The organism is Pseudomonas sp. FME51, assembly GCF_014897305.1.
The window spans coordinates 173015-229458 of record NZ_JABUYN010000004.1 but is presented as its reverse complement, the minus strand read 5'-3'; the positions used below and the strand labels follow the sequence as shown (position 1 = coordinate 229458).

Genomic DNA, 56444 nt, shown 5'->3' with positions numbered 1-56444 from the left:
CAATGCTGTATTTTTTGCCTGCATCGATACGTGGCGTGCTATCACTCCTGCTGCTGATCCTCAACACAGTGTTCTGGTTCAGCCTGCTTTTCCCCTGTGCGCTGATCAAGTTGCTGCCCTTCCCTGCGCTGCAAGCCTGGCTGACCCGCCTGATGATCCGTATTGCTGAAACCTGGATGCTCGGTAACAGCGGCTGGATGCGGCTGGCCGGACGCACGGAATGGGATGTTCAAGGTCATGAGCAACTGGATCAGGACGGCTGGTATCTGGTCACCAGCAACCATCAGAGCTGGGTGGATATTCTGGTGCTGCAGCACAACCTCAACCGGCGCATGCCGATGCTGAAGTTCTTTCTCAAGCAGGAGCTGATCTGGGTTCCGATCATAGGTCTCTGCTGGTGGGCGCTGGATTTCCCGTTCATGAAGCGGTACAGCAAGGCCTATCTGGCCAAGCACCCGGAAAAGGCCGGCCAGGATCTGCTCGCTACCCAGCGCGCCTGTGAGAAGTTCAAGACCACGCCAGTGGCCGTGTTCAATTTCCTCGAAGGCACCCGGCTGACCCCTGAAAAGCACGCCGAGCAGAACTCCCCCTACCGTTACCTGTTGAAACCCAAATCCGGCGGTGTCGCTTTCGTGCTGGACGCCATGGGTGAACAGTTGCACTCACTGGTGGATATCACCATCCATTACCCCGATGGCAATCCGACGTTCTGGGATCTGCTCAGCGGCCGGATCCGCAAAGTGGTCATGCGCTGCCAGACGCGGCCGATTCCTGCCGAGTTTCTCGGCAAGGACTATCAGAATGATGCTGCGTTTCGCCAAGTGTTCCAGGCTTGGGTCAACCAGCTGTGGACAGAGAAGGACGCAGAGCTTGCGCAGCTGCACAGGGATCACCCGCCGGCGGTTTAATGCCCATGCAACTCCCACAAAAAACGGGACGCTGAGCGTCCCGTTTTCATGTCAAACCTGACGCGCCATTACAGCGGACGCAGGTTGATCTCTACGCGGCGGTTCTGCGAACGACCCGCAGTGGTATCGTTGGTCGCGATCGGCTGGCTCGGGCCAACACCACGGCTGCTGATACGCGCACCGGACACGCCCTGGCCAGTCAGATAGGAGGCCACGCTGGTCGCGCGCTCCTGGGACAGACGCATGTTCAGTTCCAGCGAACCTGTGCTGTCGGTATGCCCAACGATATCAATCCCGTTCTTATCGAACTCCTTGAACACCTTGACCAGCGAGTTCAGGGTTGGGTAGAAGCTGCTGGAAACATCCGATGAGCTGCTGGCAAAAGTGATATTGCCCGGCATGATCAGCTGCAGATTGTCACCGTTGCGGACCACCTGAACACCGGTACCAGTCAGTTCCTGACGCAGACGCTGTTCCTGGCGATCAGCGTAGTAACCATAGCCGGCGCCGGCAGCACCGCCCACCACGGCACCAATCAGCGCACCCTTGCCGCGATCCTTCTTGCTTGAAGTGGCAGCCCCGATCAGCGCCCCTGCTGCCGCGCCGCCGCCGCCATAGACGCCAGCCTTGCCGGCTTCACGCTCACCGGTATAAGGGTTGTTGGTACAACCTGCCAGCAGCGCAGCGCAGGCAGAGGCAGCAATAAGTGCTTTGATTTTCATACATTTTTCCTTAATTGACTTCATCATCGCAGCTCGACATCCCAGCCGGGATGCGTATCCGGAGAGTAAGACCGCTACGCTTGGTTTTTTATCCCGCATAATGGCAATTATGGTCCATTCAGCCACGAATGAAAGGATTCTCACGCATCTCATCACCAATTTGCGTATCAGGTCCATGTCCAGTTACCACCACCGCCTCTTCATCCAGCGTGTATAACCGCGTACGAATCGAGGTCTCGATCTTCGCAGCATCGCCACCCCATAAATCGGTACGGCCGATGCCACGGCGGAACAAGGTATCTCCCGCTATCAGCAGTTTGTCCTGTGGAAACCAGAAGCTCATCGACCCCGGCGTATGCCCCGGCGTATGCAAGGCCACACCGCAGCCGCAGGCCAATTCCTCATCATCCTGCAACCACTGGTCCGGCGCCGGCACCGGCTTGTAGGGAATGCCGAACATCTGACATTGCATTTCCAGGTTATCCCACAGGAACTGGTCTTCCTTGTGCAGATGCAAGGTCGCCCCGGTGGCCTTCTTCATCTCGCCGGACGCCAGGAAGTGATCCAGATGCGCATGGGTATGAATGATGCTCACCACCCTCAGCCCCAACTGATCCAGCCGGTCGAGAATCAACTGATGATCCCCACCCGGATCAATCACCAGGGCTTTCCTGGTGATCGGATCACCGATGATGGTGCAGTTGCACTGCAATGGCCCGACGGGAAAGGTTTCGCGGATAAGGGAGGGGGGTACAGCGTCCATGGGAAGTCCTTGTATATCTATTGGCATGCGCGTGAGTATGACAAATCAACAGGGGGAAAGCCTCTACCGCACCTGGAAACCCGATTGATTCAGCTACTCATAACCGGACCGTGCTGCGTCCTGATATGCCTCACCATCATCCGCCAGCTTCTGCACCACCAGGCTACCGATAATATCGCCCTCCACGTTGACCGCCGTACGCACCGTATCCAGCAGCCGATCAACCGGTAGCAGGATGGCAATGGCTTCGGCTGGCAGACCCACGGCCTGCAGCACCATGACCATGGTCACCATGCCTGCGCTGGGGATGCCGGGGGCGCCGGACGAGGCGATCATGGCGGTGAGAAACACCACCAACTGCTGGGTCAGCGACAGCTCTATACCCACCAGATTAGCCACAAACAGAGCCGCGGCAGCTTCGTAGAGTGCCGTGCCGTCCATGTTCATGGTTGCCCCCATCGGCAGAACGAAGCCGGCGATCCGCCGCTGCACGCCGAGGTTCTCCTGAGCACAGCGCAGGGAGACCGGCAATGCGGCCGAGCTGGAACTGGTGGCGAACGCGGTAATGATCGCCTCGCGGGAGCCGCGCCAGAACCACAGCGGCGACTTGCGGGTCACTGCGTAGAGAATACCGGGCAGCGTGACGACCCCGTGAAACAGCGTGGTAGCAAAAACCAGCACGATGAAACCGAGCATAGTGACCAGCAGAGCAACATCCTGCTCGGCGACCAGACGAATCAGCAGGGCGAGAATACCCAGCGGCGCCAGCCACATGATCCAGCCGATGATGCGCAGCAGCAGATCAAGAAACTCCTGCATCAATTGCAGAACCGAGCGATACCGTTCGCCACCGGCCACCAGAGCGATACCGACAAAGATGGCGAACATCAGCACCGACAGGATATCGCCGTTGGCAAAGGCTTCAAAAGGATTCTTGAACAGCCCGCTGAAGAAATACTGAAAGAACGCCGGCATGGTCATCTGCCGAGCTTCGAATGACTCCATGGCCTCAGCGAACATATCCAGCGACAGCCCTGCACCAGGCTTGAATATATTGGTCACCACCAGGGCCAGCAGCATCGCCAGTGCGGTGGTCAGCATGAAATACAGGACTGTGGTGATCCAGACGCGGTGCACCTGATGGTGCGCCTGCAAACTGGCAACACCGACCACAATGGAGGTGAATACCAGCGGAATCAGCACCATCTTCAGCAGGCCAATAAAGACACTGCCTACCAGACTGCTGCTGTAGAGCGCCCCTATACGCAGCCCGGCATCCTCAGGCATGGCACCGAGCAGCCAGCCAATGAGCACGCCGAGGCCGGCGGCGATGAAGATCAGACGGTTCAGACTGGGCACATCAAGTCTCCTCTACGGTGGACGAAGAAGGATACCCCAGGCCAGCCGCCCCGGCACAGGGCCGGGGCGGCTGCTGTGTTCAGATAGAAGAAATACAAGGTGCCTGCTGCTCAAGCCAGCCGGCGATTTCCACCCGAATGCGTTTCTTATCCAGTTTGCCGACGCTGGTCTTGGGGATCTCATCAACCACCGCGATCTGTGTCGGCACCGCCCATTTATTGATCCGGCCATCATCGACAAAGGGTTGCAGATGCGCAGCGAGCAGCGTGGCATTCATTTCCTGCCCGGGTGCCACCACCACCAGCGCAAAGGGCCGCTCGTCCCAGCGCGGGTCAGGGACGCCCACCACGGCCACATCACGCACGGCCGGATGCAGACTTATCAGACTTTCCAGTTCCAGCGAAGATAGCCATTCGCCCCCAGTCTTGATCACATCCTTGATCCGGTCGCGGATGTCGATGCTGCCCGTATGATCGATGCTGGCCACATCGCCGGTGTGCATCCAGCCGTGCGCCCACAGCTCGCGGCTCTTTTCCGGTTCTTTGAAGTAGCCCTGAGTCAGCCAGGGCGCGCGTAATACCAGTTCCCCCTGAGTGTGTCCGTCATGGGGCAGGAAGTTGCCCTGCTCGTCCATGAGCCGCGCTTCAACCAGGGGAACCGGTATGCCGGCCTTGATCTTGTGGGTGATCTGCTCATCTTCACTGCCAGCCTCGATCTGCAGGTTGTTGTAACCGGCGGAAATCAACGGACAGGTTTCCGACATGCCATAGGCACCGGACAGGCGAATACCCTGCGCACCGGCCGTCTTGTACAGGCCACGGGTCAATGCACTACCGCCAATGATGATTTTCATTCCGCCGAAGTCGTACCCTTCGGCAGCCTTGGCGTTGAGCAGCATCTGCAGGATGGTCGGTACGCAGTGCGAGTAAGTCACCTTCTCCTGCTGGATCAGCTTGACCAGCAGCTCCGGCTCGTAACGTCCGGGATAAACCTGCTTCACGCCCAGCAGAGTAGCGGTATACGGCATCCCCCAGGCATGCACGTGAAACATCGGCGTGATGGGCATGTAGACATCGCGGTTGCTCATCATTCGCTCATGCCCCAGACCATTGAGCATGCCTGCCTGGGTCATGGTATGCAGCACCAGTTGCCGATGGGTGAAGTACACCCCCTTCGGGTTGCCGGTAGTGCCAGTCGTATAAAAGGTCGTGGCCACCGAATTTTCATCAAAGTCGGCGAACTCGTAGGTACTGCCTGCCGCTGCCAGCAATTGCTCGTACTCACCAACGAACCCGCGCAGATCAGCCGTCTCCTCACCGGCGTCGGTCAGCAGAACGGTCGATGTCACCGTCGTCAGCTGCGATTCGATGGCCTGGTAGAGGGGCAGAAACTCGCTGTTGACCAATACCATGATGTCGTCTGCATGGTTCATGGTGTAGACGATCTGTTCCGGCGACAGCCGCACGTTGACCGTGTGCAGCACCGCGCCAATCATGGGAACGGCGAACATGCATTCCAGATAGCGGTGGCTGTCCCAATCGAGCACTGCCACGGTGTCCCCAGCCTTGACGCCAGCATTGGTGAGCATATTGGCCAGCCGGCAGATACGCTGATTGAAGGTCGCATAGTCGTAACGGCTGATGTCGCGGTAGACGATTTCCTGCGAGGCTTCATAGCGAACCCCCGAGAGCAGCAGATTCTTGATCAGCAGCGGCGTGGAATGGGCCTGCTCGGTGGGCGGTAGGATTCTGGTGTTCAACATTGTGCGACCTTCTTATTGTTGGCTTGCTGGATCAAATGACGGCTCTGCGGCCGCTGCTGTGTTCAATATAGCGACAGCCCGGCAGAACGACCATGGCAGTTATGTATCCCGATCATACAAAGCTTTGCAGTCGACAATAAGGATAATAACCGCGTATAAAGTCGGTTGATGACCACAAATAAACAATCAGTCATATTTTCAGGAGTAGGCATGTCCGAAAACATCGTTATTGTCAGCGGCGTCCGCACGCCCATGGGTGGTTTTCAGGGAAGCCTGTCGAGCGTTTCGGCAGTGGACCTTGGTGCTTTGGTTATTCGCGAAGCAGTCGCCCGGGCCGGCATCGCTCCGGCGGATGTCGAGGAAGTGATCATGGGTTGCGTGTTGCCCGCCGGCCTCAAGCAAGGCCCTGCCCGCCAGGCCACATTGAATGCCGGGCTGCCCGCCTCCACCGGTTGCACCACCATCAACAAACTCTGTGGCTCCGGCATGAAAGCCGTGATGCAGGCCCATGACGCACTCAAGGCCGGCTCCAACCAGATCATGCTGGCTGGCGGCATGGAAAGTATGTCCAACGCTCCGTACATCATCGAAAAGGCCCGTAGCGGCCTGCGCATGGGCCATGGTGAAATCAAGGACCATATGTTCTTTGACGGTCTGGAAGATGCTCAGACCGGTCGGCTGATGGGTTCTTTCGCTCAGGACACAGCTACCCAGTACGGTCTGACCCGCGAACAGATGGACGCCTATGCCATCGAGTCTCTGACCCGCGCCAAGACAGCCATCGATAACGGCTCACTGGACAGCGAGATCGTTCCGGTGACCATCTCCTCCCGCAAGGGCGACGTGGTGGTGAAACACGACGAGCAACCGCATAACGCCAATATCGAAAAGATCCCCGGTTTGCGCCCGGCCTTCGCCAAGGACGGCAGCATCACCGCCGCCAATGCCAGCTCGATCTCCGATGGCGCCAGCGCACTGGTATTGATGACCGAATCCGAAGCCAACAAGCGCGGCCTCAAGCCGCTGGCACGTATCGTCGGCCATGCCACCCAGAGCCAGGCCCCGAGCGAATTCACTATTGCCCCGGTAGGCGCCATGACCAACCTGTTCAACAAGACCGGTTGGAGCAAGGAGGATGTTGATCTGTACGAGATCAACGAAGCCTTCGCCATGGTCACCATGCTGGCCATGCGTGAACACGGGCTGGACCACAGCAAGGTCAATATCTTCGGCGGCGCCTGTGCCCAGGGTCACCCGGTCGGCTCCACCGGCTCACGCCTGGTCGTCACCCTGATCAACGCCCTGCAGAAAACCGGTGGCAAGCGTGGCGTGGCCTCGCTGTGCATTGGCGGTGGCGAAGCCACTGCAGTAGCCATCGAGCTGATGTAAACGCCGCCCTCCTCGTATGAAAAGGCCGGAGTACTCTCCGGCCCTCAAGCTTTCTGTCTCACTGCCGACACAACCAGCATCGACACCCGAATGCGCCCAGGCAATCCGCGCTTTTGGCTACTGGTTTTTCTTCCAAGGTATAGACGGCATGAACTTGAAATTCAGTCATAAAATTCTTCTTGCCGGTTGCGGCATCGTCATTCTGGCCTTCTCCCTGTTCGCCTTCTATAACGATTATCTGCAACGCAACGCCATCCACAACAATCTCGAGTTCTCCATAAACCAGTCGGGGACCCTCACCGCCAGCAGCGTACAGAACTGGCTGAATGGCCGAGTGCTGTTGATGGAGAATCTGGCCGAGAACATCGCCACCCGCACCTTCCCGGCCGCCCAGGCCGAGCTGATCGGTCAGCCGACCCTCGCCTCTCAATTTCTGTTCACCTATCTTGGCGGGAGCGATGGTATTTTCATCCAGCATCCGCAGGAAGAACTACCTGAGGACTACGACCCGCGGGATCGCCCCTGGTATACCGACGCGGTAACGGCCAACGGCAGCATTCTGACCGAACCTTACCGAGACCCTACTGGCGATATGGTGGTGACCGTTGCCACGCCGGTGAAGCGCCATGGTCAACTGACAGGGGTTGTCGGTGGCGATCTCAGCCTGAGAACGCTGATCGGCATTATCAACTCGGTGGATTTCGGCGGCCTGGGGCACGCCTTTCTGGTCAGCGGTGACGGCCAGGTGCTGGTCACGCCGCAGCAGGATCAGCTGATGAAGAACCTCGGCGAGATCTATTCCGGCGATGTGCCACGTATCGAGTCAGGCCTGCAGCCCGTGCAACTTGATGGTCGGCAGCGCCTGCTGTCGTTCACACCGATTGCCGGTCTGCCTTCCGTGGACTGGTACATCGGCCTGTCGATCGATCGGGACAAGGCTTACGCTCCGTTGAGCCAGTTCCGCACCTCGGCGATCATCGCCATGCTGATCGCGGTGTTGGCCATTGCCGTACTGCTGAGCCTGTTGATCAAGGTACTGATGCGTCCGCTGCAGAACATGGGCCGGGCCATGGCTGACATTGCCGAAGGCGAAGGCGACCTGACCCGTCGTCTGGCGGTGGAAAGTCGTGACGAGTTCGGCGCACTCAGCGCCTCATTCAACCAGTTCGTCGAACGTATCCATGCCTCCATCAGTGAAGTTGCCTCCGCCACGCGCCAGGTACATGATCTGGCAGTGCGGGTCATGACCTCCTCCAATGCCTCGATCGCCGGCTCTGATGAGCAGAGCGCCCGTACCGAAAGTGTCGCCGCGGCCATCAACGAGCTTGGTGCCGCCGCCCAGGAAATTGCACGCAATGCGGCCGATGCCTCGAATCAGGCGAGCACAGCCAGCGAGCATGCCGACGAGGGCAAGCAGGTCATGGAAAGAACCATCCAGGCCATGAGCGCGCTGTCCACCAGCATCAACACCTCCCGCGAACAGATCGAAACACTGAATACCAGTACCGAGGACATCGGCCACATTCTTGACGTCATCAAAGGCATTTCCGCGCAGACCAATCTGCTGGCGCTCAACGCCGCCATCGAGGCCGCCCGGGCCGGTGATGCAGGCCGAGGCTTTGCCGTGGTGGCTGATGAAGTGCGCAACCTGGCGCACCGTACGCAGGAGTCAGCCGAGGAGATCCACCGGATGATCACCACGTTGCAGCAGGGCTCACATGACGCGGTCGACACCATGCAGGCCAGCCAGGCCTCCAGCACGGAAAGCGTGAGTGTTGCCAATCAGGCCGGGGAACAGCTGAATACCGTGATGCAACGGATAGGCGAGATCGATGCCATGAACCAATCGGTAGCCGCTGCCACCGAGGAGCAGACGACTGTAGTCGAAGCCCTGAACATGGATATCAGCCAGATCAACCTGCTGAACCAGAAGGGCGTAGCCAACCTCCAGGAAACCCTCGGCGACTGTGATGCGCTGTCCCACCAGGCCACTCGACTCAAGCAGCTGGTCGAGAGCTTCAAGATCTGAGCGTCCTTATCAGGCCACAGCGGGTGATGGTTATGACAAAACATTCACCAGCTGTGAGCACTTGCCGATCCGTGACATCTGCCTGAAACTGATCTCCATTTTTTCAGTTAAGCCCTTTCAAGGAGATCTCCATGAGCGACATCCGTTTTGAAGACAAGGTCGTCATTGTCACCGGTGCCGGTGGTGGCATTGGCCGCGCCCATGCGCTGCTGTTCGCCAAACATGGCGCCAAGGTGGTGGTCAATGATCTGGGCGGCAGCGCTCAGGGCGAAGGTGCCAACAGCGAGGCAGCGCTCAAGGTCGTTGAAGAGATCAAGGCGGCTGGCGGCACCGCGGTAGCCAACCCGGACAGCGTGGTGGAGGGTGACAAGATCGTTCAGTGCGCGATGGATACCTTCGGTGGTGTCGACGTGGTGGTCAACAATGCCGGCATCCTGCGTGACAAGAGTTTTGCCAAGATGTCCGATGCCGACTGGGAGCTGGTGTACAAAGTACACGTCGAAGGTGCCTACAAGGTGACCCATGCGGCCTGGAACCACATGAAAGAACAGAACTTCGGTCGCATCATCTTCACCGCGTCCACCTCTGGCATCTACGGCAACTTCGGTCAGGCCAACTACGGCATGGCCAAGCTGGGCCTGTATGGCCTGACTCGTACTCTGGCCATCGAAGGTCGCAAGAACAACATTTTCGTCAACGCCATCGCTCCCACGGGCGGCACGCGCATGACTGAAGGCCTGTTCCCGCCAGGCGCATTCGATAAGCTCAAGCCCGAGCTGGTCAGCCCGCTGGTGGTGTATCTATGTTCCGAGCAATCCCAGGAAACGGCCAGCCTGTTCGAAGTCGGTGGCGGCTGGATGGGCAAGGTACGCTGGGAGCGTTCGCTGGGTATCGGTTTCAACCCCGATGAAGGCTTCAGCCCGGAAGATGTCCAGGCCAATTTCGAGCAACTGTGCAACTTCGAGAATGCCGTACACCCGAAGGACAATATCGAGGCGCTGAAAGAACTGATGCAGAATATTCAGAAGTTCAGCTGAAAATCCACCATCGCTGAACATTGTTTGCCCCATGATGGGGCGAACAATGCCCATTTCCGCTTTCGCGGCACAACGATCCCGGAGTAGAATCCAGCGCTCCCCCGCAGGCCACAAGCCAGGACCCGAGCGCATGAAAGTCATTACCCTCAGCAATTACAACGAGCTCAGCAGCACCGCCGGCCAGATCATTGCCGATCTGGTGAGCAGCAATCCACGCTGCACCCTGGGCCTGGCCACCGGCAGCACCCCGCTGGGCACCTACCAATATCTGGTCAAACGCTACCAGGCGGGCGACATCTCCTTCAAAGACGTACAGACATTCAATCTGGATGAATACTGCGGCCTGCCGCGCAGCCATCCCGAAAGCTACTTCCGCTTCATGCACGACAATCTGTTCAGCCAGGTCGATATTCAGACAGAAAACAGACACATCCCCTGTGCCGAGGGCGGCGATCTGCAGAGTCAATGCGATGCCTACAATGCCCTGCTACGTGAGGCGACGGTCGACCTGCAGCTACTCGGCATCGGCAGCAATGGCCATATCGGCTTCTGCGAGCCAGGCACACCCTTTGACCAGGAAACCTTCCTCACCCAACTGGCCGAGAAAACCCGCCAGGACAATCAGCGTTTCTTCAACTCGCTGGATGAAGTGCCTACCACGGCCATTACCATGGGCATCAAGAACATCATGCAGGCCAAATCCATCCTGCTGATCGCCAGCGGCAAGGGCAAAGCCGAGTGCATCAGTCAGATGGTCAACGGCCCGGTTACCGAAGCCGTACCCGCCTCGGCCCTGCAGCAGCATCCCAATGCGACCATCATCGTCGACGAGGAAGCAGCCTCTCTGCTGTAACGTCCAGGCCGGGCAGCTCAACGCTGCTCGGCAAACAGATCCGGACCGAATACCTCGTAATGGATGCGTGCCTCCCCCACGCCCAGATTCATCAGCGCATCATGCTGCAGGCGCATGAAGGGCACTGGTCCGCAGATGTAATAGTCGGCCTCCTCCAGCAGTATCCGGTCGACTATCTGCTTCACATCGACAAACCCTTCATAGTCATAATCCTGTCCGACCTGGTCGCTGGCCAGCGGGTCGCTGTAGAACATGATCAGGTGGAAGTTGTCATGTTCGGCAGCAGCCTGGCGCAACTTGCTTTTCATCGCCTGCACCCGCCCATTGCGCGCGCCGTGCACGAACACCAGATGACGCTGATCCGGTGATTGCAGCACCCGCTTGAGCATGCTGATCATCGGCGTCAGGCCAACCCCGCCACTGATCAATACCACCGGCGTGGTGGCATTCACATCAATGAAAAAGTTGCCGTAGGGAGCAGCCAGCCGAATCCGATCACCAATCTGCACATGATCATGCAGCAGATTGGACACATAGCCGGGTGGCTGGTCTTCGTTACCGGATTCGCGTTTGACCGAGATCCGATAGGTCCGCCCGTTGGGCACATCCGACAGACTGTATTGGCGAATCTGCTCTACACCCAGCTCTGGCACCTGCACCACAACACTGGTGTATTGTCCGGGCTCGAAATTCGCCACTGGCTGGCCATCCTCCGGCGCCAGCACGAAGGAGGTGATCTCCTCGCTTTCGGGGTTCTTTTCCTGCACGGTGAATTCGCGCCAGCCATTCCAGCCGCCGCTTGTTGCCGCGCTCACTTGATACAGATTGCGCTCCATGCCGATCAACACATCAGCCAGCTGGCCGTAGGCCTGCTCCCAGGCATACATGATGTCGTCGGTGGCGGCCGCACCGAGTACTTCCTTGATGGCACCCAATAGATGCTTGCCGACAATCGCATACTGATCCGGCTGAATGCCCAGGCTGACGTGCTTGTGAGCAATACCCTGCAACAGGGCATCCAGGCTCAGTGGATCATCGATATTGGCAGCGTAGGCGTATACCGCACGAGCCAGGGCTTCCTGCTGCTGCCCTTTCTGCTGGTGCGCCATATTGAAGACGTTTTTCAGCTCGGGATGTTCGTCGAGCATGTTCTGGTAGAAGCGGACGATGATGGCTCCGCCGTGATCGGCCAGAACCGGTACGGTGGCCTTGATCGTATCTCTTGCGGATTGGGTAAGCATGATGATTGCCTCAGGTGAACCGAGTATGGTCCGAGGCTAGTTTGCGCGGTGGACTACGTCAAACGGGCCGACAAGCACTTGCCGAATACCGTTATGCACTTCTGACGGCAGTCAATCAGTTCCTGCTATCTCCAGTAGTGAATAACAGAAGCCGACGGCGGCAATGACCAGTAGAAAACCGGCAGACAGGATAGATATCATCCGCTTCTTCCGCTGGAAGAACCCGCCTTTCATGGCCGCGATATAAGCCACCAGGATCAGCAGATCGAGAATGACCCATACGGCAGTCAGAATTGCCAGACTCAGGGGCGCCGTCCGGGTGATGCCAATGAACTGCGGAAAGAAGGCGATGAAGAACACGATGTCCTTCGGATTGGAGACGCCCACCAGAAATCCGTTCAGCGCTGGGAACTGTGGCTTGGCGACAAGCCGGCTTGCAGCGCTATTAGTCTCTGCTCCCGTACCAGCGAACTCACTGCGTAGCGCCTTGAAGGCAATCCAACCAATGAAGACGCAACCCAGCAGACTGATCCAGCGCAACCAGAGATCATTTACCGACAACAGTCCGGATATCACCAGAGCCGCACTGCCAATCAGCAGAAGAGACGCCAGATTGGTGCCCAGCACGGTACGAAAGGCGTGGGCGAATCCATAGCGCGAAGCATCACTGATGACCAACGCTACCACCGGGCCGGGTGTGGCGATCAGCAACGTGATCGACGCAACGTACATCAGCAATAAGGGATAATTCATTGGTCACCGATTTAATGTGCTCATAACCCTTGCCTGCCGCCCATACGAGCGGCAAGCAAGAATAAATCACACGTAAAACGCTTCCAACGGCGGAAAGCCATTGAACTCGATCGAGCTGTAGCTGGTGGTGTAGGCACCGGTGGACAGCCAATACATGCGATCACCGATGGCCAGATTCAGCGGCAGGCCATATTTGTAGTTCTCGTACATGATATCGGCGCTGTCACAGGTCGGGCCGGCAATGACGGCTTCTTCCAGCTCGCCGCGCTTGTCCGTCCAGATCGGGAACTTGATCGCCTCGTCCATGGTTTCCACCAGGCCGGAGAACTTGCCCACGTCGGTGAATACCCAGCGCTCCAGCGCGGTGTGGGATTTACGTGAGACCAGCACCACTTCACTGACCAATATGCCGGCGTTGGCGATCAGCGAACGGCCCGGCTCGAGAATGATTTCCGGCAGGTCATCACCGAAGTCCTCATGCAGGAAGCGGGTGATTTCCTCGGCGTAGGTCTGCAGGGTGTTGGTCTTGGTCAGGTAGTTGGCCGGGAAGCCGCCGCCCATGTTGATCATCTTCAGGACGATGCCGTCCTCTTCTTTCAAACGCTCGAAGATCACCTTGACCTTGGCAATGGCGCCATCCCACGCGCCGATGTCGCGCTGCTGCGAACCGACGTGGAAGGAAACGCCATAGGGGACCAGACCCAGCTCACGGGCCAGCACCAGCAGATCCATGGCCATGTCGCTCTGGCAGCCGAACTTGCGCGACAACGGCCAATCGGCCGTGGTGGAGCCTTCAGTCAGAATGCGTACATACACTTTCGAACCCGGCGCGGCTTTGGCGATGTTGCGCAGATCCGCTTCCGAGTCAGTGGCGTACAGACGCACGCCCTTCTCGTAAAAGGAGCGAATGTCTCTGGATTTCTTGATGGTGTTGCCGTAGCTGATCTGTTCCGGCTTGACGCCCAGCGCCAGCACCTTCTCCAATTCATAGATGGAAGCGATGTCGAAATTGGAGCCTTTTTCTTTCAGCAGGCTCAGCACTTCATTGGCCGGGTTGGCCTTCACCGCATAGTAGATATTGCCATACGGAAAACCCGCGACCAATTCGTCGTAGGCACGATCGATGGTTTTCAGGTCCACGACCAGAAAAGGGGTTTCAAGTTGATCAGCACGGGCACGGATGCGGCTGAAGGTGTCGCGGTCGAAATATTCGTCCAGTTTGATGTTCATGGCGTCGGCTCCAAAGCAATGTTCTGGTGTCGGGCCGCGTGAGGACATGGGGATCAGATGCAGGGCAGACAGGCGTACCCGCACACCCGGTACAAGACCAAGGGGGCAGACAGCGCCTTCCGTAAGCGACTCTGAACGTATAGCCAACACACAACCCGGGGGTGCGAACGTCTGATCAGTATCCCCACTTTGGTTCGCCTACTTCCCAAGGCGTGCGCCGAAAGCAATAAGTCCGCCCCTTCAGGGAACCGGCCTTGCTGTCTCGTCGTCAGTACTTGAGCCGTATGGATCGTGCCAGCGTCAACGTTCGGTGCGAACCATAAAACCAAGCGAGTTCGCGGTCAATAGGTTGGGGCCGCCAATATGCAATAATCCACCGTGGGTGATGTTCATGGCCCACTCAGCAGAGGAATATCCGATATGCGGGACGCGTCCGTTCACAGCCCCAGCCTGGCAGCCGACGATGAGATTCATGATGTGATCATCATCGGTGGGGGCGTCAATGGTTGCGGCATTGCCATGGATGCTGCCGGCCGAGGCTTGAAGGTGCTGTTGTGCGAGCAGGGCGACCTGGCCTCGGCCACCTCCTCGCGCAGCAGCAAACTGATCCACGGCGGGCTGCGCTATCTCGAGTTCTATCAGTTCCGACTGGTCGGCAAGGCGCTGGCAGAGCGTGAAGCGCTGTTGCGCAATGCACCTCACATCATCTGGCCGATGCGCTTCCGCCTGCCTCACAGGCCGCATTTGCGGCCGGCCTGGATGATCCGTCTCGGCCTGTTTCTGTATGATCATCTGGCCCGCCGCGAGACCCTTCCCTCCTCTACCGGGCTGAAATTTGATGGGAGCAGCCCCCTCAAGCCCGAGATTACCCGTGGCTTCGAATATTCCGATGCCTGGGTCGATGATGCCCGTCTGGTGGTGCTGACCGCCCAGGCCGCTGCCCAGCGAGGCGCGCAGATCAAAACCCGCACCGCCTGCGTGGAAGCCAAGCGCACGGACGGGCTGTGGCAGATCGTTCTGGAAGACCGCTTGACCGGCCAGCGCAGCCGCCACCGCAGTCGGGCACTGGTCAATGCCGGCGGCCCCTGGGCGGGTGAACTGCTGGCATCGGTGATCGACACGCCGGTACGGCGTCCTCTGCGGCTGGTCAAGGGCAGCCACATCGTCGTGCCGCGCCTGCATGACGGAGAGGAGTCCTACATTCTGCAGAACGAAGATAACCGCATCGTTTTCGTCATCCCCTACGAGCAGGAGTTCTCGCTGATCGGTACTACCGATGTGGATTATCAGGGCGACCCCGCTGCAGCCAGCATCTCTCCCGAAGAGACCAACTACCTGCTGCACGTGATCAACAATCACTTCCGCCAGACGCTGACTCACGGGGACATCGTCTGGAGCTACTCGGGCGTCAGAGCATTGTTCGATGGCGAGGGCGGCGCTGCCCAGGCGGCGTCACGGGATTATCTGCTGGATGTGCATGCTCAGCATGGCCACCCGCCCCTGCTGTCGGTATTGGGCGGCAAGATTACAACCTATCGGCGCCTGGCCGAGGAAGCCACTGATCAGCTGTGCGAACTCCTGAACAGCCCGGCGCGGGCCTGGACGCGGGAGGCGATCCTGCCCGGCGGAGACTTCCGCGATCACCAGAGCCTGCTCGCCGACCTGCAGAAACTCTACCCCTGGCTACCCGTCGAGACCGCCCGACGCTTCACCCGCAGCTACGGCACCCTGACCCATGACCTGTTGCAGGGAGCGCGAAGCATGGACGATATGGGCCGTCATTTCGGCGCCGATCTCTATGCGCGGGAGGTGCACTATCTGATTCAGACCGAATGGGCACTCACCGCCGACGACGTCCTCTGGCGCCGGACCAAACTCGGATTGCAGCTCAGGGCCGGTGCCGCCGCGATGTTGCAGGATTTCATGGATATCCGCAGCAAATGGCGCAAACCCTGAGTCCTTCTGAGCGGCGCGTAGCGGGGCATGACGGGCATTTTGCTTTGTCATAGCCAAGCAAATCAGCCACAATACGCGCCGATTCCCATTTATCCTCGCCCGGAGCCGACCGACACCGGTCACGGTCTCCTCGCCACAGCAAGAAACCGAACAGGCTACATGTCCAACATCGAGAAAGAAGTCGCCAAGCGCCGCACCTTCGCCATCATCTCCCACCCCGATGCGGGTAAGACCACCATTACCGAGCGTCTACTGCTGATGGGCAAGGCGATCGAGGTGGCCGGCACGGTCAAATCGCGCAAGTCCGATCGGCACGCGACTTCCGACTGGATGGAAATGGAAAAGCAGCGCGGCATCTCCATCACCACCTCGGTGATGCAGTTCCCCTACCGCGACCACATGATCAACCTGCTCGACACACCCGGCCACGAGGACTTTTCGGAAGATACCTATCGTACCCTGACCGCTGTGGACTCGGCGCTGATGGTGCTCGACGGTGGTAAGGGCGTTGAGCCTCGCACCATCGCACTGATGGACGTCTGCCGCCTGCGCGACACGCCCATCGTCAGCTTCATCAACAAGATGGACCGGGATATTCGTGATCCGATCGAGCTGCTCGATGAGATCGAAGAAGTGTTGAATATCAAGGCCGCGCCCGTCACCTGGCCGATCGGTTGCTATCGCGACTTCAAGGGCGTCTACCACCTCAAGGAAGACTACATTCTGGTCTACGCCTCGGGTCACGGCCACGAGCGCACCGAGACCAGGATCATCCAGAATCTGGACTCCGACGAAGCACGCCAGCATATCGGCGACGAGTACGAGCGCTTTGTCGATCAACTGGAACTGGTGCAGGGCGCCTGCCACGAATTTGATCAGGACGAGTTTCTCGCCGGCAAGCTGACGCCAGTCTTCTTCGGTACCGCGCTGGGCAACTTCGGCGTCGACCACGTACTCGACTCCATTGTCGACTGGGCTCCAAGCCCGTTGCCCCGCACCGCCAATGAACGCGTCATCGAGCCGACCGAGGGAAGTTTCAGTGGCTTCGTCTTCAAGATCCAGGCGAACATGGACCCTCGTCATCGCGACCGCATCGCTTTCATGCGCGTGTGCTCGGGCAAGTACGAGAAGAACATGAAGATGCGCCACGCACGCATCGGCAAGGATATTCGCATCGCCGATGCGCTGACCTTCTTCTCCAGTGAACGCGAGCAGCTGGAAGAAGCCTACGCGGGCGACATCATCGGCCTGCACAACCATGGCACCATCCAGATCGGCGACACCTTCACCGATGGCGAAAACATCAGCTTCACTGGCATCCCGCACTTCGCCCCGGAGCTGTTTCGCCGAGTGCGCCTGAAGGACCCGCTGAAATCCAAGCAGCTGCGCCAGGGCCTGCGTGAGCTGGCCGAAGAAGGCGCAACCCAGGTGTTCTTCCCCGAGCGCAACAACGACATCATTCTCGGCGCGGTGGGCGTACTGCAATTCGATGTCGTCGCCAGCCGTCTGAAAGAAGAATACCGAGTCGAATGCGCCTACGAACCGATCAACGTCTGGTCAGCCCGCTGGATCGAATCGAGCGACAAGAAGAAGCTCGAGGAATTCAGCAACAAGGCCATGGAAAACCTTGCTATTGACGGCGGCGGCCACCTGACTTACCTGGCACCGACCCGGGTCAATCTGAGCCTGACGGAAGAGCGTTGGCCGGACATCAGCTTCAACGCCACCCGCGAACACCACTGACGGAATCAAGCCGGGGCACACTTCGCTCCGACTTTCCCGGCTCAGAACAAATCGGATTGCGAGCTTGAATCCTTATCCTGTTGCCGCGCAGCTTCCTGACGGGCGCGCAGCACCCGGGCCTTGCGCGACCGGCACAGGCGAACCACCTGGCGCTTCTGGTCGGAGGAGAATTCAAGCCAGTACAGTCGCTCTTCCCGCGAGCGGAAGCAGCCTTTGCAGAAGCCCTTGCTGTTGGCTTCGCAAACCCCGATGCAGGGGCTGGGGATATCAAAGAATTCAAGTTGGTCCATTCATCACTCGTCGACATCCACCTAGCCTTGCCAGGACCGAAATACAAGCGAAAAATTTGTTTTCGCTGAAGAGCCCAGCCTGCCTGCGCTCTGCATCACATAGCCGGGCGCCATCAGACAGATCGGGTTGACCCATTCAGGAACACCCACTATATTGCGCAATATTATCCTTCTTAACACTACATGTTGTGCGCAAGCCCTATAACGCTTGCGCTTTATTTTCAAGCCTTTTTGCCCAGGAATTGCCAGATGACCGATTTCCAGTCCCTCAAAGTAACCAAGCGCAACGGCTCCCAGGAACCCATCAATCTGGACAAGATCCATCGCGTCCTGGACTGGGCTGCAGAGGGTCTGAGCAATGTATCGGTCTCTCAGGTCGAACTGAAGTCGCAGATCCAGTTGTATGATGGCATCCGCAGCCAGGATATTCACGAAACCATCATCAAGGCTGCCGCCGACCTGATCTCTCAGGACACGCCAGACTATCAGTACATGGCCGCGCGCCTGGCGATCTTCCATCTGCGTAAGATAGCCTATGGTCAGTTCGAGCCGCCACACCTGTTCGATCACGTCACCACATTGACGGAAATGAACCGTTACGACCAGCACATCCTGCGTGATTACAGTCGGGACGAGTTCGACACCCTCAACGACTACATCAACCACAGCCGTGATCTGAACTTCTCCTATGCGGCGGTCAAGCAGCTGGAAGGCAAATACCTGATCCAGGATCGGGTCAGCCGCCGGGTCTATGAAAGCCCGCAGATGCTCTACATGTTGATCGGCATGTGCCTGTTTGCCGACTACCCGCAGGATAGCCGGCTGAGCTACATCAAGCGTTTCTACGACGCCATCTCGCTGTTCAAGCTCTCCCTGCCGACGCCGATCATGTCCGGCGTACGCTCGCCGTCTCGGCAGTTCAGCTCCTGCGTATTGATCGAGTGCGGCGACAGCCTGGACTCGATCAACGCCACTACCTCGGCGATCGTCAAGTACGTGTCGCTGCGTGCCGGCATCGGTATCAATGCCGGACGTATCCGCGCTGTCGGCAGCCCTATCCGTGGCGGTGAGGCCCAGCACACCGGCTGCCTGCCGTTCTTCAAGCTGTTCCAGTCGGCGGTCAAGTCCTGCTCCCAGGGTGGCGTGCGCGGTGGCGCGGCCACCCTGTTCTATCCACTCTGGCACCTGGAAGTGGAGTCCTTGCTGGTACTGAAGAACAACCGTGGCGTGGAAGAGAACCGGGTGCGGCACATGGACTATGGCGTACAGATCAACCGCACGCTGTACCAGCGCCTGATCAAGAACGGCAACATCACCCTGTTCTCGCCGCATGAAGTGCCCGGCCTGTACGACGCATTCTTCGCAGATCAGGACGAGTTCGAGCGGCTGTATCAGAAATATGAGCAGGACCCGACTATCCGCAAGCGCAGCATTCCAGCGGTCGAACTGTTCTCGCTGATGATGCAGGAGCGTTCCAGCACCGGCCGTATCTATATCCAGAACGTCGACCACTGCAACACCCACAGCCCGTTTGATCCGGCTGTTGCGCCCGTGCGCCAATCCAACCTGTGTCTGGAAATCGCCCTGCCGACCAGCCCACTGGATGGCATCAACGATGGCAGCGGAGAAATTGCCCTGTGCACCCTGTCAGCACTGAATCTGGGCGCCATCAACAGCCTGGACGAGCTGGAAGAACTGGCCGAGCTGGCGGTACGCGCACTGGATGCGTTGCTGGACTACCAGGACTACCCTATCGAAGCAGCGCGCAAGGCGTCGATGAAACGTCGCACCCTGGGTATCGGCGTCATCAACTTTGCCAACTACCTGGCCAAGAATGGCGCACGTTATTCCGATGGTTCCGGCAACAACCTGACGCACCGCACCTTTGAAGCGATTCAATATTACCTGCTCAAGGCTTCCAATACCCTGGCCCGCGAGCGCGGTGCCTGCTCCGGCTTCAACGAAACCACCTACGCCAAGGGTGTGCTGCCGATCGATACCTACAAGAAGGATCTGGACGCGATCTGCTCAGAGCCACTGCACCTGGACTGGGAAGCCCTGCGCGCCGATATCGTCAAACACGGCCTGCGCAACTCGACGCTGTCCTCGCTGATGCCGTCCGAGACTTCCAGCCAGATCTCCAATGCCACCAACGGCATCGAACCGCCGCGCGGCCTGGTGACCATCAAGCAATCCAAGGACGGCATTCTCAAGCAGGTGGTGCCGGATTACGATGAGCTCAAGGACGCCTATGAATTGCTGTGGCAGATGCCGAATAACGATGGCTACCTGCAGCTGGTGGGCATCATGCAGAAGTTCGTCGACCAGGCGATCTCGGCGAACACCAACTATGACCCACAACGCTTCGAAGGCGGCCGCGTGCCAATGCGCCAACTGCTCAAGGATCTGCTGACTGCCTACAAATTCGGTCTGAAGACCCTGTATTATCAGAACACCCGCGACGGTGCCGATGATGACCAGGCTGACATGGTTGATGACTGCGCCGGCGGCGCTTGCAAGATCTGAGATATGACGATGACGATGAAAATGAAATACAGCACCTTTTCCCAGGCCGATAACAACCAGATGGGCGAGCCGATGTTTTTCGGCCAGCCGGTCAACGTTGCTCGTTATGACCAGCAGAAATACCCGATCTTCGAAAAGCTGATCGAGAAGCAGCTGTCGTTCTTCTGGCGCCCGGAAGAGGTCGATGTTTCCCAGGACCGCACCGACTTCCGCAACCTGCCGGAGCACGAAAAGCACATTTTCCTGGGCAACCTGAAGTATCAGACGCTGCTGGATTCAATTCAGGGTCGCAGCCCGAACGTGGCCTTTCTGCCGCTGGTGTCCATCCCCGAGCTGGAAACCTGGATTGAAACCTGGTCATTTTCCGAGACTATCCACAGCCGCTCGTATACCCATATCATCCGCAACATCGTCAATGATCCTGCGGTGGTGTTCGACGATATTGTGCGCAACCAGCACATCATCGAACGCGCTGGAGACATCGCCAACTACTACGATGATCTGATCCAGTACAGCAATCTGTACAATCAGTTTGGTGAGGGCACTCATCAGCTCAATGGTCAGAGCGTTACCATCGAACTGTTCGAGCTGAAGAAAAAGCTGTATCTGTGCATGATGTCGGTGAACGTGCTCGAAGCGATCCGCTTCTATGTCAGTTTTGCCTGCTCCTTCGCCTTCGCCGAACGCCGGCTGATGGAAGGCAACGCCAAGATTATCCGCCTGATCGCCCGTGACGAGGCACTGCACCTGACCGGCACCCAGCACATCCTCAATATCATGCAGGAAGGTGAGGATGACCCGCAGATGGCTGAAGTCGCGCGGGCCTGCCATGAGCAGTCTGTGGAGATCTTTCGCCACGCCGCAGAACAGGAGAAGCAATGGGCCGAGTATCTGTTCAAGGACGGCTCCATGATCGGCCTGAACTACAGCATCCTCAGCCAATATGTGGAATACATCACCAACCTGCGCATGAGCGCAGTTGGACTGGAACCCATCTTCCCTGGCGCCCACCAGAACCCGATCCCCTGGATCAATGCCTGGCTGGTGTCCGATAACGTACAGGTAGCGCCGCAAGAGGTAGAGGTCAGTTCTTACCTGGTCGGCCAGATCGATTCAGAAGTATCGCTGGAAGATCTGGGCGAGTTCGAGCTGTAAGGCGGTGCAGGTATTTACCCGCGACACTTTCTTCGAACTGGATGAAGACGAGACGCTGCTGGAAGGCCTGGAGCGTACCGGCCACCATGTGGAATACCAATGCCGCAGTGGCTACTGCGGCGCCTGCCGGGTGAAGTTGAAATCCGGCAGCGTGGTCTACCCGAAGTCGCCGCTGGCCTTTCTCAAGCGTGACGAGATCCTGCCTTGCTGCTGCCGGGTACAGGAACCCATCGTCATCAACGTACCGCTGAAAAGCAAACTCTGAGGCGCGCCATGTTTGAAATCCAGCCCATGGATCCACTCCTCTACCGCGAGCAGACCCGCCGCAGCACCCTGATCCTCTGTGCCATCCTGGCGGTACTGTGCATCTCGCTGGCTAGCCTGTCCGTTGTCCTGTTCGGTGAACCCGGCGGCAACAACTTCCGCTGGAACCTCGGTGGCGTGATTGCCGGCCTGCTGCTGACCATTGCCCTGGTGCGCCTGCATCTTTGGCAGCAGCCATGGATGACTGCGGCGGTGTATGGTTTTCGACTCAAACGCAACCTGATGAAGGTGACCAATATTCTGCACCAGGTGAAGGCAGGCATTGCTGCCGATGACCCGACAGCCATGCGCGTGCTGCGCTTCTATCATCTGGGCCTGACACAGATGCACCAGCTGGATGGCAACAGCAGCGCAGCCAGCGACCTGATCAAGGAAGTCGACCAGCACCGCGAACACATGCTGGCGCAAGGTATCGAACTTGAGCAGAACCGTCTGGACCCCAGCTGGCTAGCCGAGGTCAGCTCTCTATGGCGCGACAGTAAACTTCGATAGGACGGAACTCGGACGCTGACCGGCAAAGCTACTTGAACCAACAGGACGATCACCTGACCAAATCTCTGAAGCCCTTGTCCGGAGACTCCCCATGCCGCTCACTGCCCTGGCCCTCAACTGCACCCTGAAACCTTCTCCCTCAGCATCCTCCTGTGACCTGCTGTTGCAGCAGACACTGGCTGCGCTGCAGGGACACGGCGTGAAAGGCGAGCTGTTGCGCGTCGTCGATTACAACATCAAGCCGGGCGTCACCTCCGATGAAGGGGAAGGTGATGACTGGCCGATGATTCGTCAGAAAATGCTGGATGCCGATATTTTCATACTGGGCACACCAGTCTGGCTCGGCCACCCATCCAGCCTGTGCCAACGCGTGCTGGAGCGATTGGATGCACTGCTCAGTGAAACCGATGATCAGGGCCGCATGCTGTCTTACGCCAAGGTGGCCGGCGTGGCTGTGGTAGGTAATGAAGACGGTGCCCACCATATCGTGGCGCAGTTGTACCAAGGACTGAATGACGTCGGCTTCACCATTCCCGCCAATAGCTGCACCTACTGGGTAGGCGAAGCCATGGGTTCGACTGACTTCAAGGATCTGCTATCAACCCCTGACAAGGTCGCGCAGACCACCCGCGTGATGGCGCAGAATTGCGTGCATCTGGCCGGGCTACTGAAGAAACATCAGTATCCCGGCCAGTGAGCTGCTGCAGCTGATCAGTTGCCGGCGCGTCGCAATGCCTGCGGCGAGAAGTCCCGCGGTGACATCTCGTAATTGAAGTCGTACATCGGCTCGTTGTTGTCCAGACCGTCGACGAAGTAGTTGCCGGTCTGCAAGTAATAGAGGGTTTCCAGGGTGCTGTTGAACATCGGCAGCTCGTAATAGCTGATTGGGTGGCTTTCCTGCAGTCCGACCAGTTCGCCCTTGTCGTCACGCAGGTCCACCGCCAGGATCTGCCAGCTGTCCTCGTCCACATAGAAACGCCGCGTGTGATAGGGATGGGAATAGCCCGTCCGCAGCGTGGCCTCCACGACCCAGACCCGGTGCAGTTCATAGCGCAGCAGCTCCGGATTCAGGGTCTTGGGCAGCACGATGCGGTCGTAATTGATGCCCTGCTGGTGCACGGCATAGCTGTTGTAGGGCACCAGCATTTCCTGCTTGCCGACCAGCGCCCATTCATAACGATCCGGCGCACCATTGTAGGAGTCCACCACATCGGCGGTGGCCAGGCCACTGGTATCCGGCTGCACCGAATCGTAGGCCAGCGATGGCAGGCGCCGGACTCGACGGTCGCTCGGGCTGTAGCGCCAGGCACGGCGCGTCGTCAGCACCTGATCCAGCGGGTCCTGCACCACCAGCGAAGTACCGGACAGTTTGGCCGGCGCCGTCACCTGATAGCGGTAGTACAGCAGGGTGTTGTCCATTTCCTCACGGGTCATGCCCTCACGGTTGTAGACATAGAAAACATAGCGGTCACGCTTGATCAGGTTGCTGCGACCATTGATCACCACCGCCTGATTGTTGATGAAGTGGGTCTGCTCGCCCTTGTAGTGCAGGATGTGGTTCCAGATGACTTCCATACCGTCCTGCGGGATCGGGAAAGGTATCCCGGCCACCGCTCCGGCTATACCGTTGCCATTGGAGATCAGCTCGGCATTGACCGCATTTTCACGGGTGGCGTCGTAGATGCGCTGGGGTGCAGCGGCACTGCGGCGAGTCGGATAGACCTGCAGGTAATAATCAGGATTACGTTCCAGCAGATCGGCCAGACCTGCGGGCAACTGCTCCCGGTGCTGACCAAGATCGGAGCCGTCAACACGGTAGAGCATGGCATCGTTGGCAAAGGGATCGGGATGGTGCATTCCCGGCCGATACTGCGCTGGCGGCGTCACTCCACCGGTCCAGGCAGGAATGGTGCCCTGCGCGTTACCGGCCCGCTCAGCGCCTAATGGCGTTAAATCCGCACCCAGACGTGCTGCCTGAGCTGGATCCACCTTGGCCTGAGCCTGGCACGCGAAAACGGCCAGTAATACCACCCCGAACTTCCTGTACATGCACAACTCCCTGCGAACCAGTACGGCTACCCGCATGACAGCGCCAGCGAGTAGTCTGATTGAAATAAAACGCCAAAACTCCGGGATTGTAACGCGAAAGCCTCCGCTACGCTCTATTCCGCTACAAAATGACACAGTGCCCCGCCGCCGCGCTTGCAGCACAGCCTGCGAGTGCCGATGCTATGGGGCATGAACACATACATCGACACCCACACCCATCTGGATTTCAACGACTTCGATGCCGACCGTGATGCGGTACTGGCCGACAGTCAGCGCCTCGGCGTGCAGCGATTGCTGATCATGGGCGTGACCCAGAGCAACTGGGATACCCTCTGGGCGCTGGTCGAGGCTGATCCACGGCTGTACGCCGCCTTCGGTCTGCATCCGGTCTTTCTCGATGAACACCACCCGGAGGATCTGCAGCATCTGCGCGACCGCCTGGAGCGTCATGTCAGCCACCCGCGCTGCTGCGCCGTGGGCGAGTTCGGGCTGGATTATTTTCTTACCGAGCTGGACCACGAGCGTCAGCAAACCTTGTTCGACGCCCAGCTGCAGATCGCCGCTGACATCGACTTGCCGGCGCTGCTGCATGTGCGCCGCGCCCATGCGCCGGTAGTCGCAGCCCTGAAGCGTTACAAGTTGCGTCGCGCCGGCATCATTCATGCTTTTTCCGGCAGCTTCGAGGAGGCGCGCGAATATATCCGGCTGGGCTTCAAACTGGGCATGGGGGGCGCGGCCACCTGGCCGCAGGCCAAGCGCATGCATCGCGTCATCGCACAATTGCCCGCCGAGAGTCTGGTGCTGGAAACCGATTGCCCGGACATGGCACCCGCGTTTCGCCCCTATCAACGCAACAGTCCACAGAATCTGCCGCAGATCTGCGCCCATCTGGCCGAGCTGCGCGGCGAGTCGTTGGAACAACTGGCCCGCCAATGCCTGCATAACACCTGTGAATTGTTCGACTGGCCCTTAGCTGCGGTGTCTTGAATACACGGGTCTGGTAGAGTCGGATTATTCAATAGAAATAACCGCAAGGAGATCCGATGCCACTGGGCATAACGCTGCTACTGATCTGGCTGGTGCTACTGATGCGGTTTCCGCGCATCATGCTGCCAGCCAGCGGCATCATCATTGCCATCACGCTGGTACTGGCGGCAGGCGTCGGCATCTGGCAGTGGCAGCACGACAAGCAAGTGGACATGCTGGAGATCCGCGTGCGTCATTTGCCCGAACAGTGCGACTTCGGCAAGCCACTGCAGGTCAGCATTCATAACAGCAGCGCCCAGACCGCCACCCAGATCAGCTGGCAATTGCGCGCCGTGCAGCCCGGTTACAATACCAACCTGCTGGACATCAGCGTCACCGATAGCCTCTATCGCCTCGACCAGCCATTACACCCCGCGCAACAATGGCAGCAATGCTACAGCGTGCCACGCTTGCGCAGCGGCTTTCGCGCCGAGGACCTGGAATACTATGCCGACAAGGTCCGCGCCGATTTCACCAAATAACCAATAATCATAAAAAAGGACGACTCATGAGCAAACCCGTCGCATTGATTACCGGCTGTTCCAGCGGTATCGGTCAGGCGCTCGCGCACCTCTGCCTGGACGCAGGCTATGAGGTGTTCGCCGCTGCACGCAACCCCGCCACTCTCGCGCCATTGACCAGCCGCGGTGCGCAGGCAGTCACCCTGGATGTAAACGATGCCGCACAGATCGCCGCCTGCAGCGAACGCTTGCGCAGTGAAGCCGGACGGCTGGATCTGCTGGTCAACAATGCCGGTTACGGCGCCATGGGCCCGGTGCTGGATGCCGATCGTGAGACCCTGCTCAAGCAGTTCGATACCAATGTGTTCGCGCCCCTGCAGCTGGTGCGCGCCAATGCTGATCTGTTGCGCGACAGCCGCGGGTTGATCGTTAATATCGGCAGCGTATCAGGTGTCACCACGACGCCCTTCTCCGGCGTCTATTGCGCCTCGAAAGCCGCGTTGCACTCACTCTCCGATGCCTTGCGCATGGAGCTGGCGCCCTTTGGCATCAGCGTGCTGACCGTACAACCGGGGGCCATCGCCTCGGATTTCGGCAGCAACGCCACCGCCGCGATAACCATGACAGAAGACTCCTGGTTCAAGCCGTGGGAAAAGGCCGTGCAGGCTCGGGCCAACGCCTCGCAGAAATCTTCATCCACCTCCGCACGTGATTTTGCGGTGGAGCTGATGGGCTACATCAACAACCCGTTACGTCCGGAAACCGCCCTGATCGGATCAGGCAGTCGCAGTATGGTACGACTGAAACGCTGGCTGCCGGCGTCGGTACTCGAGGCGCGGCTGCGCAAGCGATTCGGGCTGAATAAGGCCTGAGACGCAAACATCGAAACATATTAAAACTGGCGACGGTTGTCCATGTTTGGCACTATCGCTCGACTTTCATTCTGGAGAGACCTGCCCATGCGCTGGCTGATACCCTTTTTTGCTGTATTTCTGATGGTCGGCCTGGCCGTTCCCGATGCCGAAGCACGTCGCATGGGAGGCGGCAAGAGCTTTGGTTCCGCGCCCATGCACAAGAGCCAGCCGGCCCAACGCCAGCAGACACAGCAGGCCACCCCGCGCAATCAGCAACAGAATCCCGCAGCCACATCCGGTGCCAGCCGCTGGCTCGGCCCGCTGGCCGGTATCGCTGCTGGCGGTCTGCTGGCCTCGATGCTGTTCGGTGATGGCTTCCAGGGCCTGCAGTTCTTTGACATTCTGATCTTCGGGCTCATTGCCTTTGTGCTGTTCAGGCTATTTTCCCGGCGCAATGCGGCCGCCATGCAGCGCCAACCACACCCAGCCGGCGGCCCGGTCGACCACCCACAAGGTCCGCAGAGCTGGTCACCGCAAGGCGCTGCCACCGCGCAACCGGTAGCTCAGCCGATCACCATGCAGGCACCGGCGTGGTTCGATGAGACCAGCTTCCTCAAGGGCGCCGAAGAACATTTCTTCACCCTGCAGCGCCATTGGCGTGACGGCGACACCGCCGGTATGGCGGAATATCTGGATCCGGCCCTGCTGCAACAGATGATAGCCACCCGTGCCGAAGCTCCGCCAAGCAGTAACGGTTTTATCGAACAGCTGGAAGTGCGCCTGGAAGGGATAGAGCAACGCGAAGGCCGCACCATTGCGACAGTCGGCTTCACCGGCCTGGATCGTGAGTTCCCGCAGGATGAAGGCGAACGTTTCGACGAAAGCTGGCGCCTGGAGCGTGCCGACGGCGAGAACCAACCGTGGACCATCTGCGGCATCCGTCAGAACTGATCAGCCGCCGCGGCTAACGCCGCAGCAATAAAAAACCCTCGGCTTTCTCAAACCGAGGGTTTTTTATGCCGACAAGCAAGCTGTCCGTTCGATATCGATCAACGCCGTACCGGCCGTTTCTGCAGCTTGCGCTGCAAGGTCCGGCGATGCATGCCCAACGCGCGCGCCGTCGCCGAAATATTCCCCTCATGCTCCGCCAGTACCCGCTGGATATGCTCCCATTGCAAGCGATCCACCGACATAGGATGTTCCGGCACCAGACTTTCCGGATCGGCCTGATCCGACAGCAGCGCCGTCAGCACATCATCGGCGTCCGCCGGTTTGCACAGATAGTTGCAGGCACCCCGCTTGATCGCTTCCACAGCCGTGGTAATGCTTGAGTAGCCGGTGAGAATGACCACCCGCAGATCGGGATACAGCTCCAGCAGGCGGGGCAGCAGCACCAACCCCGAGTCGCCTTCCATCTTCAGATCCAGCACCGCGTAGTCGGGTTTTCTCTGCCGCGCGATGGCCATTGCCTCTTCCGCATCGCCCGCAGTGTCTACCCGCAACCCTCGGCGCGTCAGCGCCCGGGCCATTACTCGAGTAAAGGTCGGATCATCATCCACCAGCAACAGCAGCGGCTGTTCTTCCTGATTGAATTCTTCTGTCATGCATGTTCCTCAATTGCCATGGGAGTCCCGAGAACCTGACGACAATAAGGGCTCAGAGATCCCCTACCGGCAAGATTACCTCGGTCAGGGTACCCCCGCCATCCTGATTGAACAGTTTCACACTGCCGCCAATACGCTCGACCGCGGCCTGACTGAGAAACAACCCCAAGCCAAAACCCTTCTTGCCCTTGGTAGTGACAAAGGCGGTGCCCAGCTGCTCGGCGATATGCAAAGGCACGCCCGGCCCACGATCGCGGATACACAGACGTAACCGCTGCGCATTCCACCCCAGTTCGATAGTGATATTGTCAGGGCAGGCGTCGGCGGCATTATTCAACAGATTGAGAATGGACTGGCCCAGCTCGGGGCTATCCTGCACCATCGGCACCGCGCCCCCTGGCATTGGTTTCAATTGCCAGGACGCCTCTGGACGCATCAATTGCCAGCGCTCCAGCAGCCCTTTGAGCCAGACATCGGCAGGCTGATGGCTATGCGGCTGACTGCGATTGAACTCGGCGCTGCGCACCATCTGTTGCAGGCTTTCCTTGCACTGGCGGACCTGCTCCTGGAGCAGCGCGAGATCTTCCTGAATCTGGGGGTCGGTATAATCTGCACGCAGATCCTTGAGCAGCACGCTCATGGTCGACAGCGGGGTGGAAAGCTCATGAGCTGCGCCCGCAGCGACACTGGCAATACCCAGCAGCTGGGCGTCGCGCATGCTCTGCTCGCGGCGCTCGGCGAGGCGGTCGGCATGCTTGCGCAAGGCTTCGGCCATATGCACGACGAACAGGGTAATCAATCCGGCACTCATGGCGAAGTTCAGCCACATGCCGATGACCCGGATATCAATCTGGCTGTCACGCACCGGCATCTCGAACAGCGGCAACGGGTGATACCAGAACAGCAGCAGGCTGTAGGCAACCATCGCCACGCTGGCCAGACATGCTGTATATACCCAGGACAGGGTTGCCGCCGCGATGGTCAGCGGCACCAGGAAATAGGAAGCAAAGGGGTTAGCCGGACCACCTGCGTAATACAGCAGCACGCTGTGCACCAGAATATCGAACAGCAGCTGAGCACCGTATTCCACGTCCGTCACCGGCCAATCGCGCAGCAGTCGCAACAACGAAAGCAGGCTGATGCCCGCCGAGACGCTCAGTGTCAGCAGCAGTGGCGTCCACTCCAGAGAAAACCAGCCACTGAACCACGCCCCCAGTACCGAGGCGGCCTGCGCCGTCAGGACCAACAGGCGAATGAAGATCAGCCGCCAGAGATTCTGCCGCGAAGGAGAGAGCGCGAAGGCATTCGGGTTCATCAATAGTCGCTGCGACAAAAGTTCACTCCAGTATAGAATCGACCATGGTCGGCCTTGATGTGGCATAGGGTCGCATAAAACCCTGATCCAGCGCATCGGGAACCGCTATGCTGGCTGCTTGTCTCAAAAGTTCAGGGCAATGTGCCCAAGGAGAATTTCATGCGTTCATTTCTTGTATTACCACTGGTCATGGGCCTGGCCTTTGCCGGGCAATCCCTGGCCGAGCCACTGAACTACAATCAGGTGTCACTTCGCGCTGAGGTGCAGCAGTCGGTGAACAACGACACGCTCACCGTGGTGCTGTTTACCGAAGAGCAGGACACCGACCCCGCCAAACTGGCCAATCGCATTACCGCCACCCTGAACACGGGACTGGAAACCGCGCGGCAGAACAAGAGCATCAAGGTCTCCAGCGGCAGTCGCTCCAGCCAGCCGGTATATGACGAGAAACGTCAGAATATCGTTGCCTGGCGTGAGCGCGGCGAAATTCGTCTGGAAGGCACCGACTTCGCGCAGGTTTCGACCGTCACCGGTGATCTGCTCGGTGAACTCAACCTGGACAGCATGTCCTTCAGTCTGTCACCGAGCAACCGCACCGCTACTGAAGACAGCCTCATCAAGGAAGCCATCGCGGCGTTCAAGCGGCGCGCCGATATCGCCACTCAGGGGCTGGGCGGCAACGGCTACAAGATTGTCCAGCTGAACCTCAATACACAGTTCATGTCACCGCGTCCGTACATGCGCGCCAACAGCATGTCCATGGCCGCAGATGCGAAGATGGCCACACCCGCCGTTGAAGGCGGCGAGGCGGACGTCACAGTCAATGCCGATGGCGTGATCGAAGTGCAGATGCCCTGAGCAGACTGCTTCAGCGATCATCGTCGAAGGGTTCCTGCAGATAACGATCGGTATCGAAGGTTTCCACCCACTCCGGGTGGAACACCACCAACGCCGCCACCCCCATGCCATTGATGAAGCCCTCGGGAAACATCACCATGATCATGTAGCCGATCAGCTCGACCACCGAGCCCAGCGGCGCCAGGTGCCCCGACCACGCCAGTAATCCCATTCCCATCAGCATGGTGCATACCGCCGCCAGCGCCGCCGCAAAAAAGCCACTGATGAAAATGTACAAAAACAGATTGCTCGGCTTGAAACGTTCCAGCATCCGGCTCATCAGGACCGTCACCAGCACCGGAATAAGAATGCGCAACAGCCCGTTCACCCCCAGCGCACCAATCTCGTCAAACCCCAGCAGCACCAGCGCAAACTGCGCCAGCGCCCCAGCAGCCAGTGCCAGCGGCCAGTCCAGCACCAGCGTCACCACTGTCAGCCCGAGAAAGTGAAACGTCAGTCCGCTATCGAACTCCTTGCGCAGGAGCCACAGCACGAACAGTGCGAAGATGCTGCCGAAGAACAGATGCTGACGGCGACTGTCTGCCACCAGTTCAATCCAGGAAACCCGTGCCAAGGCCCACAATAGCGCTCCGCCATATAAAAGCAGGCTGAATACAATCTGGGTTCCGGTTAGCAGGTTGACTGACAGCACGGGATTCTCCTGGGATCTGTAGACGGCAATCATACCAGCCTGCAAAGCTCACAGAGAGCGCATGGAATGCCTTGAGGTGCAATCTTCCGTTTTGAGGCATAGAATGCTCAGATTGTTCGTCAGACTCATGCGCAACACAGAATTGCGTCCATATAAGAATGAAAGGTGACTCATGGCCAGCCGTCTCTACCCTGAAGATCAGAAACGGGTCGAAGAATATCTGAACTCTCCCCTGCATAAGGTTGAACGCAAGCCTTTCAAGGTCTGGTGGTTGCTCACAGCCATCGTGGGTGCGGTTTTCGGGCTTGGCCTGCTGGCGCGATTTCTTGCGGCGCTCGTTCTTGCGTGACTCTGACAGACGCTTGATTCCTGTTATCTGAGAGTCCATGCAATGTCACAATCCAACGATTCACCCCTTCCCCATATCGTCGTTGTTGGCGGTGGAGCGGGCGGCCTTGAGCTGGTCACCCGTCTCGGGCGCACCTTGGGCAAACGCAGGCGCGCCCGCATCACCCTGATCGATAGCAACATGACCCACATCTGGAAGCCGCTGCTGCATGAGGTCGCGGCCGGCTCTCTCAATGCCACTGAAGAAGAGCTGAACTACGTTGCCCAGGCGAAGTGGAATCATTTCAACTTCCAGCTCGGCCGTCTCACCAGACTGGACCGCGAGCACCGTCAGCTGCACCTGGCACCCATTCAGGATGAAGATGGCGTCGACCTGATTCCCGCACGGCAGCTGAGTTACGACTACCTGGTCATCGCGGTTGGCAGCAATACCAATGACTTCAATACGGCCGGCGCCGCGCAGCACTGCATCTTTCTTGACACCCGCGCCCAGGCCGAGCGTTTCCACACCCGGCTGATCAATCAGTATCTCAAGGCTCAGGTCCGCGGTGAGATGGTCAACAGCGAAGCCATTAATGTCGCCATCATCGGCGCCGGCGCCACGGGCGTAGAGCTGGCCGCAGAACTGCACCACGCGGCGCTGATGCTGCGCTCCTACGGCCTCGACCGGGTTCGCCCGGAAGACCTGAACATCAATCTGGTGGAAGCCGGGCCCCGCATCCTGCCCGCCCTGCCCGACCGCATCTCGGCAACGGCGGCAACCACACTGAATAAACTCGGTGTGCATATTCATACCGGCTCACCGGTCAAGGAAGTCCAGGCTGATGGCCTGCTACTGGCAGACGGTCAATTCATTCCAGCCTCGCTGAAAGTCTGGGCTGCCGGCATCCGGGCACCGGCCTTCCTCACCGAGACGGGACTGGAGACCAACCGCATCAACCAACTGGTGGTCGACAAGACCCTACGCACCCAGGATGAGCGCATCTTCGCTTTCGGTGATTGCGCAGCCTGCCCGATGGACGAACCCGGCAAGTTCGTTCCGCCACGCGCTCAGGCCGCACATCAGCAAGCGACCCTGTTGAGCAAGAACCTGATCAACCTGCTGGACGACAAGCCACTGAAGCAATACCGCTATCGCGATCACGGCTCTCTGATATCGCTTTCCAGCTTCAGTGCCGTCGGCAACCTTATGGGCAATCTCACCGGCAGCGTCATGCTGGAAGGCTGGCTGGCACGCATGTTCTACCTCTCCCTTTACCGCATGCACCAGATGGCGCTGTACGGCCTCCCACGAACAATCATGCTGATGTTGAGCGACCGTATCGGCCGCAGTACAGAGCCGCGCCTGAAACTGCATTGAAAACAGCCCGATAGATGCAACAAAGCGAACCGCTTGTTGCATCTATCGCCCCTTCTGCGGTGTTTTTTCAATTAAAGCCAAACTTTGCACAAGAAGCTCAAATTCGGGCTTGACAGCCAAGCTGTGGCCGGTAAAATGGCGCGCCTCAGCAGGGGATATGTAGCAACAACGCACAGCAACCTGCAGAGAGTTTTCAAGGTAATTCCGCGATAGCTCAGTTGGTAGAGCAAATGACTGTTAATCATTGGGTCCCAGGTTCGAGTCCTGGTCGCGGAGCCACCTTGTAAAGATCGGGGTATAGCGCAGTCTGGTAGCGCGCCTGCTTTGGGAGCAGGATGTCGGGAGTTCGAATCCCCCTACCCCGACCATTTTTTTGGTTTTTGAGCATTGGGTCGTTAGCTCAGTTGGTAGAGCAGTTGGCTTTTAACCAATTGGTCGTAGGTTCGAATCCTACACGACCCACCACTCAAAAATATCTTCTGCTGTTATCTCGCACTTTCTCTCGTTTCAACCTCCTTATTCTTTTCGATCCCCCCACAGAACATCTGTTGCTGTGCATTCTGCCGTCCGTCAATTACTCAAGACACCCAGGGAACCCTCAGGCGCCCGGCTCTCGGCTGTGCGGCAAACGAAAAAGCAAAGCAGACAAAAACACCCCACACAAACAACAAACCCGCCATACGGCGGGTTTGTTGTTACCAGACTGGCTCTGCTTACAACTGCGGACCAGCGCTGGCGATGGCGTCGGTCACATCGAACTTCTTGAAGTTCTCAACGAACAGGCCCGCCAGATCGCGCGCAGCGGCATCGTAGGCTGCCGGATCGCTCCAGGTGTTGCGCGGGTTGAGCAACGCCGCCTCGACGCCTGCAACGGCCTTGGGCACATCCAGGTTGATGACCGGAACGTGCTCGGTTTCCGCACCTGCCAGCGCACCGGACTGAATCGCGGCAATAATCGCGCGAGTGGTCGGGATGCTGAAGCGAGTACCGACACCGTAGCCACCACCAGTCCAGCCCGTGTTGACCAGATACACCTTGCTGCCGAACGCATTGATGCGCTTGATCAGCAACTCAGCGTATTCACCGGCCGGACGCGGGAAGAAAGGCGCCCCGAAGCAGGTGGAGAAGGTCGACTTGATGCCGCCGCCCGAGCCCATTTCAGTTGAGCCGACCAGCGCGGTGTAACCGGACAGGAAGTGATAAGCCGCCTGCTCGTTATTGAGGATGGACACTGGCGGCAATACACCGGTCAGATCACAGGTCAGGAAGATGATAGCGTTCGGCTCGCCGGCATAGTTGGCTTCGACGCGCTTCTCAACATGCTCCAAAGGATAGGCCGCACGGGTATTCTGAGTCAGCGACACATCGGTGTAATCAGCTTTACGGGTGTCTTCATCAATGATGACGTTTTCCAGCACCGAGCCGAACTTGATGGCGTTCCAGATGACCGGCTCATTCTTCTGCGACAGGTCGATGCACTTGGCGTAGCAGCCACCTTCGATATTGAACACGATGCCCTCACCCCAGCCGTGCTCGTCATCACCGATCAGGTTGCGCGCCGGATCGGCGGACAAGGTGGTCTTGCCGGTACCGGACAGACCGAAAAACAGCGTGGTATCACCCTCGTCACCGACGTTGGCGGCACAGTGCATAGGCAGTACATCGGCAGCCGGCAGCAGGAAGTTCTGCACCGAGAACATGGCCTTCTTCATTTCACCGGCGTACCGCATGCCGGCCAGCAGCACCTTGCGCTGGGCGAAGTTGATGATGACGCAGCCATCGCTGTTGGTGCCGTCACGCTCAGGCTCGCAGACGAAATGCGGCGCATTGAGGATCTGCCACTGGTCATTTCCGGCCGGATTGTACTGTTGCGGATTGATGAACAGGGTACGACCGAACAGGTTGTGCCAGGCTGTTTCGGTTTCCATGATTACCGGCAGGTAGTGATCAGGACTGGCACCGACGTGAACATGGGAGACATAGCTCGGCCCTTCGGCCAGATAGTCTTCAACGCGAGTCCACAGGGCATCGAACTTGTCCGCCGGGAATGGGCGGTTGATCGGCCCCCAGGCAATGGCAGAGCTGGTAGTAGGCTCGTCAACGATGTAGCGATCCATCGGTGAGCGACCGGTACGCTCACCGGTCTTCACCACCAGGGCGCCGTTATCGGCCAGTTGACCCTCGTTGCGCTGGATCGCCAACTCGATCAGCTGGGCAATACTCAGGTCGTTAAATACTGTGTTGGTAGCTTGCGTCATCAAACTTCGTCCTCTTCGGCTTGACCGAAATCTCCACAAGACCGATGGATTCGGCCTCAGCACGTAGGGTTACAGCTTAAGAAAAGCGCCAGATCACCGCGCAGGCGCGACATTATGCCAAAGAATGAAGCCAGGCGCTAAGGAAGCGCCCCGACATCAATGAAGATTCTGCGCGTGATCCCGAGCCTGGTCGAACAGCTCGCTCAGCGCGGCGCGGTCGAAGGTGTACTTCGAATTGCAGAACTCGCAATCAACCTCGATCTCACCATTGCGTTCGTCCAGCAGCACAAAGGCATCTTCGCGCCCCAGACTGACCAGCGCATTGCCGGATCGTTCCGCCGAGCAGCTGCAGCGAAAGATAACGGAACGCTCATCAAAGAGTCTCACCTCTTCGTCGTGATACAACCGATGCAGAATCGTCTGGTTATCCAGCGCCATCAGCTCTTCAACGCTCAGGGTATCGGCCAGAATGCTCAGGCGATTCCAGGTCTCTTCGCGCTCCGCCGGGTCGGTCTGACGATCAGCCGGTAGAGCCTGCAACATGAAGCCACGCGCAGTACGGCCGTCAGCCAGCAAGCGAAAGCGACTGGGTAGCTGCTCGGAGCTGGCGAAATAGCCGGCCAGCGACTCGGCCAATGACTCTCCCTCCAGCGCCACCACGCCCTGGTAACGCTGTCCCTTGTTCGGATCGATGGTAATGGCCAGCACCCCATCGGGCATCAGATCACGCAGTCCGTCGCCGCTCAGATCGTCACTGTAACGGGCAATGGCGCGCACTTCCTGTTGGCTGGAACATTCGACCATCAACATGGATAGCGGACCGGATGAACGCGCCTGCATGACCAGCAGACCATCGAACTTGATCGCCGAGGACAGCAGCACCGCAGCCGCCAGCATTTCACCCAGCAAGGCCTTAACCGGCTCGGGGTATTCGTGCTTGGCAAGAATTTCACGATAACTCTGATTCAGCGACACCAGCTCGCCGCGCACGTCGGCGTGCTCGAATAGAAAGCGCTGGGTGATATCCTGGGACGGCATGGCTTCAACCTTTGAAAAACCTCGATTATACCCCTCACCCATCGGAAAGCGTATTGCGCTCGTCGCGAAAGCGGTGGATCTGCCGCCGCTGCTTCTTGGTAGGACGATGTTCGCTGATCAGCAACCCCGGCCCAGCTGCTTTACGCTGGGCCGCTGCCTCTTCACGCAAACGCAGACTCTCGGCGGTTTCCTCGTACAGCAGCTGAGCGTCGGGAGCCCCACGACGCACCATGGAAATGGCCTTGATTACCACAGTACGAGTGTCATGCCCCTGGCGAATCTGCAGCTCATCATCGACTTTCGGCTCTTTGCCCGGCTTGCAACGCTCACCACGGCAATGCACCTTGCCACCTTCAATCGCCGCCTTGGCCAACGCTCGAGTCTTGAAGAAACGCGCCGCCCACAGCCATTTATCCAACCGCGCCTTGCCATCATCGCTCATCGGGTCTGTACTCCTGAGGGCTCTGTATTGTTGGGAGTGTAACAAGCACGGGGACCCCTGAAAAATGCCGCGCCCGAAGGCCAGGCAAGGGTCTTGTTGAAATCACGATCTTGGCCCATGATGCGCGCCATTGCGGACAGTGGGTGGCAAGGGGATCAGCATGAAGACATTTGACCATCTCAGTGTGATCGGCCTGCGGGAGTGGATCGGCCTGCCGGCGCTTGGTATAGACAAAGTCAGAGCCAAGGTCGACAGCGGTGCGAAAACCTCCGCGCTGCACGCCAGCGATATTGAAACATTCGAACGTGACGGCGAAACCTGGGTGCGGTTCAATGCCCATACCGGTACGCCGCAGAAACCCCATGACAAGCAGTGCGAGGCCCGGCTGATCAGTTTCAAACGGGTGAAAAGCTCCAACGGCCACCTGCAGGAACGTCACGTCATCCGCACTCCGCTGGTGCTGGGTGACCGGTGCTGGTGGGTGGACTTCACTCTCACCTGCCGCAAGTCCATGCGCTATCGGGTGCTGCTCGGCTGCACGGCCATGCTGGACGGCCAACTTGTCATCAACCCTGGGCTACGCTTTGTGCAGGGCGAACCCCAACCCCACCTCAACCCAGAAGGCTGAAGAAGACACCATGAAAATTGCGGTACTGTCGCGCAACCCCAATCTCTACTCTACCCGCCGCCTGGTCGAAGCCGGCCGCGAGCGCGGCCATGAGGTACGGGTGATCGACACCCTGCGCGCCTATATGAACATCGCCAGCCACAAGCCGAGCATTCATTACAAGGGCTCCGAGCTGGAGCCCTTCGATGCGATTATTCCGCGCATCGGGGCATCCATCACCTTTTATGGCGCGGCGGTATTGCGTCAGTTCGAAATGATGGGCGTGTTTCCGCTCAACGAATCGGTTGCCATCAGCCGCTCCAGGGACAAATTGCGCTCTCTGCAGTTGTTGTCGCGTCGGGGCGTGGGTTTGCCGGTGACCGGGTTCGCCCATTCACCGGATGACATCCCCGACCTGATCAGCATGGTCGGTGGCGCGCCATTGGTGATCAAGTTGCTGGAAGGCACCCAGGGCATCGGCGTGGTGATGTGCGAGACGGAGCAGGCCGCCGAGTCGGTGTTGGAAGCCTTCATGGGACTGAAGGCCAACATCATGGTGCAGGAATACATTCGCGAAGCCGGCGGTGCAGATATCCGCTGCCTGGTGGTCGGTGACAAGGTGATTGCCGCCATGAAGCGCCAGGCCAAGCCCGGCGAATTCCGCTCCAACCTGCATCGCGGCGGCAGCGCCAGCCTGATCAAGATCACTCCGGAAGAGCGCATGACGGCTGTGCGCGCCGCCAAGGTGATGGGATTGAACGTGGCCGGGGTAGATATTCTGCGCTCGAATCACGGCCCGGTGGTGATGGAAGTGAACTCTTCGCCCGGCCTCGAAGGCATCGAGTCAACCACCGGCAAGGACGTTGCCGGGCTGATCATCTCGTACATCGAAAAGAATGCACGACCGAATCAGACTCGGACCAAAGGCAAGGGTTGAGGCGGGAGCAACAAGCGGCAAAACAAAGCGGCTTCCTGTTTTGGGTGGCCATTCACGGCGCCAGGGTATGAACATGGGGCCGCTGAAGGTTTAAAAGCCATCAACAACATAGATCTATACGGAACATGCTGGCCGGCAGAGCTGGGCCGACCGTCGTGTCGCCAGGGATGGCGACCGCGAGCTTACAAGGACGTACTTGCAGCGTGTCGGCCCAGCTCTGCCGGCCAGCCTGCTCCCTACTCGCACCAACAGGCACAAAAAATCTCGTAAGTGAACAACATTCCGAACAACTTATCGTTTACGGTTGATACAAGCTACCGAAGTCCTCGACCGCGTCAAACTCCTCAGTATCGCGCAACGCACCTTTGCTATCCGGCTGGCGTACGGCGAGAAGCTGGGCAATACCAAACTCCCGGGCGGCGCGCAGGATGTTCAGGCCATCATCGATGAACAGCGTGCGCTCGGGATCGAACTCCACTTCCGCACGCAGGGCGTACCAGAACGCCTGTTCTTCCTTGGGATAACCAAAATCGTGGGAGCTGATCAGTCGTTGAAAGTAGGTACGCAACTCGACGCGTTCCATTTTCAGCGACAGCGAATCACGGTGCGCGTTGGTGATCAGCACCACCTGACGACCACTGCCCTGCAAGGCACGCAGAAAAGTGTCCGCATCCGCTCGCAGACTGATCAGATGAGCTATCTCACGTTTCAGCTGAACAATCGGCAGGTCCAGCTCACGGGTCCAGAAATCCAGACAATACCAGTCCAGCTTGCCCTGGATACGCTCCATCAACGGATGAATCTCCGCCTTGGCCCAAGCCAATGACTGCCCATGATGCTCGGCATAGCACTGCGGCAGGTATTCGACCCAGAAGTGATTGTCAAAATGCAGGTCGAGCAAAGTGCCGTCCATATCCAGCAGGACGGTGTCGATGGTATTCCAGTTGAGCATGACCAGTTGGGTTTTGATGGAGTGAGCGGCTATGATAACAAACCAGTTGATGAGAACGGAGCCGACATGCCACAAAAGCCTGACATTCTAGATGCCCGCATTGTGGCCAAAAGCCGGTTATTCACCGTAGAGCAGACGCAACTGCGCTTCAGCAACGGCACCGAGCGCACCTATGAACGACTGGTCGGCTCGGGCACAGGCTACGGCGCGGTGATGGTAGTCGCACTCAAGGACGCACGCACTGCCGTGCTGATCGAGGAGTATTGCGGTGGCATTCATGACTACCAGTTATCACTGCCCAAAGGCCTGGTCGAGCCTGGTGAGGATGTACTGGATGCCGCCAACCGTGAGCTGATGGAAGAAGCCGGCCTCGGTGCAGAGCGCCTCGAACTCCTGACCAAGTTGTCACTGTCACCCAGCTATATGAGCCAGAGCATCTCTGTAGTGCTGGCCCGCGATCTGTATGAAAAGCGCCTGCCCGGTGACGAACCCGAGCCGATCCGCGTGGACAGCATCGACTTGTATGAGTTGAGTGAACTCAACGCCCGCACCAATTTTTCCGAAGGCCGCGCACTTGCCGCGCTGTACCTGGTGCGTGATCTGCTGGAACAACGCGGCGAGTTGCAGCGATGAGCCTGCCCATTGCCGTCGAGCGACTCTGTCGGTTGACCCGTGAGGCCGGGCTAGCCGCCCTGCCCTGGTGGCAGCAGAATCCGGAAGTGATCACCAAAGCCGATGACTCACCGGTTACCGCTGCCGACCTGGCAGCCAACCAGGTGATCCTGGATGGTCTGCGCGCCTTGACTCCGGAAATCCCGGTACTGTCCGAAGAAGCCGCCGATGTGCCCTTGAGCGAACGTCTGCACTGGGATCGCTTCTGGCTGGTGGATCCGCTGGACGGAACCAAGGAGTTCATCGCCGGCACCGAAGAGTTCACCGTCAACATCGCCTTGATCGAACAGGGCCAGGTACGCTTCGGCTTCGTCGGCGTGCCGGCCCGCGACACGCTCTACTGGGGCGGAGCCGGTCGCGGCAGCTGTCGGCAGCTGGGCGATGAGACGGCCCAACCGATCCATTGCCGTCTGCCTGCGGCGCCGTTGCGGGTAGTCGCCAGCCGCCGCCACAGCAGCCCTGAACAGGAAGCCTTGCTCAACCGTCTGCAGCAGGTACATGGTACCGAGCTGGTCGGCGTCGGCAGCTCACTGAAATTCTGCACGCTGGCCGCAGGCGAAGCGGATCTGTATCCACGCTTTGCTCCCACCAGTCAGTGGGATACCGCCGCCGCGCAGGCAGTGCTCGAAGGCGCGGGCGGGCGCGTACTCGATCTCGATGGCCAACGCTTCGCCTATCCGCACCGGGAAGACTGGCTGAACCCCTATTTCATTGCTACCGGCCAGCCCGACGAGACACTGCTGCGTCTGCTGCTCGGCTAATCCCCCTCAAGATCCATTGCTTCAGGAGTCCGTCATGTTCTTCCATTCACCTCCCGAGCACAAAATGCGTATGCCAACCCAGGCCGAAGCGTTGCCCGGCCGAAACGAGCCGCTACCCACCAGCAGCACTCATGCGGTACTGCAGACACCGATCAAACCGCCCTTTCCTGATCACCTGCAACAGATCATTCTGGGTATGGGCTGCTTCTGGGGTGCCGAACGGCTGTTCTGGCAAATCGAAGGCGTCTACACCACCGCAGTCGGCTATTGCGCCGGGCTGACACCCAACCCGACCTATGAGGAAGTCTGTTCCGGGCTGACCGGACACAATGAGGTGGTGCTGGTGGTCTTCGATCCCGAGATTGTGTCGCTGGAAGAGCTGTTACGGACATTCTGGGAAAGCCATGACCCAACCCAGGGCATGCGTCAGGGCAATGATCGGGGCACCCAGTACCGCTCCGGCATCTACGTCAGCGATATGGCCCAGCAGGCACAGGCCGAAGTCACCCGCGCCCGTTACGCCGATGCTCTGCAGGATGCAGGCAAAGGCAGTGTTACCACCGAGGTCCTCCCGGCTGGGGAGTTTTATTATGCAGAGGCCCCGCATCAGCAATATCTGCACAAGAACCCGGGTGGTTATTGCGGCATCGCCGGGACCGGAATTTGCATGCAGTAATAGTTTTTTACTTGCAGAATCAGTGAATTACTAATAAAACATTCGCACCGCGAAATACCACTCAGCCTCGACCATCAGGACCTCGGGTCGTGACTGTTTAGCCGGAGCTGTTTTCAGGTTCGTCCGCGCGATCAATCCTCCACAACCACCTGCTCCGAGAGTCCATGCTGCTACTGATATTGATTCTGACCCCCTTCATCGGATGCGTTATCGCGGCGTTCCTGCCGGTGAACGCCCGTAACCGGGAAGCCTGGCTGGCCGTTGCCATCGCTCTGGTTGGCCTGATCATCATCGGTTGGCAGTTCCCTCAGATCAGTAATGGCGAGGTCTTGCGTTATCAGATCGACTGGATGCCCGAATACGGGCTGAATCTGGTCCTGCGCATGGATGGCCTGGCCTGGCTGTTCTCCATGCTGATCATCGGCATCTTCCTGTTGGTGGTACTGTACGCCCGTTACTACATGTCTCCGGAAGACCCTGTACCACGCTTTTTCTCCTTCTTGCTGGCATTCATGGGCTCCATGCTTGGCGTGGTACTGTCAGGCAATCTGATCCAACTGGTGATGTTCTGGGAGTTCACCAGCCTGTCATCGTTCCTCCTGATCGGTTATTGGCACCACCGTGCCGAGGCCCGCCGTGGCGCGCGCATGGCCTTCACCGTAACAGCTACCGGAGGCCTGTGCCTGCTGGCCGGGGTGCTGATGATGGGGCATATTATCGGCAGTTATGATCTGGATGTGGTGCTGGCCTCCGGTGAAACCTTGCGCGAACATGCCTGGTATCTGCCCACGCTGATCCTGGTCGCTCTCGGTGCTCTGACCAAAAGTGCGCAGTTTCCATTCCACTTCTGGCTGCCCCACGCAATGGCTGCGCCGACGCCGGTATCGGCTTATCTGCATTCGGCGACCATGGTCAAGGCCGGGATATTCCTGCTGATGCGCCTGTGGCCGGTGCTTTCCGGCACGCCGGAATGGACCTGGATCATTGGCGGTGCCGGGGTCTGTACTCTGCTGATCGGCTCGTTCATCGCCATTTTCCAGCACGACCTCAAGGGTCTGTTGGCCTACTCCACTATCAGTCATCTGGGGCTGATCACCGCACTGCTGGGGATCGGCACGCCGCTGGCAATGGTCGCGGCGATTTTTCACACGCTGAACCACGCGACGTTCAAAGCCTCGCTGTTCATGGCCGTCGGTATCATCGACCATGAAAGCGGCACCCGCGATATGCGCAAACTCAGCGGCCTGTACAAAATGATCCCGTATACCGCGACATTGGCCATCGTCGCTTCCGCAGCCATGGCTGGGGTGCCCTTCCTGAATGGTTTCCTGTCCAAGGAAATGTTCTTTGCCGAAGCCCTGCTGGTCGGTAGCAACAGCAATTGGTGGATGGCGCTGGCGGCTGTCACCATGGGTGTATTCAGCGTGGTATATTCGCTGCGCTTTATTAACGTGTTCTTCGGAAAACCGGCCACCAATCTGCCGAAGACGCCCCATGAGCCGCCACGCTGGATGCGCTTTCCGGTGGAAGTGCTGGTGGTGTTCTGTCTGATTGTCGGCATCATCCCGGGCCTCAGCATCGGTCCACTGCTGCATGCCAGCGTGCAATCGGTGCTCGGCGACCAGACCCCCTATTACAGTCTGTCGCTCTGGCATGGCTTTAATATCCCGCTGCTGATGAGCTTTATCGCCCTGGGTGGCGGTGTGCTGTTGTATATCGTATTGCGCAAGCGCTTCAACCTCATCCAGCGTGACCAGGTACCGCTGCTGTATCGTTTCAATGGCAAGCAAGCCTATGAAAGCACCATGCTCGAGCTGCGCAGCGCCGCTTCCCGACTGGAGAAGCTGCTCGGCACTCGGCGCCTGCAACCGCAAGTGGTGCTGCTGGTGTCGGTGTGTCTGGCCGCCGGTGTGGCAGCCGCTGCTACAGCCCCCCAAGTTTGGTCTGCGCTGGGACCGAGCACACCCCATATCCCCTTCGCAGTGCTGTGGCTGATCGGTTGCGCTTGCGCGATCGCCGCCGCCTGGCAGGCCAAGTATCACCGTCTGGCAGCACTGGCCCTGGTCGGGGGTGCCGGTCTGGTGGTGTGTCTGACCTTCCTCTGGCTGTCCGCACCCGACCTGGCATTGACTCAGCTGATGGTGGAAACCGTCACCACAGTGCTTATTCTGCTCGGCCTGCGCTGGCTGCCACCGCGGCTGCGCTCCATCGAGCAGGATAAAGCCGAAGCTGTCCTGACCCGTACCCGCCGCACCCGCGATTTTATCCTCGCAGTGGCTGCGGGGTTGGGCTTGGCGGCAATCAGCTATCTGGTACTGATGTTGCCGGCAGGTAGCGGAATTGGCGGCTTCTTCCTTGAGCGCGCCTTGTCCGAGGGCGGCGGCAGCAACGTGGTCAACGTCTTGCTGGTGGACTTCCGCGGCTTCGATACCATGGGCGAAATCGCCGTACTGGGTATTGTCGCGCTGACCGTTTATGGCCTGCTGCGCCGCTTCCGCCCTTCGCCGGAAAGCATGACGCTGCCGCCGCAGCAGACCAATCTGGTCGACCCCGCGGCACAGCAGACGCCCGCCGAACAGACCAAGACCGGCTACATGATGATACCTGGCGTCTATCTGCGGCTGCTGCTGCCGGTCATTCTGGTCTGTACCGTGTATTTCTTCATGCGTGGCCATAACCTGCCAGGCGGCGGCTTTGTCGCTGGCCTGCTGTTCTCGGTGGGCATCATCATCCAGTACATGCTGGCGGGCACGCTGTGGGTCGAATCCCGCCTGCACCTGCATCCGCACCGCTGGCTGGCGCTGGGATTGGTCATCGCAGTCGGCACCGGGCTCGGTGCGGTGTTGCTGGGCTATCCGTTCCTGACCAGCCATACCGCCCACGTCAGTTTGCCGATACTCGGCGAGTTGCATATGCCCAGCGCCTTCTTTTTCGATCTTGGCGTGTTCAGCGTGGTGGTTGGCGCCACCATGCTGATTCTCACCTCACTGGCTCACCAGTCGATCCGCGGCCATCGCCTGCCGCTGGCCTCGATGGACGCGGCTGACGCCGTTGAAAAGGAGAAAATCTGATGGAAGCTGTTATCGCCATTGCCATTGGCGTGTTGTTCGCCTCAGGAATCTGGCTGATTCTGCGACCCCGTACTTTTCAGGTCATCATCGGTCTGCTGCTGATTTCCTACGCGGTGAACATGTTCATCTTCATCATGGGACGTCTAACGGTGAACAAACCGCCACTGACCCTGGACGAATCGATTGATACCGGACTGTTCGCTGACCCAGTGACCCAGGCCCTGGTACTCACTGCCATCGTCATCGGCTTTGCCACTACTGCACTGTACCTGGTGTTACTGCTGACCTCCCGTGGGCTGACCGGTACCGACCATGTAGACGGTAAGGAACCCGGTCAATGAGTTTCTGGGCCGACCAACTGATACTGTTGCCCATACTGCTCCCCCTGCTGTTCGCAGCAGCGCTGGTGTTGCTCAGCGGCCGCCAGCAGCAACTCAAGTTCGCCGTCAACCTGATCGGTACAGTCGCGTTACTGATCACCGCCATTACCCTGTTCTGGTTCGCCGACAATGAAGTCTGGCCGAACGGCGTAGGCGTCTATCTGGCTGGTAACTGGGTAGCGCCATTCGGCATTGCACTGGTGGTGGACCGACTGTCGGCGTTGATGCTGACATTGAGCGCCGTCATCGCGACAGCAGCTCTGGTGTTTTCCTACCGCCGCTGGAGCCGTGCCGGGGTGCATTTCCACTCGTTGTTCCAGTTTCTATTGGCGGGAATCAACGGCTCCTTCATCACCGGTGACCTGTTCAACCTGTTCGTATTCTTCGAAATCATGCTGGCCGCCTCCTACGGTTTGTTGCTGCTCGGCCTGCAGCCCAACCGGATACGCGCCAGCATGCAGTATGTGGTGGTCAACCTGGTCGCCTCGTCGTTTTTCCTGATCGGTGTAGCATTGATCTACGCCGCCGCAGGCACCTTGAACATGGCGGATCTGGCAGTACGTGTCGCAGCCATGGGCGATAGTGAACGGTTGTTGCTGGAGGTAGGAGCCGCGATTCTGGCGATTGCCTTCCTGACCAAAAGCGCCATGTGGCCGCTGGGTTTCTGGCTACCGACCACCTACGCCGCGGCTGCACCGCCGGTAGCCGCTATGCTGGTACTGATGACCAAGGTCGGCGTATACGTGCTGCTGCGCCTGTGGATGCTGGTGTTCGCCGAGCAGGCCGAGGTGCTGCAGGCAATTTCCGGCAATATTCTGATCGTGGGTGGTCTGCTTACCCTGGCCTTTGGCACCATAGGCCTGCTGGGTAGTCAGGAGCTGGGACGCATGGCGGGGTTCAGCGCGATCATCTCTTCCGGCACTCTGCTGGCCGCGATTGGCTATGGCGAGCAGAAAGTCATTGCCGCAGCCCTGTTCTACCTGGTCAGCTCCACGCTGGCGGTGGCCGCGTTCATGCTGCTGATGGAGCTGGTGGAACGCATCCGCAAGCCCAGCGCCGCAATGTTGGCCCTGACCATGGAAGCCTTTGCCATCGACGACGCACCGGAGGAATCCGCGGGTGTGGTGATCCCGGCAGCCATGGCCTTCATCGGTCTGTCCTTTGTCGCCTGCGCCTTGATCATCGCCGGCCTGCCGCCGCTGTCCGGGTTTCTGGCCAAGTTTGCATTGTTCCATGCCCTGCTCAACCCTACCGGCTTGTTTACCGGCAATCTTTATTCTGCCGGCCCATTGGCCTGGAGCATGCTGGGTTTGATCATTGCATCCGGTCTCGCAGCGATCATCTCGCTGATGCGTTTTGGTGTGCGCACCTTCTGGGCATCTGCGGATGCCAAAGCGCCCCGCCTGCAACTGAGCGAAGCGCTCCCCGTGTCGATGCTGCTGCTGCTGTGCGTGATCATCAGTGTCGCGGCGGGCCCAGCCAGCAGCTACATGGAGCGCACCTCGGCCGTACTGCATGAGCCGCAATTGTATATTGATCGGGTGCTGTCCAGCCCGGCGGTACCCGGCGTGGTCCACACCGCAGGAGATGAGCAATGAAACGCTGGCTGCCCACTCCGCTGATCTCACTGGCACTCTTGCTGCTGTGGTTGATGCTCAATCAGAGTATCGAAGCAGCGCATATCCTGCTCGGCGCACTCATTGCGATCGCAGTCCCACTGCTGATTGCCCCGCTGCGCCCAACCGCGGTGCGCGTGTCTCGTCCGTTGACAATAATTCGCCTGACCTTCCACTCGCTGATCGAGATCCTGCGCTCCAGTTTTAACGTCTGCATACTTATCCTGTTCGGCGGTGGACGACTCAACACCCAGTTCATCCGTGTTCCGCTGGACCTGCGCGATCCCCATGGCCTTGCCGTGCTGGCCTGCATCATCAACTCCACCCCGGGCACGGTGTGGGTGGAGATCATTCCGGGCAGCAATGATCTGGCACTGCACGTGTTTGATCTGCATGATGCAGCCTGGTGGGTCGACATGATCAAGAGCAAACTGGAGCAACCCTTGATCGACATTTTTGAACAGGAGAAAGCATGATTGCCCTGATGCTCACAGTGGCACTGGGATTCGCCCAGCTGTGCGTGCTGTTAGCCCTGATCTTCTGTGCCATTCGCCTGCTGCGCGGCCCCACCGCTCAGGATCGGGTGCTGGCTCTGGATTCTTTGTGGATGGCGGCCATGCTGTTCATTCTGCTGCTGGGCATTCGCTTTTCCAACATCATCTATTTTGAAGCAGCGTTGGTCATTGCGCTGACCGGCTTTGTATCCTCGATTGCCCTGGCCAAGTTCCTCATGCGCGGAGAGATTATCGAATGAGCGACTTCCTGACCCTGCCGATGATCGAGGTAAGTCTCTGGCTGGCCATCCCCATGGCACTGCTGTTGATACTCGGCGGGATAATCACCTTTACCGGCGCGCTGGGGCTGCTGCGGCTGCCCAATTTCTACCAACGCATTCATGGTCCGGCGGTGTTTATTACTGTCGGTACCGGCTGCTTTCTGATCGCCTCCATGCTCTACTTCAGCGGCACAATGGAGCGCCCTGTCGTGCACGAGCTATTGATCACTGCCTTTGTGCTGTTGACCGCCCCGGTGGTCTCCATGATGATCATGCGTGCGGCCGTCTATCGTGATTTGCGCGCACGCAAACCCGACGCAGAACAAACCAGCGCCTATCAGTTTCCGGATGATGAGTAGCTGGGGAAGGGGGCATGCTTCACACCTCTTATTCAAAGGGATTTGAAACATGCGTCGTGATTACAAGGCGTCCTGAGCTGTCGGACTGGCCGCGATAGCCATCCCGGGCATCACCAGACTGGCGAAACGAAACAGGTTCATGCCCTGACGTGCCACTACCATGGGGCCACCACGTCCCGCAGTGAGCTTGCCGAGTACCGCCCCGGCAACAGCTGCGCCGCCGACCCACCACACTGGTGAAATGCGGCGCATAGCTGCATACCGCTCCCGCCCATCCAGCTTCAGCAGGGCAAACTCGACGGCGAGCTGCTCATCCAGCACTTGAATCTGATTTTTCAGTTTCTTGCGATCCACTGGCTTCCTCCTTCAATGTCTGCAGCTGCCTTTTGGTCGCTGGGAAAGACAGGCTCTTTGCATACTTCTTGCACAAGGTTGCCATCACCCCCAGCGTGATCAATTGCACGACAATGAATGTTCCTATGGACAAGGCTACCGAACCGCTCCAGGCGAAAGCCAACCAGGCCAGCAACACGGACAATCCAATCCAGGCCAGCAACAGCAAGGGCACCATCGCCAGCCCCAATACCACCAGCTTTCCCGAGTCGGCAACAGCCAGACGCAATTCGAGAACAGCCAGCCGAACCAGATCACCGCCCGCGAGGGCCGCATGTTCCAGCCACGCCAGAGAGGATTTCAGCTCATCCTTGAGCGGTTGCCGAACCTGTTCCTGACCGCCGGCATCACCGCTCTGAGGATTATTCTCTCCGGGAATATCTGTCATTTGTTGGATATCAGCTGGGAAACGATGAAGCCCGCGGCAAACGCAATACCGAGCGTAGCCAATGGCTTGTCATGAAGGTAGCTGTTGGCATGGTCACACAGCTCACCTGCCTTGTTCTTGCCCTTCTCCAATTGGCCTTCAGCGTCATGCTTCCAGTCCATCCCGGCAGACTCCGCCGCATGCTTGAAGTGCTCTTTCGCTTCCATCAGCTTACTGTAAGCAGCTGCCACCGCTTCCTTCCCGGAGTCGATTTCCTGTTTTTTGCTGACCTGGTCCTGATTTGAAACGGGTCCGTTCTTGTCAACAGCAGTCATATTCGTGTGCTCCTTGATAGCTTCGGATAAGTCAGTATTCAACACACCGACACAATACTTGACCCGAAGCCTGGCGGCTTGTTCCCCCTTTTTTACTATCTGTCGCCGCTTGTCATCAGGGCGCGCCAACCAGCCAGTCCATGCGCCAGTCTCCTGGACCGGATTGAGCAAACTGCGGAGCCAGCCAAGGCAACACCTGCTCCAGCTCTTCCCACAGCGGCCACGGCGGGTTGATCAACATCAATCCCGAACCATTGAGCCCCAGGCTGGTATCCGCCGGGCGCACGTTGAGTTCGACGCGCAACACCTTGGGCAGCTCCGCCTCACTGATCTGGCGATAAAAATCCCGCAGCAGACGCTGATCCTTGATCGGATACCAGAGGGCGATCACCGTCTGTCGCATACGTTGAATACCCTGCTGTACCGCTTGCAGACAACGCTGCAAGTCATCACCCTTTTCGAACGGCGGATCGATCAGCCATAAAGCGCGTTTTTCCGCCACCGGCAGGAAAGCCTTCGGCAACTCATAGCCATCACGCTGGTGCACGGCAATCCGCGGCTCATCGGCAAAATGGTTTTTCAGCGTCAGCGCGTCTTCGGGATGCAGCTCACTGAGAATCATCCGATCCTGCTCGCGCAGAACGTCGGCGATCAGCTGTGGGGATCCTGGATACAGCTGCAGTTCGCCCTTCGGGTTATGGCGAGCGACAACATCACGATAGTCGGCCAGCAGCCCAGGCAAATCATCCCGCGCCCACAACCGGCCAATGCCATCCAGATACTCCCCGGTACGCCCGGCATCCTCACCCTGCAGATCGTACAGCGCCGTACCAGCGTGGCTGTCCAGATAACACAGCGGCGCTTCCTTGCGCTGCATCAAGGTGACCATACGCAGCAGAATGGCGTGTTTGAGAACATCGGCGTGATTGCCGGCGTGAAAGCTGTGACGGTAGTTCATGGGGTTTCCTGAGGCTGGCGGACGGGCGCATTCTAGCCTATTGGCTCGCTTATTGGGTCGGACGGCGGCGCGCTCGCAAAAGCCCGTCGCTGATTGTTCTGTAGCGGGGTTCTGGCTGGTTAGAGTGTTTTTCAGCAGCACAATATTCATCACGGGAGGTTCCGGCCCTATTCAGTACGACCGTCGTGTCGCCATGGATGGCGACCGCGAGCTTACAGGGATGTACTTGCAGCGTGTCGTACTGAATAGGGCCGGAACCTCACGTCAGCACAAAACCAGCCGCACCTCAAACCAAACCAGCAATCAGCCAAATCTAAGCCTGTTGACTCGTCGGCGTCACCCGCAAAACTTCCTCAATCGTGGTCAAGCCGGCCGCCACCTTCTGTGCACCGGATAACCGCAGACTGTGCATCCCTTCCCGGTAGGCCTGGCGGCGCAGGACGTTGAGATCGATGTCGGCTTGCACCAAAGGCTTCAGGCTGTCGATCAGTGGCATCAACTCATAGACGCCGGCGCGACCGCGATAGCCGGTTTCGCGACATTCCGGGCAGCCTACGGGCCGATGGGCGCGAGTGGGCTGAGGCGAATTCCAGGGCTTGGTGAGCTCCTGCCAGGCAGCCTCGTCCACGTCTGCCGGCTCCTTGCAGTGCGGGCAGAGAATGCGTACCAGCCGCTGCGCCATGACGCCAAGCACCGTAGCCTTGATCAGGTAAGCCGGCACGCCCAGCTCGATCAAGCGGCTGACGGAGCTGGGGGCGTCGTTGGTGTGCAGGGTGGACAGTACCAAGTGACCGGTCAGTGCCGCCTGAATCGCCATTTCCGCGGTTTCCAGATCGCGGATTTCGCCGATCATGATGATATCCGGATCCTGACGCATCAAGGCGCGGATGCCGCTGGCGAACGTCAGATCAATATTGTGCTGCACCTGCATCTGATTGAAGCTGTCCTCGACCATCTCGATCGGATCTTCGATGGTGCAGACGTTGACTTCCGGCGTAGCCAGCTGCTTGAGCGTGGTGTACAACGTAGTGGTCTTGCCGGAGCCAGTCGGACCGGTGACCAGCACGATACCGTTGGGTTGCTCGACCATCTTCTGCCAGCGGCGCTGATCCTCGCTGGAAAAGCCCAGCTGATCAAAACTGCGCAGCAGTACATCCGGGTCGAAGATCCGCATGACCATCTTCTCGCCAAAGGCCGTCGGCAAGGTCGACAGCCGCAGCTCGATCTCATTGCCCTGGGGAGACTTGGTCTTGACCCGGCCATCCTGCGGCTTACGTTTTTCCGCCACATTCATCCGGCCCAGGGTTTTCAGGCGACTGACCACGGCTACAGCCACCTGCAACGGAAACTGGTAAACCGTATGCAACACACCGTCGATGCGTAGTCGCACGCTACCGTTTTCACGGCGGGGCTCGATATGGATATCACTGGCCCGCTGCTCAAAGGCGTACTGGAATAGCCAGTCAACAATATTGACCACATGCGCATCGTTGGCATCCGGCTCCTGACTCATGCTGCCCAGGTTGAGCAGTTGCTCGAAGTTGCCGATCGAGGTGTTCTTCTGGTCTGACGCATTGGCGCCGTGCACCGAGCGAGCCAGCCGATAGAATTCCATCGAATAGCGCAGAATGTCCGCCGGGCAAGCCACCACGCGACGAATCTCGCGCTTGAGCACATGCACCAGATCGGCTTCCCAGCCACGCACAAAGGGCTGAGCGCTGACCACAGTGACTTCCCGTTCGTTGATTTCCACGGCGAGAATGCCGTGGCGCTGAGCGAAGGCAAAGGACATCAAGGGCGTGACAGCCGAGACATTGATCTTCAACGGATCGATACGATAGAACGGCTGGCCCGACTCACTGGCCAGCCAGCGGGTCAGCGAGTCCAGATCCAAGGGTCTGCCGGGGCGGGCAAGATCATCCGGCGCCTGACTGGCGATGAACTCCAGCGGATGCAGCTTGGCCGTTTCTCCTGTCGCAGAACGGCGCAAGGTGCTCAACTGCTCGGCACTGTCCAGCGCCAAACGGCCTTGCGCTGCCAGTGCCTTGAGAACATCCGTCAGATCCAGCAGTCGATCAGTGCCGGGAATGGCCAGATCGGTCAGATGCTTCATCCCTGTTCACCTCTTGTCGTCCATTCCATCGACCCACCATCCCGGCGAATCTCAGCTGTTCAGTTCACGCCAAGCGTTCAGCTTGCGTAGTCGCTGCCCTTGCTTGCGCAACGCAGCCAACAATGCCGGGCGCACCTCTTCATCGACCAGAGGATATTGTTCAAGCAGCGCCTGCAGTTTGTTCAACTCGCCGAACAGCCGATTGGGCTCGGGCACCTCCAGATGATCACGGAAGTTGGACAACAGGAAATACAGGCGGCTCAAGCGTGGCTGCTGATCCATCCATTCGCTGACATCGGAATCCGGATCATTGTGATGCGGCACGCGCAGTTCCTGAATCTCGCGGGCAACCGCGGCCAGCAACCAGCGCGGCAATGCCAGGTCGCCTACACGCTCGCCTCGTGGCGGGCGGCTCTGCTTCCAGCTGGTGGTATGCAGCCACAATCCCAAACCAAGGAACAATTGCCCCCACGCAGGGCTGGCAACAGTCTGCTCGAATACTTGCGGTGCCTGTTCCCGGGCGCTGCGACCTTCCTCGTCATCGGACCAACCCGCGAGCACCAATGGGCGGTACTGCGCGACGAGCTGATCCAGAGCCGGGGTAAACGGCTGGGCTGAGGTACGCGGCAGGGCCAGGTCGAACACACCAAAGAAGGCGCGCAGACTGATCAGATTGACCAACAGCTCACGAAACAGCTTCCATTGCCCGCTGAACCGATATTGCTCGGCCAGCCGCTGGGTGTGCCCGAGCAGCTGCCATCCTGCGCCGGCGATCACCTCATCCACCCGGGTATCCTGCGACCAGGCGCGAGCATCCAGCTGCAGATCGTAGCTGGACGGATCGAACAGCCGGTAGCCCCTCTCGGCTTTGCTGATGTCGCAGGGCATCAAGGGCACGTCCACCGCCAGCGCGGAGGCCAGCTCCAGAAGAGCTGCCACCGGGCCGCTGCGCAGCTCAAGCTCCAGTTCGCAGATCGGCTCTTCGCGGCCGTCGGCGACGACCTTGCCCTGATCCAGCGCCGCTTCCACTTCCACTGTTTCACCCTCGCGCTCCCAGCGCAGGATCGCCTTGGTGCGCTCAAAGTCGGTGGTGAAAACGGGTTGCAGAGTCAGCTTGTCCAGCGCAGCGAGACTGGCGGGCCAGCAGCTGTCATCCAGCAGGGTCAGATCCAGCGCCGCGGCGGCGATGGACCAGTCCCATTCATTGCGCTCGGAAAGACCGGCAACGCTTTGGCCACGGCTTTTCAGCGTCTGGATGAACTCTTCGCCATCACGACGCACACGCAGGGCCACACGTGCTTCGGCAAGGTCTCGCAAGGCCGTGTCGTAATACTGGTTGTACAGGGTACCGGTGCTCCAGTCACCCTGCAGACGCTGCTGCAGCAAGGGATGGGTACGCAGCACCGAGAGGGCGTCGGGGCTGATTCGCAGTTTGATTTCTGTTTCCTGGGCCATACTTTGTCTCATGATGAAATTGCCGCGACCAACTGTGATCGAAATGATTTTTGGCAAAAGTGTGTCTATTGGGTGACCACATGCTCTGCCATGACTATAATCCGCTGCCAAACACGCCTTGGGAGTTCCCTATGTCCAACAATCCTTTTATGAACCTCTTCGGTCGCTCGCCTATCGGGCCGATGCAGCGGCATATGGCCAAGGCACACGAATGCGCTTCTCAGCTGGTGCCTTTCATCGACGCACTGATGGCGGAGGACTGGGTCGAAGCCGAACGCGTCCAACAGCATATCTGCGTGCTCGAGAACGAAGCCGACGAGATGAAAAAGAATGTTCGGGTTAATCTGCCCAACAGCCTGTTTCTGTCCGTGCCGCGCTCGGATTTGCTTGAGCTGCTCAGTGTACAGGACAAAGTCGCCAACCGCGCCAAGGATATCGCGGGCCTGATGCTGGGTCGCAAGATGACGATTCACCCCGCCGTACAGCCCGCATTCAGACGCTTTGTCGAGCGTTCCGTCGAGGCCGCCACCCAGGCTCTGCGGGCCATGGAAGAGCTCAGCGACCTGATGGAAACCAGCTTTGCCGGCCGTGAGAGGAAGCTCATGGAGACCATGATCACCGAGCTGGAATGCATCGAGCATGATACGGACGAGATGCAGATAAAACTGCGGGCGGAGCTGTTCAAGCGCGAGTCTGAACTGCCCCCCGTCAACGTGATGTTCACCTACCAGATCATCGAATGGATTGGTGATGTCGCAGACCGCGCGGAACGCGTAGGTAATCGTCTGGAAATCCTCATGGCCCGTTAAGGGCCGCCCACCTGTCACACAATCAACAGAGCTTCCTCTTATGACCCTGATCGCAGAATATGGCACCATCCTGCTGGTGCTGGCCTGCCTATTCGGTTTTTTCATGGCTTGGGGCGTTGGCGCCAATGACGTAGCCAACGCCATGGGCACCTCAGTGGGCGCTCGTGCCCTGACCATCAAGCAGGCAATCATCATCGCCATGGTGTTCGAGTTCCTCGGCGCCTATCTGGCTGGGGGGTCGGTAACCCAGACCATTCGCAGTGGCATTCTGGATGCGACGCAAATCACTGCCGAGCAGATGGTGTTCGGCATGATGGCCTCCCTGCTGGCCGCCGGATCCTGGCTGCTGATCGCCTCCATGCGTGGCTGGCCAGTCTCGACCACACACTCGATCGTCGGTGCAGTGATCGGTTTTGGTGCGGTCGGCGTATCCATGGACTCGGTCAACTGGGCGGGCGTATTGCCTATCGTTTCCAGTTGGGTGATCTCCCCGGTATTGTCCGGCATCGTTGCCTTCATGATTTTCGTCAGTGTGCATCGGTTGATACTTGATACCGATACTCCCTTCGCCAATGCCAAACGCTACGTGCCCTTCTACATGTTTGCCGTGGGCTTTTTCATCTCGTTGATGACGCTGACCAAGGGACTCAAGCATGTTGGGCTGGATCTGTCCGGCCTCCAGGGTTTCGGCCTGTCGGTCGTCGCCGGCCTGCTGGTTTCCGGGCTGGGCGTGGCGCTGCTGCGACGTGTCAAGGAAGAGCCTGTGGAAAAAGGCAAGCACAACAGTGTCGAGCGGGTGTTCGGTGTTCTGATGATCTTCACCGCCTGCTCCATGGCCTTTGCCCACGGCTCCAACGATGTTGCCAACGCGGTAGGTCCGTTGGCTGCGGTGGTCGGCGTGCTGCAGTCAGGCGGCGAAATTGCCGCCACTTCGGTGGTGCCCAGCTGGATTCTACTACTCGGCGGTCTGGGTATCGTGATCGGCCTGGCGACCTACGGTTACCGAGTAATCGCCACCATCGGCCAGCACATTACCGAACTGACCCCCAGTCGCGGATTTGCAGCTGAGCTGGCCACCGCCGCTACCGTTGTCGGTGCATCGAGCATTGGCCTGCCGGTGTCCACCACCCACACGCTGGTGGGCGCGGTACTGGGGGTCGGCATGGCCCGCGGTATCGCTGCGCTGAATCTCAAGGTGGTAGGTACCATTTTCACCTCGTGGGTGATTACTCTGCCTGCCGGCGCCGTTCTCTCGATCATGTTCTTCTTCACCCTGCAGGGCATTTTCGGCTGACGCCCGCTACTGGCTGACGTAAGCTGGGTTTCCAGTCTTACGCCAGCCAGGAGTTCGCAATGCCTCTCCCCTCGCTCAAGGCGCAATTTGCCGCCCTGCTGCAAACGCCCTCCATCAGCTGTACCCAGCCGGAACTTGATCAATCCAACCTGCCGGTCATTCATCTGTTGAGCGACTGGCTGAGCGATCTCGGCTTTACCTGCAATATCCAACCGATTGCCGGGGCGCCGGACAAGGCCAACCTGATTGCCATTCTGGGCAGTGGCCCCGGCGGGCTGGTGCTGGCCGGACACACCGATACCGTACCCTGCAATCCCGAGCGCTGGCAGCACGACCCCTTTGCCCTGACCGAGGCGGATGGACGCTGGTATGGATTGGGCAGTTGCGATATGAAGGGCTTCTTCCCGCTGATTATTGAAGCCGTGCAGACATTCCGTGATCAACCTTTCAAGCAACCGCTGATCATCCTGGCGACTGCGGATGAAGAGAGCGCCATGGGTGGCGCCCAAGCGTTGGCCGCCGATGATCTGTTCGGCGCCCGCCATGCAGTGATTGGTGAGCCGACCGGTCTCAAGCCGATCCGCGTGCACAAGGGCATATTGATGGAGCGCGTGGATATCATCGGTCAGGCTGGACATTCCTCCGATCCATCGCTCGGGCGCAATGCCATCGAAGCCATGCATCAGGTGATCAATGAGCTGCTGACTCTGCGCAGCACCTGGCAACGGCAATGGAGCAACCCGCTGTTCAGCGTGCCGACTCCGACCCTGAACCTGGGCTGCATCCACGGCGGCGACAACCCCAACCGCATCTGCGGCCGCTGCGCACTGGAGTTCGATCTGCGCCCACTGCCCGGCATGGATGCGGATGAACTGCGCGCAACCATTGGTCAGCGTCTGGCCGCGGTTGCAGCAGAGCAACAGGTGCAAATCGATTATCAACCGCTGTTTCCCGGCGTGCCGCCCATGGATACACCCGCCACCGCCGAGATAGTGCAGGCCTGCGAGCAGCTCACCGGCTACAGCGCGGGTAGCGTTGCCTTCGCTACCGAAGGTCCCTATCTGAACCAGCTCGGCCT

55 protein-coding genes, 3 tRNA genes and 1 pseudogene (1 of these 59 cut by a window edge) are annotated in these 56444 nt (G+C 58.9%); 37 read left to right on the top strand and 22 right to left on the bottom strand.

The window, feature by feature from the left end; genetic code table 11:
* Positions 1–2 precede the first annotated feature (2 nt).
* Entirely contained in the window at positions 3–908 is a 906-nt protein-coding gene (locus tag INT39_RS09370; protein WP_193073635.1) for an acyltransferase, read from the top strand.
* Between the two features lie 68 nt (positions 909–976).
* Here INT39_RS09370 and INT39_RS09365 read toward each other — a convergent pair whose 3' ends face one another.
* From INT39_RS09365 to INT39_RS09350, 4 genes are all read right to left on the bottom strand, one after another.
* Positions 977–1630, bottom strand: a complete 654-nt coding sequence (locus INT39_RS09365; protein ID WP_193073634.1) for an OmpA family protein — start codon at positions 1628–1630, stop codon at positions 977–979.
* Between the two features lie 118 nt (positions 1631–1748).
* On the bottom strand, positions 1749–2393 hold the full coding sequence (locus INT39_RS09360) for an MBL fold metallo-hydrolase (protein ID WP_193073633.1): 645 nt from the start codon (positions 2391–2393) through the stop codon (positions 1749–1751).
* A 93-nt stretch (positions 2394–2486) separates the two neighbouring features.
* Positions 2487–3752 carry a dicarboxylate/amino acid:cation symporter gene (locus INT39_RS09355; RefSeq protein ID WP_193073632.1) on the bottom strand — a complete coding sequence of 422 codons (1266 nt, stop codon included), beginning with the start codon at positions 3750–3752 and terminating at the stop codon, positions 2487–2489.
* Between the two features lie 79 nt (positions 3753–3831).
* Positions 3832–5514 (bottom strand): fatty acid--CoA ligase, encoded by a 1683-nt coding sequence (locus INT39_RS09350; protein ID WP_193073631.1) that lies wholly within the window; start codon positions 5512–5514, stop codon positions 3832–3834.
* Positions 5515–5724: 210 nt separating this feature from the next.
* On the opposite strand from INT39_RS09350, the gene INT39_RS09345 reads away from it, so the two are divergent.
* From INT39_RS09345 to nagB, 5 genes and pseudogenes are all read left to right on the top strand, one after another.
* Positions 5725–6903 (top strand): acetyl-CoA C-acyltransferase, encoded by a 1179-nt coding sequence (locus tag INT39_RS09345; RefSeq protein WP_193073630.1) that lies wholly within the window; start codon positions 5725–5727, stop codon positions 6901–6903.
* Between the two features lie 16 nt (positions 6904–6919).
* Positions 6920–8077, top strand: a pseudogene (locus INT39_RS22995) (cache domain-containing protein); the annotation flags it as partial.
* Between the two features lie 69 nt (positions 8078–8146).
* Positions 8147–8932: a methyl-accepting chemotaxis protein gene (locus INT39_RS22990; RefSeq protein ID WP_413468915.1), complete on the top strand. Its 786-nt coding sequence runs from the start codon at positions 8147–8149 to the stop codon at positions 8930–8932.
* A gap of 131 nt (positions 8933–9063) precedes the next feature.
* Entirely contained in the window at positions 9064–9969 is a 906-nt protein-coding gene (locus INT39_RS09335) for an SDR family oxidoreductase (protein WP_193073628.1), read from the top strand.
* Between the two features lie 130 nt (positions 9970–10099).
* Positions 10100–10822 carry a glucosamine-6-phosphate deaminase gene (nagB, locus tag INT39_RS09330; protein WP_193073627.1) on the top strand — a complete coding sequence of 241 codons (723 nt, stop codon included), beginning with the start codon at positions 10100–10102 and terminating at the stop codon, positions 10820–10822.
* Between the two features lie 17 nt (positions 10823–10839).
* On the opposite strand, the gene hmpA is transcribed toward nagB, so the two are convergent.
* The 3 genes from hmpA to INT39_RS09315 form a co-directional block, all read right to left on the bottom strand.
* Complete coding sequence (hmpA, locus tag INT39_RS09325) at positions 10840–12063, bottom strand: NO-inducible flavohemoprotein (RefSeq protein ID WP_193073626.1); 1224 nt, start codon at positions 12061–12063, stop codon at positions 10840–10842.
* 111 nt (positions 12064–12174) lie between these two features.
* Positions 12175–12816: a LysE family translocator gene (locus INT39_RS09320; RefSeq protein ID WP_193073625.1), complete on the bottom strand. Its 642-nt coding sequence runs from the start codon at positions 12814–12816 to the stop codon at positions 12175–12177.
* A 66-nt stretch (positions 12817–12882) separates the two neighbouring features.
* A complete protein-coding gene (locus INT39_RS09315; protein WP_193073793.1) occupies positions 12883–14046 on the bottom strand; it encodes a type III PLP-dependent enzyme in 1164 nt (387 codons plus the stop codon).
* A 420-nt stretch (positions 14047–14466) separates the two neighbouring features.
* On the opposite strand from INT39_RS09315, the gene glpD reads away from it, so the two are divergent.
* Entirely contained in the window at positions 14467–16002 is a 1536-nt protein-coding gene (gene glpD / locus INT39_RS09310; protein WP_193073624.1) for a glycerol-3-phosphate dehydrogenase, read from the top strand.
* A 159-nt stretch (positions 16003–16161) separates the two neighbouring features.
* The gene (locus tag INT39_RS09305; RefSeq protein ID WP_193073623.1) at positions 16162–17745 is read left to right on the top strand and encodes a peptide chain release factor 3; all 1584 of its coding nucleotides are present in this window, start codon (positions 16162–16164) and stop codon (positions 17743–17745) included.
* A 41-nt stretch (positions 17746–17786) separates the two neighbouring features.
* Here INT39_RS09305 and INT39_RS09300 read toward each other — a convergent pair whose 3' ends face one another.
* On the bottom strand, positions 17787–18035 hold the full coding sequence (locus INT39_RS09300) for a DUF1289 domain-containing protein (protein ID WP_193073622.1): 249 nt from the start codon (positions 18033–18035) through the stop codon (positions 17787–17789).
* 249 nt (positions 18036–18284) lie between these two features.
* On the opposite strand from INT39_RS09300, the gene nrdA reads away from it, so the two are divergent.
* From nrdA to INT39_RS09275, 5 genes are all read left to right on the top strand, one after another.
* A complete protein-coding gene (gene nrdA, locus INT39_RS09295; protein ID WP_193073621.1) occupies positions 18285–20561 on the top strand; it encodes a class 1a ribonucleoside-diphosphate reductase subunit alpha in 2277 nt (758 codons plus the stop codon).
* A gap of 21 nt (positions 20562–20582) precedes the next feature.
* Entirely contained in the window at positions 20583–21716 is a 1134-nt protein-coding gene (nrdB, locus tag INT39_RS09290; protein ID WP_193073620.1) for a class Ia ribonucleoside-diphosphate reductase subunit beta, read from the top strand.
* 4 nt (positions 21717–21720) lie between these two features.
* Complete coding sequence (gene yfaE / locus INT39_RS09285) at positions 21721–21981, top strand: class I ribonucleotide reductase maintenance protein YfaE (protein ID WP_193073619.1); 261 nt, start codon at positions 21721–21723, stop codon at positions 21979–21981.
* An 8-nt stretch (positions 21982–21989) separates the two neighbouring features.
* Positions 21990–22532: a DUF3087 domain-containing protein gene (locus INT39_RS09280; protein ID WP_193073618.1), complete on the top strand. Its 543-nt coding sequence runs from the start codon at positions 21990–21992 to the stop codon at positions 22530–22532.
* Between the two features lie 91 nt (positions 22533–22623).
* The gene (locus INT39_RS09275) at positions 22624–23229 is read left to right on the top strand and encodes a flavodoxin family protein (protein WP_193073617.1); all 606 of its coding nucleotides are present in this window, start codon (positions 22624–22626) and stop codon (positions 23227–23229) included.
* A 14-nt stretch (positions 23230–23243) separates the two neighbouring features.
* On the opposite strand, the gene INT39_RS09270 is transcribed toward INT39_RS09275, so the two are convergent.
* Complete coding sequence (locus INT39_RS09270) at positions 23244–24581, bottom strand: DUF1329 domain-containing protein (protein WP_193073616.1); 1338 nt, start codon at positions 24579–24581, stop codon at positions 23244–23246.
* A 189-nt stretch (positions 24582–24770) separates the two neighbouring features.
* Here INT39_RS09270 and INT39_RS09265 point away from each other — a divergent pair, with 189 nt between their 5' ends.
* The 4 genes from INT39_RS09265 to INT39_RS09250 all read left to right on the top strand — a co-directional run bounded on the left by INT39_RS09265 (position 24771) and on the right by INT39_RS09250 (position 27873).
* Positions 24771–25568 (top strand): TatD family hydrolase, encoded by a 798-nt coding sequence (locus INT39_RS09265; protein WP_193073615.1) that lies wholly within the window; start codon positions 24771–24773, stop codon positions 25566–25568.
* Between the two features lie 56 nt (positions 25569–25624).
* On the top strand, positions 25625–26089 hold the full coding sequence (locus INT39_RS09260) for a hypothetical protein (RefSeq protein ID WP_193073614.1): 465 nt from the start codon (positions 25625–25627) through the stop codon (positions 26087–26089).
* Positions 26090–26115: 26 nt separating this feature from the next.
* Complete coding sequence (locus tag INT39_RS09255; protein WP_193073613.1) at positions 26116–26940, top strand: SDR family oxidoreductase; 825 nt, start codon at positions 26116–26118, stop codon at positions 26938–26940.
* 87 nt (positions 26941–27027) lie between these two features.
* On the top strand, positions 27028–27873 hold the full coding sequence (locus tag INT39_RS09250; RefSeq protein WP_226944649.1) for a Tim44 domain-containing protein: 846 nt from the start codon (positions 27028–27030) through the stop codon (positions 27871–27873).
* 98 nt (positions 27874–27971) lie between these two features.
* On the opposite strand, the gene INT39_RS09245 is transcribed toward INT39_RS09250, so the two are convergent.
* On the bottom strand, positions 27972–28526 hold the full coding sequence (locus tag INT39_RS09245) for a response regulator transcription factor (RefSeq protein ID WP_193073612.1): 555 nt from the start codon (positions 28524–28526) through the stop codon (positions 27972–27974).
* A gap of 52 nt (positions 28527–28578) precedes the next feature.
* Complete coding sequence (locus tag INT39_RS09240; protein ID WP_193073791.1) at positions 28579–29841, bottom strand: ATP-binding protein; 1263 nt, start codon at positions 29839–29841, stop codon at positions 28579–28581.
* A gap of 159 nt (positions 29842–30000) precedes the next feature.
* Here INT39_RS09240 and INT39_RS09235 point away from each other — a divergent pair, with 159 nt between their 5' ends.
* A complete protein-coding gene (locus INT39_RS09235; RefSeq protein ID WP_193073611.1) occupies positions 30001–30699 on the top strand; it encodes an SIMPL domain-containing protein in 699 nt (232 codons plus the stop codon).
* Positions 30700–30709: 10 nt separating this feature from the next.
* On the opposite strand, the gene INT39_RS09230 is transcribed toward INT39_RS09235, so the two are convergent.
* Positions 30710–31390, bottom strand: coding sequence for an energy-coupling factor ABC transporter permease (locus INT39_RS09230; protein ID WP_319021339.1), 681 nt, complete (start codon positions 31388–31390; stop codon positions 30710–30712).
* Positions 31391–31562: 172 nt separating this feature from the next.
* Here INT39_RS09230 and INT39_RS09225 point away from each other — a divergent pair, with 172 nt between their 5' ends.
* From INT39_RS09225 to INT39_RS09205, 5 genes are all read left to right on the top strand, one after another.
* On the top strand, positions 31563–31739 hold the full coding sequence (locus INT39_RS09225) for a DUF3094 family protein (RefSeq protein WP_193073609.1): 177 nt from the start codon (positions 31563–31565) through the stop codon (positions 31737–31739).
* 42 nt (positions 31740–31781) lie between these two features.
* Positions 31782–33098, top strand: coding sequence for an NAD(P)/FAD-dependent oxidoreductase (locus INT39_RS09220; RefSeq protein ID WP_193073608.1), 1317 nt, complete (start codon positions 31782–31784; stop codon positions 33096–33098).
* 203 nt (positions 33099–33301) lie between these two features.
* Positions 33302–33377: transfer RNA gene (locus INT39_RS09215), tRNA-Asn, on the top strand.
* Between the two features lie 12 nt (positions 33378–33389).
* Positions 33390–33466: transfer RNA gene (locus tag INT39_RS09210), tRNA-Pro, on the top strand.
* A gap of 21 nt (positions 33467–33487) precedes the next feature.
* A tRNA-Lys gene (locus INT39_RS09205) sits at positions 33488–33563 on the top strand.
* A 248-nt stretch (positions 33564–33811) separates the two neighbouring features.
* Here INT39_RS09205 and INT39_RS09200 read toward each other — a convergent pair.
* The 3 genes from INT39_RS09200 to INT39_RS09190 form a co-directional block, all read right to left on the bottom strand.
* Complete coding sequence (locus tag INT39_RS09200) at positions 33812–35356, bottom strand: phosphoenolpyruvate carboxykinase (RefSeq protein WP_193073607.1); 1545 nt, start codon at positions 35354–35356, stop codon at positions 33812–33814.
* A 156-nt stretch (positions 35357–35512) separates the two neighbouring features.
* Entirely contained in the window at positions 35513–36394 is an 882-nt protein-coding gene (hslO, locus tag INT39_RS09195) for an Hsp33 family molecular chaperone HslO (protein ID WP_193073606.1), read from the bottom strand.
* Between the two features lie 34 nt (positions 36395–36428).
* Complete coding sequence (locus INT39_RS09190; protein WP_193073605.1) at positions 36429–36836, bottom strand: RNA-binding S4 domain-containing protein; 408 nt, start codon at positions 36834–36836, stop codon at positions 36429–36431.
* 160 nt (positions 36837–36996) lie between these two features.
* Here INT39_RS09190 and INT39_RS09185 point away from each other — a divergent pair, with 160 nt between their 5' ends.
* Positions 36997–37464, top strand: coding sequence for an ATP-dependent zinc protease (locus tag INT39_RS09185; RefSeq protein ID WP_193073604.1), 468 nt, complete (start codon positions 36997–36999; stop codon positions 37462–37464).
* Positions 37465–37474: 10 nt separating this feature from the next.
* Positions 37475–38380 carry a 30S ribosomal protein S6--L-glutamate ligase gene (rimK, locus tag INT39_RS09180; RefSeq protein WP_193073603.1) on the top strand — a complete coding sequence of 302 codons (906 nt, stop codon included), beginning with the start codon at positions 37475–37477 and terminating at the stop codon, positions 38378–38380.
* Positions 38381–38678: 298 nt separating this feature from the next.
* Here the strand turns inward: rimK and yrfG are convergent, their stop codons facing one another.
* Positions 38679–39332, bottom strand: coding sequence for a GMP/IMP nucleotidase (gene yrfG, locus INT39_RS09175; protein ID WP_413468912.1), 654 nt, complete (start codon positions 39330–39332; stop codon positions 38679–38681).
* A 66-nt stretch (positions 39333–39398) separates the two neighbouring features.
* Between yrfG and nudE the strand changes: the two genes are divergently transcribed.
* From nudE to mnhG, 9 genes are all read left to right on the top strand, one after another.
* On the top strand, positions 39399–39965 hold the full coding sequence (gene nudE, locus INT39_RS09170) for an ADP compounds hydrolase NudE (RefSeq protein ID WP_193073602.1): 567 nt from the start codon (positions 39399–39401) through the stop codon (positions 39963–39965).
* On the top strand, positions 39962–40765 hold the full coding sequence (gene cysQ, locus INT39_RS09165; RefSeq protein WP_193073601.1) for a 3'(2'),5'-bisphosphate nucleotidase CysQ: 804 nt from the start codon (positions 39962–39964) through the stop codon (positions 40763–40765). Before nudE ends, cysQ begins: the two co-directional genes overlap by 4 nt.
* A gap of 34 nt (positions 40766–40799) precedes the next feature.
* Positions 40800–41441: a peptide-methionine (S)-S-oxide reductase MsrA gene (gene msrA, locus INT39_RS09160; RefSeq protein WP_193073600.1), complete on the top strand. Its 642-nt coding sequence runs from the start codon at positions 40800–40802 to the stop codon at positions 41439–41441.
* A gap of 164 nt (positions 41442–41605) precedes the next feature.
* Positions 41606–44512 carry a monovalent cation/H+ antiporter subunit A gene (locus tag INT39_RS09155; protein ID WP_193073599.1) on the top strand — a complete coding sequence of 969 codons (2907 nt, stop codon included), beginning with the start codon at positions 41606–41608 and terminating at the stop codon, positions 44510–44512.
* The gene (locus INT39_RS09150) at positions 44512–44853 is read left to right on the top strand and encodes a Na+/H+ antiporter subunit C (RefSeq protein ID WP_193073598.1); all 342 of its coding nucleotides are present in this window, start codon (positions 44512–44514) and stop codon (positions 44851–44853) included. The genes INT39_RS09155 and INT39_RS09150 overlap by 1 nt, the downstream gene beginning before the upstream one ends.
* Positions 44850–46490, top strand: a complete 1641-nt coding sequence (locus INT39_RS09145; RefSeq protein WP_193073597.1) for a monovalent cation/H+ antiporter subunit D — start codon at positions 44850–44852, stop codon at positions 46488–46490. Before INT39_RS09150 ends, INT39_RS09145 begins: the two co-directional genes overlap by 4 nt.
* Positions 46487–46984 (top strand): Na+/H+ antiporter subunit E, encoded by a 498-nt coding sequence (locus INT39_RS09140; protein WP_193073596.1) that lies wholly within the window; start codon positions 46487–46489, stop codon positions 46982–46984. Before INT39_RS09145 ends, INT39_RS09140 begins: the two co-directional genes overlap by 4 nt.
* Before the next feature lie 8 nt (positions 46985–46992).
* The gene (locus tag INT39_RS09135; RefSeq protein ID WP_226944673.1) at positions 46993–47262 is read left to right on the top strand and encodes a K+/H+ antiporter subunit F; all 270 of its coding nucleotides are present in this window, start codon (positions 46993–46995) and stop codon (positions 47260–47262) included.
* Entirely contained in the window at positions 47259–47642 is a 384-nt protein-coding gene (gene mnhG, locus INT39_RS09130) for a monovalent cation/H(+) antiporter subunit G (RefSeq protein WP_226944648.1), read from the top strand. The genes INT39_RS09135 and mnhG overlap by 4 nt, the downstream gene beginning before the upstream one ends.
* Positions 47643–47702: 60 nt before the next feature.
* Here the strand turns inward: mnhG and INT39_RS09125 are convergent, their stop codons facing one another.
* From INT39_RS09125 to INT39_RS09100, 6 genes are all read right to left on the bottom strand, one after another.
* Entirely contained in the window at positions 47703–47996 is a 294-nt protein-coding gene (locus tag INT39_RS09125; protein WP_193073594.1) for a hypothetical protein, read from the bottom strand.
* A complete protein-coding gene (locus tag INT39_RS09120; RefSeq protein ID WP_193073593.1) occupies positions 47953–48423 on the bottom strand; it encodes a hypothetical protein in 471 nt (156 codons plus the stop codon). The genes INT39_RS09125 and INT39_RS09120 overlap by 44 nt, the downstream gene beginning before the upstream one ends.
* Positions 48420–48737, bottom strand: coding sequence for a DUF883 C-terminal domain-containing protein (locus tag INT39_RS09115; protein ID WP_193073592.1), 318 nt, complete (start codon positions 48735–48737; stop codon positions 48420–48422). The genes INT39_RS09120 and INT39_RS09115 overlap by 4 nt, the downstream gene beginning before the upstream one ends.
* A 115-nt stretch (positions 48738–48852) precedes the next feature.
* Positions 48853–49695 (bottom strand): 23S rRNA (adenine(2030)-N(6))-methyltransferase RlmJ, encoded by an 843-nt coding sequence (locus INT39_RS09110; protein ID WP_193073591.1) that lies wholly within the window; start codon positions 49693–49695, stop codon positions 48853–48855.
* Between the two features lie 313 nt (positions 49696–50008).
* Complete coding sequence (locus INT39_RS09105; protein ID WP_193073590.1) at positions 50009–51808, bottom strand: GspE/PulE family protein; 1800 nt, start codon at positions 51806–51808, stop codon at positions 50009–50011.
* 51 nt (positions 51809–51859) lie between these two features.
* The gene (locus INT39_RS09100) at positions 51860–53263 is read right to left on the bottom strand and encodes an inorganic triphosphatase (protein WP_193073589.1); all 1404 of its coding nucleotides are present in this window, start codon (positions 53261–53263) and stop codon (positions 51860–51862) included.
* Between the two features lie 131 nt (positions 53264–53394).
* Here INT39_RS09100 and INT39_RS09095 point away from each other — a divergent pair, with 131 nt between their 5' ends.
* The 3 genes in view from INT39_RS09095 to argE are tightly spaced (at most 59 nt apart) and all read left to right on the top strand, a layout consistent with a single transcriptional unit that may run on beyond the window.
* A complete protein-coding gene (locus INT39_RS09095; RefSeq protein WP_193073588.1) occupies positions 53395–54072 on the top strand; it encodes a TIGR00153 family protein in 678 nt (225 codons plus the stop codon).
* Positions 54073–54112: 40 nt separating this feature from the next.
* Positions 54113–55366 (top strand): inorganic phosphate transporter, encoded by a 1254-nt coding sequence (locus INT39_RS09090; RefSeq protein WP_193073587.1) that lies wholly within the window; start codon positions 54113–54115, stop codon positions 55364–55366.
* Positions 55367–55425: 59 nt separating this feature from the next.
* On the top strand, positions 55426–56444 hold the 5' portion of the coding sequence (gene argE / locus INT39_RS09085) for an acetylornithine deacetylase (protein ID WP_193073586.1). Its footprint extends 127 nt past the window's final position; 1019 of the gene's 1146 nt are visible here — the first part of the coding sequence; the start codon lies at positions 55426–55428; its stop codon lies off the right edge, out of view.

What these genes read in the sequence shown, in the direction of transcription:
- INT39_RS09370 (WP_193073635.1), top strand. Translation starts at nt 3, where the DNA reads ATGCTGTATTTTTTGCCTGCATCGATACGTGGCGTGCTATCACTCCTG.
- INT39_RS09365 (WP_193073634.1), bottom strand. Translation starts at nt 1,630, where the DNA reads ATGAAAATCAAAGCACTTATTGCTGCCTCTGCCTGCGCTGCGCTGCTG.
- INT39_RS09360 (WP_193073633.1), bottom strand. Translation starts at nt 2,393, where the DNA reads ATGGACGCTGTACCCCCCTCCCTTATCCGCGAAACCTTTCCCGTCGGG.
- INT39_RS09350 (WP_193073631.1), bottom strand. Translation starts at nt 5,514, where the DNA reads ATGTTGAACACCAGAATCCTACCGCCCACCGAGCAGGCCCATTCCACG.
- INT39_RS09345 (WP_193073630.1), top strand. Translation starts at nt 5,725, where the DNA reads ATGTCCGAAAACATCGTTATTGTCAGCGGCGTCCGCACGCCCATGGGT.
- INT39_RS22990 (WP_413468915.1), top strand. Translation starts at nt 8,147, where the DNA reads ATGACCTCCTCCAATGCCTCGATCGCCGGCTCTGATGAGCAGAGCGCC.
- INT39_RS09335 (WP_193073628.1), top strand. Translation starts at nt 9,064, where the DNA reads ATGAGCGACATCCGTTTTGAAGACAAGGTCGTCATTGTCACCGGTGCC.
- nagB (WP_193073627.1), top strand. Translation starts at nt 10,100, where the DNA reads ATGAAAGTCATTACCCTCAGCAATTACAACGAGCTCAGCAGCACCGCC.
- hmpA (WP_193073626.1), bottom strand. Translation starts at nt 12,063, where the DNA reads ATGCTTACCCAATCCGCAAGAGATACGATCAAGGCCACCGTACCGGTT.
- INT39_RS09320 (WP_193073625.1), bottom strand. Translation starts at nt 12,816, where the DNA reads ATGAATTATCCCTTATTGCTGATGTACGTTGCGTCGATCACGTTGCTG.
- INT39_RS09315 (WP_193073793.1), bottom strand. Translation starts at nt 14,046, where the DNA reads ATGAACATCAAACTGGACGAATATTTCGACCGCGACACCTTCAGCCGC.
- glpD (WP_193073624.1), top strand. Translation starts at nt 14,467, where the DNA reads ATGCGGGACGCGTCCGTTCACAGCCCCAGCCTGGCAGCCGACGATGAG.
- INT39_RS09305 (WP_193073623.1), top strand. Translation starts at nt 16,162, where the DNA reads ATGTCCAACATCGAGAAAGAAGTCGCCAAGCGCCGCACCTTCGCCATC.
- INT39_RS09300 (WP_193073622.1), bottom strand. Translation starts at nt 18,035, where the DNA reads ATGGACCAACTTGAATTCTTTGATATCCCCAGCCCCTGCATCGGGGTT.
- nrdA (WP_193073621.1), top strand. Translation starts at nt 18,285, where the DNA reads ATGACCGATTTCCAGTCCCTCAAAGTAACCAAGCGCAACGGCTCCCAG.
- nrdB (WP_193073620.1), top strand. Translation starts at nt 20,583, where the DNA reads ATGAAATACAGCACCTTTTCCCAGGCCGATAACAACCAGATGGGCGAG.
- INT39_RS09280 (WP_193073618.1), top strand. Translation starts at nt 21,990, where the DNA reads ATGTTTGAAATCCAGCCCATGGATCCACTCCTCTACCGCGAGCAGACC.
- INT39_RS09275 (WP_193073617.1), top strand. Translation starts at nt 22,624, where the DNA reads ATGCCGCTCACTGCCCTGGCCCTCAACTGCACCCTGAAACCTTCTCCC.
- INT39_RS09270 (WP_193073616.1), bottom strand. Translation starts at nt 24,581, where the DNA reads ATGTACAGGAAGTTCGGGGTGGTATTACTGGCCGTTTTCGCGTGCCAG.
- INT39_RS09265 (WP_193073615.1), top strand. Translation starts at nt 24,771, where the DNA reads ATGAACACATACATCGACACCCACACCCATCTGGATTTCAACGACTTC.
- INT39_RS09260 (WP_193073614.1), top strand. Translation starts at nt 25,625, where the DNA reads ATGCCACTGGGCATAACGCTGCTACTGATCTGGCTGGTGCTACTGATG.
- INT39_RS09255 (WP_193073613.1), top strand. Translation starts at nt 26,116, where the DNA reads ATGAGCAAACCCGTCGCATTGATTACCGGCTGTTCCAGCGGTATCGGT.
- INT39_RS09250 (WP_226944649.1), top strand. Translation starts at nt 27,028, where the DNA reads ATGCGCTGGCTGATACCCTTTTTTGCTGTATTTCTGATGGTCGGCCTG.
- INT39_RS09245 (WP_193073612.1), bottom strand. Translation starts at nt 28,526, where the DNA reads ATGACAGAAGAATTCAATCAGGAAGAACAGCCGCTGCTGTTGCTGGTG.
- INT39_RS09240 (WP_193073791.1), bottom strand. Translation starts at nt 29,841, where the DNA reads ATGAACCCGAATGCCTTCGCGCTCTCTCCTTCGCGGCAGAATCTCTGG.
- INT39_RS09235 (WP_193073611.1), top strand. Translation starts at nt 30,001, where the DNA reads ATGCGTTCATTTCTTGTATTACCACTGGTCATGGGCCTGGCCTTTGCC.
- INT39_RS09225 (WP_193073609.1), top strand. Translation starts at nt 31,563, where the DNA reads ATGGCCAGCCGTCTCTACCCTGAAGATCAGAAACGGGTCGAAGAATAT.
- INT39_RS09220 (WP_193073608.1), top strand. Translation starts at nt 31,782, where the DNA reads ATGTCACAATCCAACGATTCACCCCTTCCCCATATCGTCGTTGTTGGC.
- INT39_RS09200 (WP_193073607.1), bottom strand. Translation starts at nt 35,356, where the DNA reads ATGACGCAAGCTACCAACACAGTATTTAACGACCTGAGTATTGCCCAG.
- hslO (WP_193073606.1), bottom strand. Translation starts at nt 36,394, where the DNA reads ATGCCGTCCCAGGATATCACCCAGCGCTTTCTATTCGAGCACGCCGAC.
- INT39_RS09190 (WP_193073605.1), bottom strand. Translation starts at nt 36,836, where the DNA reads ATGAGCGATGATGGCAAGGCGCGGTTGGATAAATGGCTGTGGGCGGCG.
- INT39_RS09185 (WP_193073604.1), top strand. Translation starts at nt 36,997, where the DNA reads ATGAAGACATTTGACCATCTCAGTGTGATCGGCCTGCGGGAGTGGATC.
- rimK (WP_193073603.1), top strand. Translation starts at nt 37,475, where the DNA reads ATGAAAATTGCGGTACTGTCGCGCAACCCCAATCTCTACTCTACCCGC.
- yrfG (WP_413468912.1), bottom strand. Translation starts at nt 39,332, where the DNA reads ATGCTCAACTGGAATACCATCGACACCGTCCTGCTGGATATGGACGGC.
- nudE (WP_193073602.1), top strand. Translation starts at nt 39,399, where the DNA reads ATGCCACAAAAGCCTGACATTCTAGATGCCCGCATTGTGGCCAAAAGC.
- cysQ (WP_193073601.1), top strand. Translation starts at nt 39,962, where the DNA reads ATGAGCCTGCCCATTGCCGTCGAGCGACTCTGTCGGTTGACCCGTGAG.
- msrA (WP_193073600.1), top strand. Translation starts at nt 40,800, where the DNA reads ATGTTCTTCCATTCACCTCCCGAGCACAAAATGCGTATGCCAACCCAG.
- INT39_RS09155 (WP_193073599.1), top strand. Translation starts at nt 41,606, where the DNA reads ATGCTGCTACTGATATTGATTCTGACCCCCTTCATCGGATGCGTTATC.
- INT39_RS09150 (WP_193073598.1), top strand. Translation starts at nt 44,512, where the DNA reads ATGGAAGCTGTTATCGCCATTGCCATTGGCGTGTTGTTCGCCTCAGGA.
- INT39_RS09145 (WP_193073597.1), top strand. Translation starts at nt 44,850, where the DNA reads ATGAGTTTCTGGGCCGACCAACTGATACTGTTGCCCATACTGCTCCCC.
- INT39_RS09140 (WP_193073596.1), top strand. Translation starts at nt 46,487, where the DNA reads ATGAAACGCTGGCTGCCCACTCCGCTGATCTCACTGGCACTCTTGCTG.
- INT39_RS09135 (WP_226944673.1), top strand. Translation starts at nt 46,993, where the DNA reads ATGCTCACAGTGGCACTGGGATTCGCCCAGCTGTGCGTGCTGTTAGCC.
- mnhG (WP_226944648.1), top strand. Translation starts at nt 47,259, where the DNA reads ATGAGCGACTTCCTGACCCTGCCGATGATCGAGGTAAGTCTCTGGCTG.
- INT39_RS09120 (WP_193073593.1), bottom strand. Translation starts at nt 48,423, where the DNA reads ATGACAGATATTCCCGGAGAGAATAATCCTCAGAGCGGTGATGCCGGC.
- INT39_RS09115 (WP_193073592.1), bottom strand. Translation starts at nt 48,737, where the DNA reads ATGACTGCTGTTGACAAGAACGGACCCGTTTCAAATCAGGACCAGGTC.
- INT39_RS09110 (WP_193073591.1), bottom strand. Translation starts at nt 49,695, where the DNA reads ATGAACTACCGTCACAGCTTTCACGCCGGCAATCACGCCGATGTTCTC.
- INT39_RS09105 (WP_193073590.1), bottom strand. Translation starts at nt 51,808, where the DNA reads ATGAAGCATCTGACCGATCTGGCCATTCCCGGCACTGATCGACTGCTG.
- INT39_RS09100 (WP_193073589.1), bottom strand. Translation starts at nt 53,263, where the DNA reads ATGGCCCAGGAAACAGAAATCAAACTGCGAATCAGCCCCGACGCCCTC.
- INT39_RS09095 (WP_193073588.1), top strand. Translation starts at nt 53,395, where the DNA reads ATGTCCAACAATCCTTTTATGAACCTCTTCGGTCGCTCGCCTATCGGG.
- INT39_RS09090 (WP_193073587.1), top strand. Translation starts at nt 54,113, where the DNA reads ATGACCCTGATCGCAGAATATGGCACCATCCTGCTGGTGCTGGCCTGC.